This is a genomic window from Novosphingobium sp. PC22D, from assembly GCF_002556635.1.
GTDB lineage: Bacteria > Pseudomonadota > Alphaproteobacteria > Sphingomonadales > Sphingomonadaceae > Novosphingobium.
This window is the reverse complement of sequence record NZ_MWMO01000015.1, coordinates 55,697-111,530: the sequence shown is the minus strand read 5'-3', so window position 1 is coordinate 111,530 and position 55,834 is coordinate 55,697. Positions and strand designations below refer to the sequence as shown.

General features: G+C 66.3%; 56 protein-coding genes (2 of these 56 cut by a window edge). 32 read left to right on the top strand and 24 right to left on the bottom strand.

Annotated elements, in window-relative coordinates; translation table 11 throughout:
* Both B2G71_RS18970 and B2G71_RS18965 read right to left on the bottom strand, forming a co-directional pair.
* On the bottom strand, positions 1–2,412 hold the 5' portion of the coding sequence (locus B2G71_RS18970; RefSeq protein ID WP_240530232.1) for a translocation/assembly module TamB domain-containing protein. It extends 1,842 nt beyond the left edge of the window; only the first 2,412 of its 4,254 coding nucleotides appear in the window; its start codon is at positions 2,410–2,412; the stop codon falls past the left edge of the window.
* The gene (locus tag B2G71_RS18965; protein WP_098108280.1) at positions 2,412–4,640 is read right to left on the bottom strand and encodes a BamA/TamA family outer membrane protein; all 2,229 of its coding nucleotides are present in this window, start codon (positions 4,638–4,640) and stop codon (positions 2,412–2,414) included. Before B2G71_RS18965 ends, B2G71_RS18970 begins: the two co-directional genes overlap by 1 nt.
* A 179-nt stretch (positions 4,641–4,819) precedes the next feature.
* On the opposite strand from B2G71_RS18965, the gene B2G71_RS18960 reads away from it, so the two are divergent.
* Positions 4,820–5,887, top strand: coding sequence for a YihY/virulence factor BrkB family protein (locus tag B2G71_RS18960; RefSeq protein ID WP_098108279.1), 1,068 nt, complete (start codon positions 4,820–4,822; stop codon positions 5,885–5,887).
* Between the two features lie 3 nt (positions 5,888–5,890).
* Here the strand turns inward: B2G71_RS18960 and B2G71_RS18955 are convergent, their stop codons facing one another.
* Both B2G71_RS18955 and B2G71_RS18950 read right to left on the bottom strand, forming a co-directional pair.
* Positions 5,891–6,697 (bottom strand): kinase, encoded by an 807-nt coding sequence (locus B2G71_RS18955; protein WP_098108278.1) that lies wholly within the window; start codon positions 6,695–6,697, stop codon positions 5,891–5,893.
* Entirely contained in the window at positions 6,694–7,143 is a 450-nt protein-coding gene (locus B2G71_RS18950; RefSeq protein WP_098108277.1) for an MEKHLA domain-containing protein, read from the bottom strand. The genes B2G71_RS18955 and B2G71_RS18950 overlap by 4 nt, the downstream gene beginning before the upstream one ends.
* 106 nt (positions 7,144–7,249) lie before the next feature.
* Here B2G71_RS18950 and B2G71_RS18945 point away from each other — a divergent pair, with 106 nt between their 5' ends.
* The 3 genes from B2G71_RS18945 (at position 7,250) to B2G71_RS18935 (ending at position 11,186) form a co-directional block, all read left to right on the top strand.
* On the top strand, positions 7,250–9,343 hold the full coding sequence (locus B2G71_RS18945; protein ID WP_240530231.1) for a PQQ-dependent dehydrogenase, methanol/ethanol family: 2,094 nt from the start codon (positions 7,250–7,252) through the stop codon (positions 9,341–9,343).
* A 132-nt stretch (positions 9,344–9,475) separates the two neighbouring features.
* Positions 9,476–10,312, top strand: coding sequence for a coniferyl-alcohol dehydrogenase (locus B2G71_RS18940; protein ID WP_098108276.1), 837 nt, complete (start codon positions 9,476–9,478; stop codon positions 10,310–10,312).
* A 28-nt stretch (positions 10,313–10,340) separates the two neighbouring features.
* Positions 10,341–11,186, top strand: a complete 846-nt coding sequence (locus B2G71_RS18935; RefSeq protein ID WP_098108275.1) for a TauD/TfdA family dioxygenase — start codon at positions 10,341–10,343, stop codon at positions 11,184–11,186.
* A 7-nt stretch (positions 11,187–11,193) separates the two neighbouring features.
* Here the strand turns inward: B2G71_RS18935 and B2G71_RS18930 are convergent, their stop codons facing one another.
* Complete coding sequence (locus B2G71_RS18930; RefSeq protein WP_098108274.1) at positions 11,194–12,003, bottom strand: SDR family oxidoreductase; 810 nt, start codon at positions 12,001–12,003, stop codon at positions 11,194–11,196.
* 121 nt (positions 12,004–12,124) lie between these two features.
* Here B2G71_RS18930 and B2G71_RS18925 point away from each other — a divergent pair, with 121 nt between their 5' ends.
* From B2G71_RS18925 to B2G71_RS18900, 6 genes are all read left to right on the top strand, one after another.
* Positions 12,125–12,928, top strand: a complete 804-nt coding sequence (locus tag B2G71_RS18925) for a crotonase/enoyl-CoA hydratase family protein (RefSeq protein ID WP_098108273.1) — start codon at positions 12,125–12,127, stop codon at positions 12,926–12,928.
* A 54-nt stretch (positions 12,929–12,982) separates the two neighbouring features.
* Positions 12,983–14,275 (top strand): 3,4-dihydroxy-2-butanone-4-phosphate synthase, encoded by a 1,293-nt coding sequence (ribB, locus tag B2G71_RS18920; RefSeq protein ID WP_098108272.1) that lies wholly within the window; start codon positions 12,983–12,985, stop codon positions 14,273–14,275.
* A gap of 14 nt (positions 14,276–14,289) precedes the next feature.
* Positions 14,290–14,712 carry a 6,7-dimethyl-8-ribityllumazine synthase gene (ribH, locus tag B2G71_RS18915; RefSeq protein ID WP_098108271.1) on the top strand — a complete coding sequence of 141 codons (423 nt, stop codon included), beginning with the start codon at positions 14,290–14,292 and terminating at the stop codon, positions 14,710–14,712.
* On the top strand, positions 14,705–15,637 hold the full coding sequence (locus B2G71_RS18910; protein ID WP_098108270.1) for an aldo/keto reductase: 933 nt from the start codon (positions 14,705–14,707) through the stop codon (positions 15,635–15,637). The genes ribH and B2G71_RS18910 overlap by 8 nt, the downstream gene beginning before the upstream one ends.
* A gap of 362 nt (positions 15,638–15,999) precedes the next feature.
* Complete coding sequence (locus B2G71_RS24190; protein WP_168176409.1) at positions 16,000–16,164, top strand: hypothetical protein; 165 nt, start codon at positions 16,000–16,002, stop codon at positions 16,162–16,164.
* A gap of 208 nt (positions 16,165–16,372) precedes the next feature.
* Entirely contained in the window at positions 16,373–16,921 is a 549-nt protein-coding gene (locus B2G71_RS18900; protein ID WP_240530230.1) for a MarR family transcriptional regulator, read from the top strand.
* 205 nt (positions 16,922–17,126) lie between these two features.
* Here B2G71_RS18900 and eno read toward each other — a convergent pair whose 3' ends face one another.
* Positions 17,127–18,413, bottom strand: a complete 1,287-nt coding sequence (gene eno / locus B2G71_RS18895; RefSeq protein ID WP_098108267.1) for a phosphopyruvate hydratase — start codon at positions 18,411–18,413, stop codon at positions 17,127–17,129.
* 168 nt (positions 18,414–18,581) lie between these two features.
* On the opposite strand from eno, the gene B2G71_RS18890 reads away from it, so the two are divergent.
* From B2G71_RS18890 to B2G71_RS18870, 5 genes are all read left to right on the top strand, one after another.
* Positions 18,582–19,082 carry a hypothetical protein gene (locus B2G71_RS18890; protein ID WP_098108266.1) on the top strand — a complete coding sequence of 167 codons (501 nt, stop codon included), beginning with the start codon at positions 18,582–18,584 and terminating at the stop codon, positions 19,080–19,082.
* Between the two features lie 47 nt (positions 19,083–19,129).
* Entirely contained in the window at positions 19,130–19,501 is a 372-nt protein-coding gene (locus tag B2G71_RS18885) for a phage holin family protein (RefSeq protein WP_240530229.1), read from the top strand.
* Positions 19,498–19,815, top strand: a complete 318-nt coding sequence (locus B2G71_RS18880) for a hypothetical protein (RefSeq protein WP_098108264.1) — start codon at positions 19,498–19,500, stop codon at positions 19,813–19,815. Before B2G71_RS18885 ends, B2G71_RS18880 begins: the two co-directional genes overlap by 4 nt.
* A 118-nt stretch (positions 19,816–19,933) precedes the next feature.
* A complete protein-coding gene (locus tag B2G71_RS18875; protein ID WP_206049456.1) occupies positions 19,934–20,398 on the top strand; it encodes a hypothetical protein in 465 nt (154 codons plus the stop codon).
* A 69-nt stretch (positions 20,399–20,467) separates the two neighbouring features.
* Entirely contained in the window at positions 20,468–20,692 is a 225-nt protein-coding gene (locus B2G71_RS18870) for a DUF4170 domain-containing protein (protein WP_098108263.1), read from the top strand.
* A 97-nt stretch (positions 20,693–20,789) separates the two neighbouring features.
* Here the strand turns inward: B2G71_RS18870 and greA are convergent, their stop codons facing one another.
* The 4 genes from greA to carA all read right to left on the bottom strand — a co-directional run bounded on the left by greA (position 20,790) and on the right by carA (position 26,308).
* Positions 20,790–21,266 (bottom strand): transcription elongation factor GreA, encoded by a 477-nt coding sequence (gene greA, locus B2G71_RS18865; protein ID WP_098108300.1) that lies wholly within the window; start codon positions 21,264–21,266, stop codon positions 20,790–20,792.
* Between the two features lie 102 nt (positions 21,267–21,368).
* Complete coding sequence (carB, locus tag B2G71_RS18860) at positions 21,369–24,692, bottom strand: carbamoyl-phosphate synthase large subunit (RefSeq protein WP_098108262.1); 3,324 nt, start codon at positions 24,690–24,692, stop codon at positions 21,369–21,371.
* A 75-nt stretch (positions 24,693–24,767) separates the two neighbouring features.
* Positions 24,768–25,145 (bottom strand): hypothetical protein, encoded by a 378-nt coding sequence (locus B2G71_RS18855; protein WP_098108261.1) that lies wholly within the window; start codon positions 25,143–25,145, stop codon positions 24,768–24,770.
* The gene (gene carA / locus B2G71_RS18850; protein WP_098108260.1) at positions 25,142–26,308 is read right to left on the bottom strand and encodes a glutamine-hydrolyzing carbamoyl-phosphate synthase small subunit; all 1,167 of its coding nucleotides are present in this window, start codon (positions 26,306–26,308) and stop codon (positions 25,142–25,144) included. The genes B2G71_RS18855 and carA overlap by 4 nt, the downstream gene beginning before the upstream one ends.
* A 156-nt stretch (positions 26,309–26,464) precedes the next feature.
* On the opposite strand from carA, the gene B2G71_RS18845 reads away from it, so the two are divergent.
* The 4 genes from B2G71_RS18845 (at position 26,465) to B2G71_RS18830 (ending at position 31,623) form a co-directional block, all read left to right on the top strand.
* Positions 26,465–26,917, top strand: coding sequence for a GatB/YqeY domain-containing protein (locus tag B2G71_RS18845; protein ID WP_098108259.1), 453 nt, complete (start codon positions 26,465–26,467; stop codon positions 26,915–26,917).
* Positions 26,918–26,981: 64 nt separating this feature from the next.
* Positions 26,982–28,844, top strand: coding sequence for a DNA primase (dnaG, locus tag B2G71_RS18840; protein WP_098108258.1), 1,863 nt, complete (start codon positions 26,982–26,984; stop codon positions 28,842–28,844).
* A 51-nt stretch (positions 28,845–28,895) separates the two neighbouring features.
* On the top strand, positions 28,896–30,923 hold the full coding sequence (gene rpoD, locus B2G71_RS18835; RefSeq protein ID WP_098108257.1) for an RNA polymerase sigma factor RpoD: 2,028 nt from the start codon (positions 28,896–28,898) through the stop codon (positions 30,921–30,923).
* Between the two features lie 100 nt (positions 30,924–31,023).
* Positions 31,024–31,623: a DUF2059 domain-containing protein gene (locus tag B2G71_RS18830; RefSeq protein WP_098108256.1), complete on the top strand. Its 600-nt coding sequence runs from the start codon at positions 31,024–31,026 to the stop codon at positions 31,621–31,623.
* Here B2G71_RS18830 and B2G71_RS18825 read toward each other — a convergent pair.
* On the bottom strand, positions 31,571–33,334 hold the full coding sequence (locus tag B2G71_RS18825; RefSeq protein ID WP_240530228.1) for a M28 family peptidase: 1,764 nt from the start codon (positions 33,332–33,334) through the stop codon (positions 31,571–31,573). The two genes, B2G71_RS18830 and B2G71_RS18825, sit on opposite strands and share 53 nt — an antisense overlap.
* A 222-nt stretch (positions 33,335–33,556) precedes the next feature.
* On the opposite strand from B2G71_RS18825, the gene rpiB reads away from it, so the two are divergent.
* Genes rpiB through B2G71_RS18795 form a run of 6 tightly spaced genes read left to right on the top strand, consistent with a single transcriptional unit; the run spans position 33,557 to position 37,013 of the window.
* The gene (gene rpiB, locus B2G71_RS18820) at positions 33,557–34,009 is read left to right on the top strand and encodes a ribose 5-phosphate isomerase B (protein ID WP_098108254.1); all 453 of its coding nucleotides are present in this window, start codon (positions 33,557–33,559) and stop codon (positions 34,007–34,009) included.
* Positions 34,006–35,304: a serine hydroxymethyltransferase gene (gene glyA / locus B2G71_RS18815; protein WP_098108253.1), complete on the top strand. Its 1,299-nt coding sequence runs from the start codon at positions 34,006–34,008 to the stop codon at positions 35,302–35,304. Before rpiB ends, glyA begins: the two co-directional genes overlap by 4 nt.
* A 6-nt stretch (positions 35,305–35,310) precedes the next feature.
* On the top strand, positions 35,311–35,595 hold the full coding sequence (locus B2G71_RS18810) for a hypothetical protein (protein ID WP_098108252.1): 285 nt from the start codon (positions 35,311–35,313) through the stop codon (positions 35,593–35,595).
* Between the two features lie 4 nt (positions 35,596–35,599).
* Entirely contained in the window at positions 35,600–35,818 is a 219-nt protein-coding gene (locus tag B2G71_RS18805; protein ID WP_098108251.1) for a hypothetical protein, read from the top strand.
* Between the two features lie 17 nt (positions 35,819–35,835).
* Positions 35,836–36,297 (top strand): transcriptional regulator NrdR, encoded by a 462-nt coding sequence (nrdR, locus tag B2G71_RS18800; RefSeq protein ID WP_098108250.1) that lies wholly within the window; start codon positions 35,836–35,838, stop codon positions 36,295–36,297.
* Positions 36,294–37,013 carry an RNA methyltransferase gene (locus B2G71_RS18795; protein ID WP_098108249.1) on the top strand — a complete coding sequence of 240 codons (720 nt, stop codon included), beginning with the start codon at positions 36,294–36,296 and terminating at the stop codon, positions 37,011–37,013. Before nrdR ends, B2G71_RS18795 begins: the two co-directional genes overlap by 4 nt.
* Before the next feature lie 21 nt (positions 37,014–37,034).
* Here B2G71_RS18795 and B2G71_RS18790 read toward each other — a convergent pair whose 3' ends face one another.
* Both B2G71_RS18790 and B2G71_RS23810 read right to left on the bottom strand, forming a co-directional pair.
* Positions 37,035–37,640, bottom strand: coding sequence for a hypothetical protein (locus B2G71_RS18790; RefSeq protein ID WP_098108248.1), 606 nt, complete (start codon positions 37,638–37,640; stop codon positions 37,035–37,037).
* Complete coding sequence (locus tag B2G71_RS23810) at positions 37,637–37,816, bottom strand: hypothetical protein (RefSeq protein ID WP_141521611.1); 180 nt, start codon at positions 37,814–37,816, stop codon at positions 37,637–37,639. The genes B2G71_RS18790 and B2G71_RS23810 overlap by 4 nt, the downstream gene beginning before the upstream one ends.
* A gap of 430 nt (positions 37,817–38,246) precedes the next feature.
* Here B2G71_RS23810 and rpsD point away from each other — a divergent pair, with 430 nt between their 5' ends.
* Both rpsD and B2G71_RS18780 read left to right on the top strand, forming a co-directional pair.
* Positions 38,247–38,861 carry a 30S ribosomal protein S4 gene (rpsD, locus tag B2G71_RS18785; protein ID WP_098108247.1) on the top strand — a complete coding sequence of 205 codons (615 nt, stop codon included), beginning with the start codon at positions 38,247–38,249 and terminating at the stop codon, positions 38,859–38,861.
* A gap of 151 nt (positions 38,862–39,012) precedes the next feature.
* The gene (locus tag B2G71_RS18780) at positions 39,013–39,879 is read left to right on the top strand and encodes a MaoC/PaaZ C-terminal domain-containing protein (protein WP_168176410.1); all 867 of its coding nucleotides are present in this window, start codon (positions 39,013–39,015) and stop codon (positions 39,877–39,879) included.
* Between the two features lie 6 nt (positions 39,880–39,885).
* Here the strand turns inward: B2G71_RS18780 and B2G71_RS18775 are convergent, their stop codons facing one another.
* The 10 genes from B2G71_RS18775 to B2G71_RS18730 all read right to left on the bottom strand — a co-directional run bounded on the left by B2G71_RS18775 (position 39,886) and on the right by B2G71_RS18730 (position 48,013).
* On the bottom strand, positions 39,886–40,551 hold the full coding sequence (locus tag B2G71_RS18775; protein ID WP_098108245.1) for a ParA family protein: 666 nt from the start codon (positions 40,549–40,551) through the stop codon (positions 39,886–39,888).
* 77 nt (positions 40,552–40,628) lie between these two features.
* Positions 40,629–41,756 carry a tRNA guanosine(34) transglycosylase Tgt gene (gene tgt, locus B2G71_RS18770; RefSeq protein ID WP_098108244.1) on the bottom strand — a complete coding sequence of 376 codons (1,128 nt, stop codon included), beginning with the start codon at positions 41,754–41,756 and terminating at the stop codon, positions 40,629–40,631.
* 11 nt (positions 41,757–41,767) lie between these two features.
* Positions 41,768–42,691, bottom strand: coding sequence for a DUF481 domain-containing protein (locus B2G71_RS18765; RefSeq protein WP_098108243.1), 924 nt, complete (start codon positions 42,689–42,691; stop codon positions 41,768–41,770).
* An 18-nt stretch (positions 42,692–42,709) separates the two neighbouring features.
* Entirely contained in the window at positions 42,710–43,483 is a 774-nt protein-coding gene (locus tag B2G71_RS18760) for an ABC transporter permease (protein WP_098108242.1), read from the bottom strand.
* The gene (locus B2G71_RS18755) at positions 43,480–44,427 is read right to left on the bottom strand and encodes an ABC transporter ATP-binding protein (RefSeq protein ID WP_098108241.1); all 948 of its coding nucleotides are present in this window, start codon (positions 44,425–44,427) and stop codon (positions 43,480–43,482) included. Before B2G71_RS18755 ends, B2G71_RS18760 begins: the two co-directional genes overlap by 4 nt.
* 41 nt (positions 44,428–44,468) lie before the next feature.
* The gene (gene queA, locus B2G71_RS18750; protein WP_098108240.1) at positions 44,469–45,497 is read right to left on the bottom strand and encodes a tRNA preQ1(34) S-adenosylmethionine ribosyltransferase-isomerase QueA; all 1,029 of its coding nucleotides are present in this window, start codon (positions 45,495–45,497) and stop codon (positions 44,469–44,471) included.
* 63 nt (positions 45,498–45,560) lie between these two features.
* Positions 45,561–46,241, bottom strand: a complete 681-nt coding sequence (locus tag B2G71_RS18745; protein ID WP_098108239.1) for a peptidylprolyl isomerase — start codon at positions 46,239–46,241, stop codon at positions 45,561–45,563.
* Between the two features lie 84 nt (positions 46,242–46,325).
* The gene (coaD, locus tag B2G71_RS18740) at positions 46,326–46,850 is read right to left on the bottom strand and encodes a pantetheine-phosphate adenylyltransferase (protein WP_098108238.1); all 525 of its coding nucleotides are present in this window, start codon (positions 46,848–46,850) and stop codon (positions 46,326–46,328) included.
* On the bottom strand, positions 46,850–47,755 hold the full coding sequence (locus B2G71_RS18735; protein ID WP_098108237.1) for a polyprenyl synthetase family protein: 906 nt from the start codon (positions 47,753–47,755) through the stop codon (positions 46,850–46,852). The genes coaD and B2G71_RS18735 overlap by 1 nt, the downstream gene beginning before the upstream one ends.
* A gap of 3 nt (positions 47,756–47,758) precedes the next feature.
* The gene (locus B2G71_RS18730; RefSeq protein WP_098108236.1) at positions 47,759–48,013 is read right to left on the bottom strand and encodes an exodeoxyribonuclease VII small subunit; all 255 of its coding nucleotides are present in this window, start codon (positions 48,011–48,013) and stop codon (positions 47,759–47,761) included.
* A gap of 114 nt (positions 48,014–48,127) precedes the next feature.
* Here B2G71_RS18730 and purL point away from each other — a divergent pair, with 114 nt between their 5' ends.
* On the top strand, positions 48,128–50,359 hold the full coding sequence (gene purL / locus B2G71_RS18725) for a phosphoribosylformylglycinamidine synthase subunit PurL (RefSeq protein ID WP_098108235.1): 2,232 nt from the start codon (positions 48,128–48,130) through the stop codon (positions 50,357–50,359).
* 299 nt (positions 50,360–50,658) lie between these two features.
* Here the strand turns inward: purL and serB are convergent, their stop codons facing one another.
* Positions 50,659–51,543: a phosphoserine phosphatase SerB gene (gene serB / locus B2G71_RS18720; RefSeq protein ID WP_098108234.1), complete on the bottom strand. Its 885-nt coding sequence runs from the start codon at positions 51,541–51,543 to the stop codon at positions 50,659–50,661.
* On the opposite strand from serB, the gene miaA reads away from it, so the two are divergent.
* The 4 genes from miaA to ilvC form a co-directional block, all read left to right on the top strand.
* Positions 51,536–52,519, top strand: a complete 984-nt coding sequence (miaA, locus tag B2G71_RS18715; RefSeq protein ID WP_098108233.1) for a tRNA (adenosine(37)-N6)-dimethylallyltransferase MiaA — start codon at positions 51,536–51,538, stop codon at positions 52,517–52,519. The two genes, serB and miaA, sit on opposite strands and share 8 nt — an antisense overlap.
* Positions 52,520–52,668: 149 nt before the next feature.
* Positions 52,669–54,411 (top strand): biosynthetic-type acetolactate synthase large subunit, encoded by a 1,743-nt coding sequence (ilvB, locus tag B2G71_RS18710; RefSeq protein WP_098108232.1) that lies wholly within the window; start codon positions 52,669–52,671, stop codon positions 54,409–54,411.
* A gap of 14 nt (positions 54,412–54,425) precedes the next feature.
* Entirely contained in the window at positions 54,426–54,941 is a 516-nt protein-coding gene (gene ilvN, locus B2G71_RS18705; protein ID WP_098108299.1) for an acetolactate synthase small subunit, read from the top strand.
* Between the two features lie 110 nt (positions 54,942–55,051).
* Positions 55,052–55,834: the 5' portion of a ketol-acid reductoisomerase gene (gene ilvC / locus B2G71_RS18700; RefSeq protein ID WP_098108231.1), read on the top strand. 237 nt of this gene lie beyond the right edge of the window; the window shows 783 of its 1,020 coding nt (coding positions 1–783); it begins with the start codon at positions 55,052–55,054; its stop codon lies off the right edge, out of view.

Sequence of the window (55,834 nt, the reverse complement as noted above, 5' to 3'; positions counted from 1 at the left end):
AATCTTGAAAGGTACGCCGCTGGTGCCTTCGAGCAACGCCTTGGCATGGCCGCGCCCGTCGCGGTAGTTCACCAGCACGCGGGCGACGGCGATGCTCAGCGTGCCGTAGCTGGTGTCCGCGAGCTGCGCGTCGGCGACGATATAGGGCTGGTCGTAAAGCACAGCGCGCCCGTCGATGATCGCCGATCCGATCGCGAGATTGGCAGGACCGTCGAACACGGTGTCGTTGGCGCGTACGTTGAAATCGACGGCCTGATAACGGCCTTCGCCCGAGAGCTTGACGAGCCCGCCCATGCCGTTGCCCTGGGCGTTCAGTTCGCCCGCGAAAGGCCCGGCGCGCGTCTGCGCGATGCGCCCGGTGAAGTCGATCCCGGACAAGTTGGCGCTGTTGACCTGGATCGCCAGCGCATTGCCGGTCTCGAGCACGACGTCGGCCTTGAGCGGCCCGTAATCCGTGTCGCTGGTCAGGTCGAGCCTGTAGCCGCCGCGCACGCCGTCGATCTTCGCATCGACATTGGCGAGGCCGATTCCGAGATTGGGCCGCTCGGCGGTGATCCGCGCGTTGGGATCGGATATCGTGCCGGCGACGCGCACGCCGATCTTGCCGTAGCGGTCCGAAGTGCCGTCCGCCGAGAGGGTTATGCGTCCGTCGGGCGAATAGCTGCCCTGCCCGCCGACGATGCGCAGATCGGGCGCCTCGAGCCTCAGGGCGTTGAAGCGGATCGTCCCGTCGGAACCGTAGCGCACGTTGGTCGAGGCGAGGAAATTCCCGCCGAGATAGCTCTTCACGCTCTCGTTGAGCAGCCGCGTCGAGCGGGCGCGGACGCGGCCCTCCATCGCGAAGCCACGCGGCTCGGTCTTGAGGTCGATGTCGGTCTCGATGTTGAAGATGCCGACGCTTTCGAGGCGGTAGTTGTCGATACGTCCGTCGATCGCGCCGGTGTAGAGGCCGGTGCTCGTATCGGCGAGGAGAATGACGTTGGCATCGAGCCGATCGGAGCGGATGCGCATGTTGTCCGCGAGGATGCGCGTTCCATCGATCGCGACGTCGCCGTCGAGCCGGACGTTCGTCAGCGTACCGCCCGCGACGGTATCGAGCCCGGTGATCCGTCCGGCCCGCGCCGCCACGGGGATCATGATCCGGTCGGACCTGACCCGCGCCGCGCCGGTGGCCGAGAAATCGACCAGCCCCATGTCGTTCATCACGAGGCGATTGGCGTTGATCGCGTATTGCACGTCGGGCGTGGCGAAAGCGCCGTCGAGCGTCAGCATGGCGCGCAGGCCCGAACCCGAAAGATTCTCGGCGAGCGCCGAAGGCTTAAGCAGCACGAAACCGAGCTTGAAGTCCTCGAAGCTGTTGTCGGCCAGGCTGACCGTGCCGTTCGGCGAAGCGGTGAAGGCGTCCGAGAAAACGCGGCCCGAAAGGTTGGCACTGCGCTCGCCCAGCGCCGCGGTGAGATCGACGGTCATGACCGGACCGAGCAGGCTGGCGGTCGGCCCTTCGAACAGCCGCGCGATCCGCGTCGGGCCCTTGATCGCGAAGGTTCCGTCGCGCGCCGACAGGGCCAGCCGGGCGAACTCGCTACCCGCGAGGTTCGCGTCGAACCGGCCGTTCCAGGCGTTCCAGTCGCCCTTGCCCACGGCCCGGACCTTGAGCGGCTGGGTGAGGCCAGCGAGCGCGGCGATCATGCCGTCCGACGGCGCGTCGAGATCGAGGTCGATCGCGAGCCGGTTCTTGTCGGGCACCGCGTCGAGCAGGAGCTTGAAGCGGTCCCCGCCCTTGGCGCCCTGCGCGGCGACGGTACCGCCGTTGGCGTCGATCTGCGCTCGGCCGTCGGCAATGTGCACTTTCGCATCGATCGTCGCGATGCGCAACTCGCCCGATACGGGGGGCTCGGCGATGAAGCGCGCGATCCGGAAGCGGTTCACGTCGATATCGAGGTCGGGCAGCAGCGGCCCCTCGCTCGGCGGCGTCTCCCGGAACTCGGGCACTCGGCGCAGGATCATCCGCTCCGCGGTGGCCGAGCGCACGTCGACGTGGTTCGACAGATAGGCAAAAGGCCGCCAGTCGATATGGATCTCGGGCGAGAACAGGAATTCGCCCTTGGGATCGCGGACGGAAAGGTCGTGAAGCGTCATCGCGCCGTAGAGCGAGCCTTCGATCCGCCCGACGCGGATCTTCATCCCGTTCTCGAATTCGAGCGCGCCGATCTGGTTCGCGACGAAGCGCTTGCCCGGCCCCGTGTTGATTCCGAAGACGATCACCACGAGCAGCGCGACCAGTCCGAGCACGATCACCGCTATGGTCTTGGCGATACGCACGCCCCAGCCGTTGCGCTCCTGAGTGGTCTCGGTCGCTTCCGGCTCGTTCGGTTCGGGCGCCATCGCCTGCGGGTCTTGCGTATCGGCCATCAGAACGCCTGCCCGATCGAGACGTAGACATTGATCCAGGCCTCGCCCGGCCGCCTGTCGATCGGCGTCGCGACGTCGAGGCGCATCGGACCGAAGTTGGTGTAGAACCGCCCGCCGAGGCCGACACCGTAACGCAGGTCGGAAAATTGCGGCGTGGTCTCGGCGTAGGACTGGCCGACATCGACAAACCCGACGATGCCGAAATTGCCGAAGCGATAGCGCACTTCTGCCGCCGCTTCGTTGAGGCTGCGCCCGCCGATCGGATCGCCTTCGGGATCGAGCGGACCGAGCTTCTGATAGCCGAAGCCGCGCACCGAACCGCCGCCGCCCGCGTAGAAACGCCGCGAGGGCGCGATGTCGAAAAGGTCCGCGCCCTGGATCGTGCCGAACCGCACGCGGCCCGCGAGCACGAAGCTGTCGCCGACCGGATAGTAGGCCGAAGCGTCGAGCCGGGCCCGCACGTAGGGGCTGAAGCCGTCCTCGAGCGAACCTTCGGGTTCGACCAGCGCGGTTACGCGAAAGCCCTTGGTGGGATTGAGCAGGTCGTCGCTGGTGTCGAGCCCGAGCTGCCCGGTGAGGCCGCCGATGTAATAGGTTCGCCGATTCTTCCTGCCCGCCTCGAAATCATACGAACGTTCGGCCGTGCCGATGAGCTGGACGCCGTAGGCATAGGTGATCCGCTTCTGCCACAGCGGCGTCGAATCGCGGCTGATCCGCGCGGCGAGGCGACCGGTATAGGCATCGAAGGCGTCGTAATTCGCGCGTAGCGCCTCGGCGCTCAGTTCGAAGGTCCGGTCACGCTTGCCGGCGTTCGAGCGGCGGAAGGTGACGCCCGCGCCCTGCTGCTGGGTGCCGGCGATGCCGTCGACGATCAGCGCGCCCTCGGGCGGGAACATGTTGCGGTGCGTCCAGGTGCCCTTGAGGGTAATGCCCTCGCCCGCCGCGTAGCCGGCGCTTCCGGCGATGGTGCGCGGCGGCCCGGCCTGCTGCTGGACATCGATCCTGACGTATTCGGTGCCGTCGCCGACGGCCTCGCCGGTGCGCTTGGGCTCGACCGACACGGTCGAAAGCAGCCCGGTCGCGATGAGCGCCTTGCGCAGGTCGTCCACCTTGCGGCTGTCGTATAGCTCGCCGCGTTCGAAGCGCGCGAGCACTTCGACGTGCTCGGCATCGAAGGCGAGGTCACCGTCGGTGCTGAAACCGTCGAAGCGCGAGCGCGGCCCCACGCTGACAGGCAGGGTATAGACGCCGTCGCCGGTATCGGGATCGAGCAGGATGTCGCGCTGCTTGACCTCTGCGAAGGGATAGCCGTTTTCGGGCAGCACCACCGAAAGCTTCGCTTCGGCACCCTGAACGCGCTCGGCGACGATCGGTTCGCCGACCTCGATCGCGAAGTTCTTGGAGATGAGATCGGGCGGCTCGGTCGGATCGGCCTCGATGACGATATCGGAGAACGTATAGCGCGTTCCCGGATTGACCGAGATCACCGCCCGCAGCGAGGGGTCTTCCTCGTTCTCGGCAGGGTCGATCCGCGTCGTCACCGCGGGGCTGAACCAGCCTTCCGAAGCGAGGATCGACTTGATCAGGGCGCTGTCTTCGGTGAGGCGCGCGGAGACCATCGCCACGTTGGCCGCCTCGCCGTCGCCGTCGCGCAACGCCGACAGGTCCTTGAACTGGCCCTCGAGGTCGGTTTCGGTTTCCTCGTCGGCCGATTCGAGCCCTTCGATCCGCGTCTTGTACGAGACCTTCACGTCGGCCGGGTCCGCCTCGCTCTCGGCGAACTCGACCGGCGTCACCTCGAAGCTGTCGAGCGGAGGCAGCGGCGCGGTGAGTTCGGCATCGCGCACCGGCGCGTCACCAATCTCCTCGGTAGTATCGCCATCCGCGAGGGCAGGCTCGCCCAGCGGCTCCTCTCCCCCCTCGTCGGGCTCGGCGTCGGCATCGTCGGCCGCCTCCGCCGCGAGCCTGCGTTCGAAGGCGTCGATCGATTCGAGCGGTTGCCGCAGCTCGGCATCGTCTTCTGGCGCGAGCGCGGGAACGGTCTCGTTGAATTCGCTGTCGGTGATGATCGGTTCGACCTCCGGCAGCGTCTCCGGAGCCGTGGGCACGGGAATGTCACCGGCACGCAAATCCTCGGACTCGGCGGTCGCCGATTGCGCGCCGGCCTCGCCCGGTTCGTCCGTCGCGTCCTGCGCCAAGGCCGGTGACGCGGCCAGCGCGAGCGCCATGGCCGCCAGCCCGGATTCCCAAATGAACCGCAGGGAACCTCGCCTGCGCTCGACCATTGCTTTCCGCATGCCCGATGTGATCTGCTTTCCCCGTCGAAAACCCGCCACGCGCGGGTTCCATCCGAGCCGTAATCGTACGCGAATAAAAAAAGTTCCCTAAATCAATTCTTGAGGCCCCGATGAGCGAAACCGGATCATTGCCAGCCACGCCGCCCGGCGCAACCGCGAATTCGCCCTGGCGCATGCCCCGCAAGGCATGGTGGCAGATCCTCAAGCGGGTCTACGTGATGATCGGATTTCACGAACTGGGACTGCTGTCGGCGGGGCTGGCCTTCTACACGTTCCTGGCGATCACGCCGCTGATCGCCGCCACAGTCATGATCTACGGCCTCGTCGGCGACCCGGAAACGGTCCAGCGGCAGATGCAGAAGATCGTCGAGGTCGTCCCCGCCGACGCGGCCACGCTCATCGAGGAGCAGTTGCTCCAGATCGTCAACACCAGCGGCGGCGTTACCGGACTGGCGCTGGTGATCGCCCTGTTCTTCGCGATCTACGGAGGCATGCGCGCGGCGAACGGGATGATCAGCGCGCTCAACATCATCAACGAGGAGCACGAGACCCGCAACATCATCAAGGTTTCCATGCGCGCCGCGGGCCTGACGCTCGCGGCGATCCTGATCGCGCTCACCGGCATCCTCAGCGGCGGCGTCTTCGCATGGCTCCAGACGCAGACGAGCGTCTATCTCGGCGGCGCGACGCAGACGCTGTTCAAGCTCATCACCTGGACCGCCGCGATCGCGCTCGGCAGCGCGGGCTTCGCGCTTATCATGCGCTACGGCCCCGACCGCCGACCGGCCAAGTGGAAGTGGCTCAGCCCCGGCTCGCTGCTCGCGACGCTGCTGTGGATCGCGATCTCTTTCGGTTTCTCGCTCTATGTCGCCTATATCAGCGACTACAACGCGACCTACGGGTCCCTCTCCGCGATCGTCGTCTTTCTCATGTGGCTGTTCCTGAGCGCCTACGGCGTGCTCGTGGGCGCCTTGCTCAATGCCGAGATCGAACGCCAGATCCAGTGCGACACCACCATCGGTCCCGACCTTCCTCCCGGCGAACGCGGCGCGCGGCTCGCCGACGTCATCGACGATGTCGTGCCGACCACCGATTCGCTGGAAAAGCGCCGCGCCCGCCGCGCCGCCCGCGCCCGGCGCCGGGCGGACAAGGCCGAAGAGACGGAACGGGCCGAATAGCGATCAGCCCGCGCGGACGATCGTCGCGCGGCGGCGCGCATCGAGGCGGACCAGCATGTCGGCGCGATCGGGCATCTCGGCGAGGATGTGGCGGGTGATCCGCTCGTAGTGGGCGATGAACTCGGCGACCCGCTCGGCATTCATCCTGCCGCCACCGTCTCCGTGGCGCTCCTGCTCGAGCCGCCAGTCGAACACGATCTCGAAACCGGGCGCCGCGAGCAGAACGAGCTTGTCGAGCCGCGCGAACAGGTCCTGATAGGATCCCGCCAGCGCCTGGTTGGCGAAGCGGCGCCAGGTCCCGTCGGGATCGCGCTCGACTTCGAGGGCATTCACCGGTTCGGCCAGCTCGGCCTCGTCCTGCGGCGTCGCGCCGACGCACCAGCCCTCGAAGAGCACGACCTCGCAGTCCGCCGGAGACAGGCTCCATTCGGCTTCCGGCCTGCGATCGTCGGCGCCCTTGTCGAAGCGCGGTATCGGCACAGCCTCCCCGTTCACAAGCGCGTCGAAGATCGCTTGGCCCAGCGCGACATCGTGCGTGCCGGGCGGTCCGCGCGTGACGAGCAAGGGATGCACTTCGGCCGCGAGCCGCTCACGTTCGGCGCGAGTGAGGTAGATGTCGTCGATCGACAGCACCGCTTGGCGCACGCCGCGAGCCGCGAGCCGCTCGCCGACCGCGCGAACCAGCGTTGACTTGCCGCTCGCCTGGGTGCCGCAAATCCCGACTATCGCGGGGCCCGAACCCTTCTCTTCGAGCGCGGCGAGCGCGAGGCGCGTTGTGGCGGTGACGAGTTCGTCCGACGGACCGCTCACACCGCGAACCTCGCGGCCTGACCATGCATCCTGCCCGCCTCGTCGACGAGGTTCCAGACCAACGCGCGGCTGATCTCGAAGCGCTCGCCCGAACGCGTGATCCGCGTGCCGGCGTAGTCGTCGATGTAGCCGCGCTCGGCCACGCGTTCGAGCATCCGGCGCCGCTCGTCGCGCAGCGGCGCCTCGGCCGAAAGCCGCGAGGGCAAGCCGATGAATTCCTCGACACTATAGCCGAAACGTTCCAGCGCGACCCGGTTGCCAAAGAAGAACAACGGGTCTGTCTCGTCCCCATGCGCAACGAGCGCGAAGGGAGCCGACCAGAGCGCGGCAACCGCATCGCCGCCGACTTCGGCCAGCGGCTTGCCCATAAGGCGATGGTGGCTCTGCGCGATCAGACGGATACGACTTGCGCAAGCCGGCTCGCGATAGAGTGGCGGGGCATCCATGGCGCGCTCCCTAGCAATCCACCGGCGACAACGCGAGCGCCCGAGATACGATTTACATTGGCTCAAAAGCCGATAGAGAAAAGCGCGAGAAAACGAGGGGAGAGGAATGCGGATCACGCGCAGGATCGCGCCGATTGCGGCCATGGCGGCAGTCCTGATGGTCGCCGGTTGCACGGCAACTGGGGGAGCCACGCCCGACGACAGCGGCGTCGGCGCGGGCGACGACTGGACCGCGGTCGGCGGGGCAGCGGACGAATCGAGCTATTCGCGGCTCGTCGATATCGACACATCGAACGTGAACAAGCTCGGCCTCGCCTGGTCGCTTGACCTCCCCGGCGAAGTGACACTCGAGGCGACGCCGCTCGAAGTCGGCGGCGTGCTCTATTTCACCGGAAGCTACGCGAAGGCCTATGCGGTCGATGCGAAGACCGGAAAGATCCTGTGGACCTACGATCCGCAAGTGTGGAAGCACAATCCGGACAAGATGCATTTCTCGTTCGGTGCCAACCGGGGCATGGCCTACGAGGACGGCAAGGTCTTCGCCGCCGCGCTCGACGGACGGATTTTCGCGCTCGACGCCAAGACCGGCAAAGAGCTGTGGATCGCCGATTCGATCCCCGAAGGCGCGCTCAATATCTCGACCGGCGCGCCGCGGGTGATGAACGGCAAGGTGATCATCGGCAACGGCGGTGCCGACTTCGGCGCGCGCGGCTTCGTCACGGCCTTCGACGCGGCGACCGGCAAGCAGCTCTGGCGCTTCTACACGACCCCCGGCACGCCCGAACAGAACGCGGGCAACGCGGCGCTGGAGATGGCGGCCAGGACCTGGGGTCCCGATCATCTGAAGGCGGGCGGCGGCGGCGGGACCGTGTGGAACGGCATGACCTTCGATCCGGAGGCGAACCGCGTCTATATCGGCGTCGGCAACTCGGGCCCCTACGACCCGGAGCTGCGCGATCCGGGCGGCGGCGACAACCTGTTCAACTGCTCGATCGTCGCGCTCGACGCCGACACCGGCGAATACGTCTGGCACTACCAGGAAAACCCGCGCGATTCGTGGGATTACAAGGCGACGCCGAACATCGTCACCGCCGAACTCACGATTGACGGCAAGCGGCGCAAGGTGCTGCTCCACGCGCCGACCAACGGCTATCTTTACGTGCTCGACCGCGAGACCGGGAAGGTGATCTCGGCGGGCGGGACGACGCTGATCAACTGGGCCGACGGCATCGACCTCGAAACCGGGCGGCCCAAGGAACGCGAGAACATCCGCTACGAGACCGGGCTGACCAAGATCTGGCCGGGCACCGTCGGCGGCCACAACTGGCAGGCGATGAGCTACAGCCCGAAGACCGGGCTCGTCTACATCCCGATCCAGCAGATCGGCGCGCGCTTCTCGCGCAAGGGCGGCTCGGAGAACGCCTTCAACGTCATGGGCCTGATGCTCGAGCCGATCACCGAGAAGCCCGGAGACGGCCACGGCTACCTCGTCGCCTGGGACCCGGTGGCGCAAAAGGAAGCCTGGCGCGTCAAGCATGCGCACTTGTGGAACGGCGGCACGCTGGCGACGGCGGGCGGCCTCGTCTTCCAGGGCACGGCGGACGGCTGGTTCAAGGCCTATGACGCGGCGACGGGCAAGGAAGTCTGGAAGTTCAACGCCGGGCTCGGGATCATCTCGGCACCGATGAGCTACCGCGTCGGCGGCCGGCAATACGTTTCCGTCCTGGTGGGCTACGGCGGCACCGCCTCGGCCTACGGCAAGTTCATGGACGTGGGCTGGAAGTACGGGGCACAGCCGCGCCGGCTGCTCACTTTCGCGGTAGGCGGCGAGCAGGAGCTGGCGCCGAGCCCGCCCGCGACGCTCAAGGTCGCCGCGCTCGACGATCCCGACCTGCGGATCAGCGACGCCGATGTCGCTGTGGGGCGCGCGCTCTCGGTGCGCTGCGCGGCGTGCCACGGCGTCGGCTTCCACTCCGCCGGCACGCCGGGCCCGGACTTGCGCGAATCGGGGATCGCGCTCGATCTCGGCACCTTCGGCCAACTGCTCAGGTCGGGCGCGCTGATCGAACGGGGCATGCCGCGCTTCGACACGCTTTCCGACGCCGAGATCCGCCAGCTCCACGCCTATATCCGCGCCAAGGCGCGCGAAGCGCTGGGCAAGCGGGAGAAGGAGGGGGATTCGCCGATGCCCAGGCTTTGAACCGGCCATCGCCGCCGCGATTTGGCGCGGCGAGCCCGGCACGGCGGTTGAGGCGAGCGAGCGCGAAGCATAGCAGTTGTCGGCAGATACGGCGCCCGAGATCGTGCGCGCGGGAGAGGAAGGACCCAGACTATGAGCGACATTCTCGGCTATAAGGGCAAGCGCGTGATCGTGAGCGGCTGCTTCTCGGGCATGGGCGAAGCGACCGCGAAGCTGCTCCTCGATCTCGGCGCCGAAGTGCACGGGTTCGATTACAAGGACGTCGATCTTCCGCTCGCCTCGTTCAACAAGGTCGACCTGCGCGACCCCGCCTCGATCGAGGCCGGCGTCTCGGCGGTCGGCGGCAAGGTCGACGCGCTGTTCAACTGCGCGGGCCTTCCCGGCGGCGGCGGCTTCCCGCCGCTCGACACGATGAAGGTGAACTTCCTCGGCACCCGCCACGTCACCGAGAAGGTGGTGGAGCTGATGGGCCCCGGCGGCGCGATCATCTCGATCGCCTCGACCGGCGGGCTGGGCTGGAGCCGGCGCATCCCGGTGCACATGCAACTGATGATGACGCAGGGCTTCGAGGCCGGGCTCGCCTGGTGCGAGGCCAACATGGACCAGGTCGCAGAGGGCTATGCGTTCTCGAAGGAAGCGGTGATCGTGTGGACCCAGTTCATGGGCGCGCAGCTCATCAAGAAGGGCATCCGCATCAACTGCTCGCTGCCCTCGCCCACGCAGACGCCGATGATGAAGGTGTTCCACGAGACCTCGGGCAAGGCGATCGTCGATGCCGCCGCCGAGCCGCTCGGCCGCTACACCACGCCGGAGGAACAGGCCGGGCCGCTGGTTCTGATCAATTCCGACCTCGCCAGCGTCGTCAACGGCATCGTCCTGCCCGTCGACGGCGGCTTCATGGGCGGCCTCGCCACTGGACAAGTGGATATCTCCGCAATGATGGGCGGCGCGCAGCAGCAGACCGCCTGATCCGCGTGCCAATCGCGGGCATGGCTGCATGACCGGGCTCGACACAAAGCAGATCAAGCCGCTTATCGGCAGCGAGGTGCGCGCGGACGTGCGTGACCTCGTTGCCGGAACCCATGCCCGCAATTTGCGCGAACTCGTGGTTTCGCGCGGTGTGATCGTGTTCCGCGATCTCGACGTCACGCTGGATCAGCAGCGCGCGATCACTGCGACCCTTGGGCCTATCCAGGCCGGGACGAGCGGCGATGAGGTGCAGAAGGTCACGATCGACAAGTCGGTCAGTCCGGAATACGCGACCTACTTCGCCAACACCTATTTCTGGCACATGGACGGCTACCACGACCAGGTCACGCCCGTTTTCGGGGGCTCGTTTCGCCCGGCGCGGCTAGCGCCGGAAGGCGGCGAGACCGAGTTTCTCAGCACCTATGCGGCCTATGAAGGCCTCGATGCCGCGGACAAGGCGCTGATCGACGGCCTGCATGTCATCTATTCCGGCCTTACCGTGGGACTCGCCGCCATCCCCGACGCGGACGACGACCAGATCGCGGCCTGGCGCAAGCGCCCGAGGGCTCGTCAGCCGCTCGTCTGGGCCCATCGCGACGGGCGCAAGTCGCTTATGCTCGGCGCCGCCGTGTCGCACGTCGAGGGCATGCATCCCGCCGACAGCTACGACCTGCTCGCGCGGCTGCGCGTCCACATGTGCCGGCACGAATACGTCTATCGCCACGAATGGCGCGAGGGGGACCTGCTGGTCTGGAACAACACCGGCACGATGCACCGTGCCCGCCCCTTCGATCCGGCAAGCGGGCGCCTCATGAATCGGTTCACTCTGCTCGGCGACGAGGAGATCCGCGCGCCTTCGCCGGTCCCGGCCTGACCGCGGCTCAGGCGATTCCCATCGCGGCCAGCGCGCCGCCCTCCACCTTGATGTCGACACCCGTGATGAACCCGGCACGCGCGCTGCACAGAAACGTCGCCACGGCCGCGAGTTCGGCCGGCTTGCCGAGCCGGGGCAAGGCGGCGCCTTCCAGCATCTGCGTGACCATCGGGCTCATCTCGCCCGCCATCATCGCCGTATCGATGAAGCCGGGCGAGATCGAGACGATCCGTGCGCCGCGCTCACCGAAATTCTTCGCCTCGCGCCGGGCGATCGCGCGCACCGCCCGCTTCGAGAGCGGATAGGCCGATTCCGGCGTCGGCGCATAAGCGGCCAGCGCCTGCGACGGCACCTCGGGCAGTTCCCCTTCGAACGGTGCGACCGCCTCCTCGGGGAACGGCAGGTGACTGGCGAGCGAAGCGAAGAGCACCACCGCGCCCCGCGCGTTCATCAGCGCCCGCAGCGTCTCGACGAGCCGGACGGTGGCATCGAGATTGATTTCGAGCATCCGCCCGGCGGGGGCCATGCCGGGCGAGACGCCCGCCGTGTGGACGGCAGCACCGACGCCGCGCTGACCGATCAGCGCAACCAGACGATCCCAGAACGCGGCTTCGGTGATGTCACCGGCGAGGATTTCGACATGCGCGCCCTGCTCGCGCAGCGGCGCGGCGACCGATTCGAGCCTGGCTTCGTCGAGATCGCAGAGCACGAGTTCGGACCAGCCGTCCTCCGCCAGCAGCCGCGCGCATTCGCAGCCCATGCCGCCGGCGGCGCCGGTCACGATTGCCACGCCCTCGGCGCGCACCCATTCGTTCATCCTCGATCCCCGATAGTTGTGCGCAGCGGATGTCCGTCGCGGAGAAAGGCGGGTCAAGCCTTGGCGCGCCTGAGCGAACCGCCTATCGCCGCGGCGAAGCGACTAGGAAGGGAGCGAGGCCATGTCGGACGCGGTCATCTACGAAGCGGGCGAGGACGGTATCGTCCTGCTCACGCTCAACCGTCCGGAGATCCGCAACCCGATCTCCGACCCCGAGATGGTCGAAGCCCTGATCGGCGCACTGGCCCGCCTCGAGGCCGACGACACGGCGCGCGTCGCGATCCTGACCGGCGCCGGCAAGGGCTTCTCCTCGGGCGGCAACATTCGCGAGATGAAGCCGGGCGGCAATCTCAATGCCGGCACGCCCGTCGCGACGCGGCTTTCCTACAAGCGCGGCATCCAGCGCCTGCCCCTCGCCTTCGCCGCGCTCGAAGTTCCCGTGATCGCCGCGGTCAACGGCGCCGCGATCGGCGCGGGTTGCGACCTTGCCTGCATGTGCGACTTGCGCATCGCCGCCGAAAGCGCGGTCTTCGCCGAAAGCTTCGTCAAGCTCGGCCTGATCGCGGGCGACGGCGGGTCCTGGTTCCTGCCGCGGCTGGTCGGCTGGTCGAAGGCGGCGGAGATGGCGCTGACCGGCGACTCGATCGACGCCGCCGAGGCGCTTGCCTTCGGGCTTGTGTCGCAAGTCGTCCCTGGCGAAGAGCTTGTCGCCAGCGCCCGCGCGCTGGCGCTGCGGATCGCCGCCAATCCGCCCCACGCCGTGCGAATGACCAAGCGCCTGCTCTGGGAAGGCCGGCGCAGCGACCTCGCGCCGCTGCTCGAAATGGCCGCCGCGATGCAGGCGACGGCGCACACCACCGACGATCACGCCGAAGCGGTTGACGCGTTCCTCGCCAAGCGGGCACCGTCGTTTCGCGGGACTTGAATTTCAATGTGATTTGGTCATATGGCGCTCACATCATAATGTGAGTTAGTGCAAATGGCCGTCGAATTGATCGAAAAAGTCCGCCGCCTCGTGAACGAAGGCGGCATGAGCAGGTCGGGACTCGCCAGAGCCGCCGGACTTCATGCCAACACCCTGCGCGACTGCACCGACCCGGACTGGAACCCGACGGCGGAAACGCTCGGCAAGCTCGAGCGCGTGCTCATGTCCAACGACGAGCGCCCGATCCTCGTGCCGATCGAGGAGATCATCGACGAAGCCCGCAATGGCCGGATGTTCGTGCTGGTCGACGATGAGGACCGCGAGAACGAAGGCGATCTCGTCATTCCCGCGCAGATGGCCACGCCGTCGGCGATCAATTTCATGGCGACTCACGGTCGTGGCCTGATCTGCCTGTCGCTGACCAGCGACCGCTGCGAACAGCTTGGGCTCGAACCGATGAGCCGCAACAACGGCACCCGGCACGAAACCGCCTTCACCACTTCGATCGAAGCGCGCGAAGGCGTGACCACCGGGATTTCCGCGGGCGACCGCGCGCGTACGATCTCGGTCGCGATCGACGGCAGCAAGACTCGTGACGACATCGTCACGCCGGGCCATGTCTTCCCCTTGCGCGCACGCCCGGGCGGTGTGCTGGTGCGCGCCGGTCACACCGAGGCCGCCGTCGACATCTCGCGGCTCGCCGGGCTCAATCCGTCGGGCGTGATCTGCGAGATCATGCGCGACGACGGGACCATGGCACGCATGGACGACCTGATGACCTTCGCCCGCCTGCATGACCTCAAGATCGGAACGATCCGCGATCTCATCGCCTATCGCCGCAAGCACGACCGCATGGTGGTGAAGAAGTCCGAACTGCAGTTCTCGAGCCGCTTCGGAGGCACGTGGACCGCGCGGACCTACTTCAACCAGGCCACCGGCGACGAGACGATGGCGCTGATCAAGGGCTGCATCGATCCGGACAAGCCGACGCTGGTGCGCATGCACACCTTGTCGATCTTCGCCGACATCCTTGGCGAGGAGATCGGCGACCGGGCCGACCTGCTCCATCGCTCGATGGACATTATCGCCAGGGAGGGCACCGGCGTGATCGTCCTGATCAACCGGCCGATGTCGCGGCTGATGAGCCAGACGATCGACTTCAAGCAACGCGTGCGCGCGGGCGAAACACCCGACCTCGAGGAACTGCGCGACTATGGCGTGGGCGCGCAGATCCTCGCGGAACTGGGCATCCACGACATGATCCTGCTGACCAACACGCATCATTCGCTCGTCGCGCTTGAAGGCTACGGCCTCAATATCGTCGGCGAACACCCGGTCGAAGCCTGAGGGAGGATCAGACCATGGCGAAGTTCCTGATCGTCGAAGCGCGATTCTACGACCATCTCAACGACATGCTCATCAAGGGCGCGCGCGCCGCGCTCGAGGCTGCGGGGCATCAGGTGGAGGTCGTCACCGTTCCCGGCGCGCTCGAAATCCCCGCGGCCATAGCGCTGGCCGAAGAGAGCGGCGCCTACGAAGGCTACGTCGGGATCGGCGTCGTCATCCGCGGCGAGACCTACCATTTCGAAATCGTCGCGGGCGAGAGTGCGCGCGGGATCATGGCACTGACCATGGACGGGATCGCGATCGGCAACGGCATCCTCACCGTCGAGAACGAAGCCCAGGCCATCGTCCGCGCCGATCCGGCACAGAAAGACAAGGGCGGCGAGGCGGCCAAGGCGGCGCTCGCGCTGCTGGCGCTCAAGGAGCGCTTCGGTGGCTGATCGCCATCCGGGGATCGGCGGGCTGCCCCTCGTCCTCGGAGGCAACGTCTTCGGCTGGACTCTCGACCGCGACGGCGGCTTCGCGGTGCTAGACGCCTTCTACGAGGCGGGAGGCCGAATGATCGATTCGGCGGAAGGCTATTCGGCCTGGGCGCCGGGCAATGTCGGCGGCGAATCCGAGGCCATGCTGGGCGACTGGATGGAAAGCCGCGGCGTGCGCGGCGACATGCTGATCGGCACCAAGACCGGCATGGGCGGCGTGGCCAACGCGCTCGCGCCCGAAAAAGTGACCGCCGCGCTCGAAGGATCGCTCGAACGGCTGCGCACCGACTATGTCGACATCTACTACGTTCACCGCGATGACAAGACGACGCCGCTCGACGAGGTGGCTTCGGTCTTCGGTTCCGCCGTCGTCAAGGGCAAGGCACGCGAACTCGGCGTGTCGAACTATGCCGCCGCGCGCCTGAGGGCACTCAATGGCGAGGCCGAGCGGCAGAGCCTGCCGCGTTTCAGCGTGATGCAGCCGATGTATAACCTTGTGGCACGCTCGGGGTTCGAGGGCGAGCTTCAGGCCCTGAGCGTCGAGCAGGGCATCGCCGCCCTGCCCTACTACGGCCTGGCTTCGGGCTTTCTCACCGGCAAGTATGCCAGCGCCGACGACTGGCAGGGATCGAGCCGGGCGGGCGCGCTCGATGCCGCCGCCGCCGATGGCGGATGGAACGCGCTCGCGGTGCTGCAAGACGTCGCCGCCCGCAACGGCGTGACCTGCGCGCAAGTCGCGCTCGCCTGGCTGCGCCGGCAACCGGGGGTCGCTGCGCCGATCGCCAGCGCCACTTCTCCGGCACAAGTGAGCGATCTGGTTCGCTCGGCAACGATCGAATTGGCCAAGGCGGACCTCGCAAAGCTCGACGGCGCGCTTCCCTGATTGGCCGACGGGCGATCCCTCGCCTTTTGCGCTGACCCTCATGGCGCGGCGTCGGCTCGGATGCTCGCCTGGCGAGAGTATCAGGGTTCCCCCTTCCCCAAGCGCACGCCTTCGTCCTTCACTACGGACCAAAGCGTGCGCTAATTCATGTCAAGTTCACAAATAGGACGCAACCAAATTACATGGTTTCCAGTATATTGAAGACCAGCTAGGGAGCATGTGTCCGATCAATTCAATCCATTTCGGATATTATTTTATAAGGCGGAGCCCGTAGCGATAATCGGGTCCGCCAAGGGATCGCAACCGAGGCCACGGCGGGGCGCGGACGCCAGTTGGCCCATATAGACTTGGAGATACAAGGCGTGGCATCGATCCGCGAAGCACGAATGCTGGCGAAAGACCTCTCGCTCAAGATTCCCGAACTCGAGAAATGCGGCGCCCATGTCGCGGCGGCCCATCTGCAGGCAGCAATCGACGCGCTTTGCAAGCAGTTTGACATACCCAGGATAACCTCCGCTTTGGAGTAAGCTCTGCGCGACCTGCGGACCAAATCATGGTTGGCTTTATCTGTTCCGGATCGGAAGGGACCGAAACGCCGGCGGATGCTTCGCACGGTGAACCGCCCCTCCGCCCGGAATGGCCTGAAGCGACGTCCACGACCTCGTTGCCTTCCGCCATCCAGCTTTCTCCGGTCGTGGAGACTTATGCTAACTTATGGATAAGCGGGAAGAAATCATGCGAAACCGGGCGCGTGCCAGTCGCCTGATCGGTGTCGCAAACGAGCTTCTCGCGATGGCGCACGAACTCGAAAAGTCCGTCGCGGAGGAAGAAGGCCAGCCGGTGCCCATCACCACCGCCAAGCGCGGCGTGGCCCCTCGCGACGCCCAACCCGCCGATCATCCACTATGGGGCGAACTCGCGCGGCAGACATACGCCGACCGGCGCCGTCGGCCCAAGATATTCGGCAACGAGGACCTGTTCGGCGAACCGGCCTGGGACATCGTGCTCGATCTCTTCATCGCCGCGAAGGAGCGGCGGCGCGTCTCGGTCACCAGCGCCTGCATCGGTTCGGCGGTTCCCTCGACGACCGCCCTGCGCTGGATCACGATTCTCGAGCGCGAAGGGCTGCTGCTGCGCGAGGCCGATCCGTCCGACGCGCGGCGGATCTACGTCAAGCTCTCGGCGCGCGGATACGCCGCGATGGTGGACTATTTCTCGCAGGCGAGTCGGTCGGTCGTGCTGAACGACGACAAGTGGCCTCCCGAGGCCATATCGGGAAGCTGACTCGTCCGGCTTCGGATCATTTTCCCGATCCGACTCGTTCGGAAATGACTGGCGAGTCGATTTGCCCTCGGCGAGTTACCTCAAGGCAAAGCCCCGCGCAGCGCCGCCCGGTCCCTCGTTGCGGACCGTGCTCCACGACGCGAATGCGCGGCCCAGGCCGACGCTCAGCCAGCCGGGACCGTGCGATATTTCCTCTACGACAGGCTCAGCGGGCGAGGCGGCCGAAGGCACCCTTGCCGGCGTAGCGCGCCGCGCTGCCCAGTTCTTCCTCGATGCGGATGAGCTGGTTGTACTTGGCGAGGCGGTCGGAACGGGCGAGCGAGCCGGTCTTGATCTGTCCGCAGTTGGTCGCCACGGCGAGGTCCGCGATGGTCGCATCCTCGGTTTCGCCAGAACGGTGCGACATAACGGCGGTGTAGCCGGCGCGCTGCGCGATCGAAACCGCCTCCAGCGTCTCGGTCAGCGAGCCGATCTGGTTGACCTTGACCAGCAGCGAATTGGCGAGTCCCTCGTCGATGCCCATGGTCAGGCGCTTGGGATTGGTGACGAAGAGATCATCCCCGACGAGCTGGACCTTGTCGCCGATCTTCTCGGTGAGCGCCTTCCAGCCTTCGAAATCGTCCTCGCCCATTCCATCCTCTATCGAGATGATCGGATAGGCCCCGACGAGGTCGGCGAGATAGTCGGCGAACGCCGCGGGCGAGAGCGAGAGACCCTCGCCGCTGATCTCGTACTTGCCGTCGCGGAAGAACTCGGTCGAGGCGCAGTCGAGTGCGAGCATGATGTCGCTGCCCGGCTTGAAGCCCGCCTTCTCGATCGAGCCCATGATGAAATCGAGCGCATCGCGCGTGCTTGCAAGGTTGGGCGCGAAACCGCCCTCGTCCCCGACCGCCGTGGCGAGGCCCTTTTCCGACAGGCCCTTTTTGAGCGTGTGGAAGATCTCGGCACCCCACCGAACCGCTTCGGCAATCGAATCGGCGCCGACCGGCATGACCATGAATTCCTGGAAGTCGATCGGATTGTCCGCGTGCTCGCCGCCGTTGATGATGTTCATCATCGGCACCGGCAGGAGATGCGCGGAAACCCCGCCGACATAGGTGTAGAGCGGCAGGCCCCGCGCGTTCGCCGCGGCCTTGGCGGCGGCGAGGCTGACGCCCAGAATCGCGTTGGCCCCGAGCCGGCCCTTGTTCTCGGTCCCGTCAAGCGCAATCATCGCATGGTCGAGGTCGCGCTGGTCCTCGGCATCGAGGCCGACGAGCGCATCGGCGATCTCGCCGTTGACCGCGGCGACGGCCTTCACCACGCCCTTGCCCAGATAGCGGTCCTTGTCGCCGTCGCGCAGTTCGACCGCTTCGTGGGCGCCCGTCGAGGCGCCCGAGGGCACTGCGGCGCGGCCGAAGCTGCCGTCCTCGAGAAGAACGTCAACCTCGACCGTGGGGTTGCCCCGGCTATCGAGAATTTCGCGTCCGTGGATGTCGATGATCGCGGTCATGCGGCGCTTTCCTTCCGGTTCCTGGTGTCGACGGGCGATATTCGAGCGGCGTCATAGCAGCGGAACTTTCGCAGGCAAGTTGCGTTGCAGGAATAGCGTCGGATGTGTGATAGACTACACGTAGCGCGATGCTGTGCCCGCCCGTCAGGGTCACAAGGAGGAGTTACCATGGTCGATCCCGAAGTCACCGCCGAAACCGCGAATGCCGAGGCGAAGAGCCACTTCACGAAAGCCGTCGAAGAGGCCAGGGCCGGTGCGCAGGCGCTCGGGAAGGAAGCCCAGGCCCGCGCCGAGGAATATCGCGGGAAATTCAACCAGAAGAAGGACGATCTCAGCGCCGACGCCAAGGTCCGCTCGGACGAGGCGAAGGACAAGGCCTTCGCTTTCGCCAACGAGGGCAAGGCCAAGACCAGCCAGGCGATGACGTCGGTCGGCAAGATGGTCAGCGACAACGCCGCCATGATCGACGAGAAGGTCGGCGTGAAATACGGCGACTATGCCCGCTCCGCGGCGAAGTCGATCAACGATGCCGCCGTCCAGCTCGACCAGAAGACGTTCGACGAACTCGGCGAGGATGCCAAGGCGTTCGTGAGGCAGAGCCCGGCCCTTGCGGTCGGCATGGCCGCCGCGGCCGGTTTCATGCTCGGCCGCATCTTCAAGGGTAAGTAACAGCACCGCACACGGGGAGCGGATTGCCGGATATGATTGATGAAAGCGTGGCGCTGGCCGCGCCCGATCCAGATGCGCGCGAACGGTCGCTTCAGGACGACCTGAAGAAGCTGGCCGAGGAGGCGCGAACCGCGGCGGAAGCGGAGTTCGCCTTCCAGAAGTCGCGCGCGGCCTATGCCGGCAAGGCCGCCCCGCGAATCATCGGCTTGCTCGTCGTGGCGGCCGTGTTCGTATTTTTCGCGATCATGGCTTTCGTGGTCGGCACGATCATCGCACTCGGTCCCCTGCTCACGGCCTGGGGGGCCATGGCTGCCGTAACCCTTGCCCTGCTCGTCATCGCGCTGGTGCTGGCGCTGACGGCGCGCTCGATCTGGAAGACGGTTCTCAAGGTGATCGCCGACGACAGGTCGTCATCATGAGCGTGTCCGCAAAGCAGGTCATCGCCGATCGTGAGACACGCAATATCGCGCGCGATGCCTATGAAGGCCGGCTCGCCCAGATCAAGGCGGACATGGAAGCGCGCGGCATCGCCGGTCGGATCGCCGACGAGGTCGGCGAGAAAGCCAAGGCCGCGTTCGACGAAGCGGTCGATATTGCCGAAAGCCATCCCGGCGTGGTTGGAGGAACCATCCTCGCGCTGGTGCTTTGGTTTGTCAGAAGCCCCATGCTTGCTTGGGCCGAGGATTGGTTCGGCCCATCGGAAAGGATCGATGACGATGGCGACGGAGAGTAACAAGACCCCGCCCCAAACCTCGACAGCGCCTGCGACGAACATCGTTTCGCTGCCGCAAAAGCCGCCGGAACCGCGCGCCTCGGACAAGGCGATCGCCTGGGTAAAGCGGCATCCGGTCATGGCGATCGCCGGCGGCGTCGCCGTGGGTGTCGCGGTTAGCGCGCTGCTGCCGCGCCGCGCAGGACGCAAGGTCGCGAACCGGGCGATGAACATTGCCGAATTGGCCGCGACAAGCTCGATGATGCTCGGCCGCTCAGCGGTCGACAAGGCCGAGGACTTCGGTGAAGGCACCCGCCGCAAGGCCGGACTGCTTGCCGGACGGGCCGAACGGCTGGGCGAAGCCGCCGCCGATCGCGCCGAACGGGCCGGTGCGGCCGCGCTCGGGACGGCCAGCGTACTGGCCTCCTCCGCGCGCCATCGGGCCGAACGCCTGGGCGACGCGGCCGCGCATCGCGCGAGCAAGTTCACGCATGCCGCGCTCGACCAGTCGACCAAGTTGATCGGCTATCCCAAGCCGGCGCCGACGTTCGCAGAGCGGATCATCGAGAAAGCAGGCGAAATCAGGGGCCGGATTCGCTCGTGAAAGCTTGAAGTTTCGGCGGACTGCGCGCTAAGGGGGCCCCTCACCGCAAGCACGATTGGGCCTTCAAGCATGCAGAAACTGCATCTCGTGATGGGCGGCCGGGTCAAGGACCCGCGCAGCCATGAATTCGCTGATCTCGACAACCTCGACATCGTCGGGGTCTTTCCCAACTACGCCACGGCCGAAGAAGCCTGGCGCTCGCACGCGCAGCGCACGGTCGACGATGCCGAGATGAAGTACGTCATCGTCCACCTCCACCGCCTGCTGTGGTCGGACGAGATGGAAGAGAAATGATCGAACCGGCCATGCGCTCGCCCGCTTATCGCGGGTAGCGCATGGCCGGTTCGCAAGGCGCCGCCGGGCGGGTTCGATTCCCGCAGCGCGATCGATCTCAGATGAACTCGATCTTTTCGACCAGATAGAACTTGTCGCCCGCCGGGACCGTCACTTCGACCTCCTCATCGACCTTGCGGCCGATCAAAGCCTTGCCGAGCGGCGAGTTGTAGCTGATCCGCCCGACCTTCGCGTCCGCCTCATAGGGGCCGACGATCTGGTAGCGCACCGGCTTGTCGTCCTCGTCAAGCAGGGTCACCGTCGCGCCGAAGATCACCTTGTCGCCCGAAAGCGTCGCGGGATCGATGATCTGCGCACGGCTGATCTTGTCCTCGAGATCGGCAATCGTCGCCTCGACCTGGCCCTGACGCTCTTTCGCGGCGTGATATTCGGCGTTCTCCGACAAGTCGCCGTGAGCGCGGGCTTCCTCGATCGCATCGACAATGCGCGGGCGTTCCTCGCGCAGCGCCTTGAGATCGGTAGTGAGCCTCTCATACCCTTCCGCGAGCATGGGCAGCTTTTCGACACTCGCCATCGTATTCATTCTTCCTCCAGCGCCTCCCCTCGCGACTACGATCCTGCCCCGCAAGTTCGAGTGCGGGCCGACCTGTCGCGATTTGGGGAGGCAAGATCGATTTCAGCTATAATAATCTTGTAGCGATCGCACTTCAAGCTGGCTGCCGCGAATCGCGGCAATCGCTTCGGCCGCCGCGATGCTCGCCGCCGCCGTGGTGAAGATCGAGACCTTCGACGTCAGCGCCGAAGCGCGGATCGACTGCGAATCCTTGAGGCTCTGCCAACCCTCGGTGGTGTTGAAGATCAACGCGATCTCGCCATCGATGATCTTGTCAACGATGTGCGGCCGGCCCTCGGCGACCTTGTTGACCCGCTCCACCGGCAGCCCGGCGTCAGACAGGAACTGCTGCGTCCCCCCCGTCGCGACGATGCGGAACCCCTCCTTCACCAGCGCCTGCACCGCGGGCAGGATGTGCGGCTTGTCGCTGTTCTTGACCGAGACGAACACGGTGCCTTCGGTCGGCAGCCGCATGCCCGCGCCGAGCTGGGCCTTGGCGAAGGCACGCGGATAATCGCTGTCGATCCCCATGACCTCGCCGGTCGACTTCATCTCCGGGCTGAGCACCGGATCGACGCCCGGGAACTTGGCGAAGGGGAACACCGCCTCCTTGACCGCGACATAGTCGAGATCGCGCCGGAACGCTTCGAAATCGGCGAGCTTCTCGCCGGCCATCACGCGCGAGGCGATCTTGGCGACTGGCTGTCCAATCGCCTTGGCGACGAAGGGAACCGTACGGCTGGCGCGCGGATTGACTTCGATCAGGTAGACATCCTTGCCTTTCACCGCGAACTGAATGTTCATCAGCCCGCGCACGCCGAGCCCCCGGGCGAGGAGATCGGCCTGCCGCTCCATTTCGGCGACGGTTTCGGGCGGCAGACTATAGGGCGGAAGCGTGCAGGCGCTGTCGCCCGAGTGGATGCCGGCTTCCTCGATGTGCTGCATCACGCCCGCGACGACCACGTCGTCACCGTCGCACAACGCGTCGACGTCGCACTCGATCGCATCGCGCAGGTACTGATCGATCAGCACCGGGCTGTCGCCCGAGACGTGCACCGCATTCTCGATGTAATCGTCGAGCTGCTGCTCGGAATCGACGATTTCCATGGCGCGGCCGCCGAGCACGTAGCTCGGGCGCATCAGCACCGGATAGCCTATCCGCCCCGCCACCGCCGCGGCTTCGTCGCGGCTGCGGGCGATGCCGTTGGCAGGCTGCATGAGGCCAAGCTTGTCGACCAGAGCGGCGAACCGCTCGCGGTCCTCGGCAAGGTCGATCGCATCGGGCGACGTACCCAGGATCGGAATGCCTTCCTTCTCCAGCGCGGCGGCGAGCTTGAGCGGCGTCTGCCCGCCGAACTGCACGATCACGCCGACGAGTTCGCCCTTCTGCTGCTCGACCCGCAGGATCTCGAGCACGTCCTCGGCCGTCAGCGGCTCGAAATAGAGCCGGTCGGAAGTATCGTAGTCGGTCGAGACCGTCTCGGGATTACAGTTGACCATGATCGTCTCGAACCCGGCTTCCTCGAGCGCGAAGCAGGCGTGGACGCAGCAGTAGTCGAACTCGATGCCCTGGCCGATCCGGTTGGGGCCGCCGCCGAGGATCACGATCTTGCGCCGGTCGGAGGGCATTGCCTCGTCCTCGGGCGCGCCGAAGCTGGGCGCCTCATAGGTCGAGTACATATAGGGCGTGATCGCCTCGAACTCGGCGGCACAACTGTCGATCCGCTTGAACACCGGCTCGACGCCGAGCTTGCGGCGAAGCTGGCGCACTTCGTCCTCGCTCGTCGCGCCCGCCATGGCGCGCAGCGTATCGTGGAGCAGGCCCGAGCGCTTGGCCTGGGTCTCGGCAAGGCCGCCAGCGACGTGGACCGAACGCACCGCCAGCGTGGCGAGCCGCTTGTCGGAAAAGCCCATCGCCTTCAGCCGGCGCAGCCCTTCGGCATCGGTCGGCAGGCCGTCCGCGAGGATCTTCGCCTCTTCCTGGACGATCGCCTCGATGTGCCGCAGGAACCAGCGGTCATAGTGCGTGATCGCGTGGATTTCCTCGATCGAAAGCCCCTCGCGCATCGCCTGGGCCACGTAAAGCAGCCGCTCGGGCGTCGCCTTCGAGAGCGCCGCGGTGATCGTGTCCCGGCCCGCGCCCTCGAGTTCGGGGACGCGGTTGAAGCCGTCGAGCCCGGTTTCGAGACCGCGCAGCGCCTTCTGCATCGACTCGGGGAAGCTGCGGCCAATGGCCATGACCTCTCCCACCGAGCGCATCGCGGTCGACAGCTCGTTCTTCGAGCCCTTGAACTTCTCGAAGGCGAAGCGCGGGATCTTGGTGACGACATAGTCGATCGTCGGCTCGAAGCTGGCCGGCGTCGCGCCGGTGATTTCGTTGGTGATCTCGTCGAGCGTGTAGCCGACCGCGAGCTTCGCCGCGACGCGCGCGATCGGAAAGCCGGTGGCCTTCGATGCCAGCGCCGACGAGCGCGAGACGCGCGGGTTCATCTCGATCACGATCAGGCGGCCGTCCTTGGGATTGACCGCGAACTGCACGTTCGACCCGCCGGTCTCGACGCCGATCTCGCGCAGCACCTCGAGCGAGGCGGTGCGCATGATCTGGTATTCCTTGTCGGTCAGGGTCAGCGCCGGCGCGACGGTGATCGAATCGCCGGTATGCACGCCCATCGGATCGACGTTCTCGATCGCGCAGATGATGATGCAGTTGTCGTGGCGGTCGCGCACGACCTCCATCTCGTATTCCTTCCAGCCGAGCAGCGATTCCTCGATGAGAACCTCGGTCCTGGGGCTGGCGTCGAGACCGTCGCGCACGATCCGTTCGAACTCGGAACGGTTGTAGGCGACACCGCCGCCGGTGCCGCCGAGCGTGAAGCTGGGACGGATGATCGCGGGCAGGCCGGTACGTTCGAGCACCGCGTAAGCCTCGTCCATCGAGTGCGCGACGCCCGAGATGGCGGAATCGAGGCCGATCTTGTCCATCGCCTCACGGAAGCGTTGGCGGTTCTCGGCCTTGTCGATCGCATCGGCATTGGCGCCGATCATCTGCACGCCATGCTTGTCGAGGATACCCGCCTCGAACAGGTCGAGCGCGCAGTTGAGCGCGGTCTGCCCGCCCATCGTCGGCAGGAGCGCGTCGGGCTTTTCCTTCTCGATGATCCGCTCGACAACTTCGGGCGTGATCGGCTCGACGTAGGTCGCATCGGCCATGTCCGGATCGGTCATGATCGTCGCCGGGTTCGAGTTCACCAGGACGACCCGGTAGCCCTCTTCCTTCAGCGCCTTGATCGCCTGGGTTCCGGAATAGTCGAACTCGCAGGCCTGACCGATGATGATCGGCCCCGCGCCGATGACGAGGATCGAGGATATGTCGGTGCGTTTGGGCATGGGCGCCTTTCTGCTGGAAACTGTCTAGGCGGGGCGCGTTCGCGATCACCTGGCGAACGCGCCGGAAGAGGGTCGTCAGGCCACGAGGCCGGAAAACGCCTTTTCCCAGTATTCGGGTCCCTCGGCCTTGGCCCTCTGGACGTTCTCGTCCTCGGCCTGAAGCTCGGCGAGCGCGGTGCGGAAGCGATCGGCCTGGAAGGCGTGCATCGAACCGCCGAACTCGTTCTGCTTGGTCGACCAGGCGCCCTTCTCGATCATCGCGTCGATGAAGCGCGCACCGGCTTCCTTGGCGCAGCCGCGGGCCTTGGTGCCGAACTTGCGTACCGAGATCGAGACCTTGTCCTCGAAGATCAGCACGAGTTCGCCGTGCGGATAGAAGCGCGGTGCGACGCTGAGGTCCGCGGCGGGGCCGGCGACGTAGTAGGCGTAAACGAGATCGGTCAGTTCGCTCATTTCAACATCCCCACGAATTTTTCGAACAGGTAGAAACTGTCTTGCGGACCCGGGCTGGCCTCGGGGTGATACTGGACCCCGAACGCCTTCTTGTCCTTCAGGGCGATCCCGCAGTTGGTGCCGTCGAACAGCGAGACATGAGTCTGCTCGACTGTCTCGGGGAGCGTGTCGCCATCGACCGCGAAGCCGTGGTTCATCGAGGTGATCTCGACGTAGCCGTCCTCGAGCCGCTTCACCGGATGGTTCGCGCCGCGATGGCCCTGGAACATCTTGGCTGTCTTCGCGCCGGCGGCAAGGCCGAGCATCTGGTGACCGAGGCAGATGCCGAAGATCGGGATATCCCTGTCGAGCAAGGCCTTGATGATCGGCACCGCATATTCGCCGGTCGCCGCCGGATCGCCCGGGCCGTTCGAAAGGAAGACGCCGTCGGGCTTGAGCTCGAGAATCTTGTCGAGGCTCGTCTCGGCGGGAACCACGGTGACTTTCGCGCCCGCCTTCACGAGGTTGCGAAAGATGTTGTCCTTCGCCCCGTAGTCGATCGCGACGACGTGCGGGCGTTCGCCGGCGGGCGCCTGACCGTAGCCCGTGCCGAGCGTCCAGGTCGAGCCGTCCCAGCCCTGCTCGATCTGCCGGCTGACGCGCTTGGCGAGGTCCATGCCTTCGAGCCCGGGCCAGTCCTGCGCGCGCTTGAGCAGCGCGGGAATGTCGAAGTTGCCGTCCGGATCGTGCGCGATCACCGCGTTGGGCGCGCCGTTCAGGCGAATGCGGCGGGTCAGCGCGCGGGTATCGACGCCGGCGAGGCCGATCTTGCCGTGATCGCGCAGCCAGTTGTCGAACTCGCCGCGCGAGCGGAAGTTGGAGGCCAGCGTCACGTCCTCGCGCACGACGCAGCCGACCGCCGAATCGACGCTCGACTCGAGGTCTTCCTCATTGACGCCGACATTGCCGATATGCGGAAAGGTGAAGGTCACGATCTGCGCGGCGTAGGAGGGATCGGTCATCACCTCCTGGTATCCGGTCATCGAAGTGTTGAAGCACACCTCGCCCACCTCGGCACCGACCGCGCCGAATCCCTTTCCCCACAGGACGGTCCCGTCGGACAGGACGAGCACGCCCGTGGCTCCCTGGGGTTTGGGCGCGTGCGAAGTTGCGGCGTCGGCCATGTTGGGTCGCTCCGTTGACGGCGTTCGGACGATGATTGCTAAGTCCCAACGGCTAGACACGGTTGTGCATGGCGTCAAGCCAGACGGTGGAAATCCGAGCTTCTCCGTCCTATTTCGCCGAACATACCAGACATTGTGATTGGAACAGCAAAAACCATGATCCGCGATTCGATCAAGGCCGCCCAGGTTTCGGCGATGAAAGCCGGCGACAAGCCGCGCGTGGCGGCGCTCCGCCTGATTCTCGCCAAGCTCAAGGACCGCGACATCGAGCTGCGTACGGCCGACAAGGCGCCCGACGACGACACGCTCGTCATCGAGGTCCTGCAGAAGATGGCCAAGCAACGCCACGAATCGATCGAGCTTTTCGAGCAGGGCGGTCGCCCCGAACGCGCCGCCGACGAGCGCGCCGAGCTTGCGGTGATCGAGGAATTCCTTCCCGCGCGGATGTCCGAGGAAGACACCAAGGTCGCGATCGAGGCGATCAAGGCAGAGACCGGCGCGCAGGGCATGAAGGACATGGGCAAGGTCATGGCCGAGTTGAAGGCCCGCCACGGCGCGCAGCTCGACATGTCGAAGGCGAGCGGCCTGGTGAAAGCCTCGCTCGCGTGACCGTGGCGCCTCCCCTCCCCGGGGCCTCCCGGGCCGGGAGGCTCCCGGGCGCAGGGCCCCGACCGTGCTGAGCCCGCAGTGGCTCGACCAGTTGCGCACGCGGATCACGCTGTCCGCGCTGGTCGGGCGCTCTGTGCGGCTGACGCGCGCGGGGCGCGAGTTCAAGGCCTGCTGCCCATTCCACAACGAGAAGACGCCCAGCTTCTACGTCAACGACGAGAAGGGCTTCTACCACTGCTTCGGCTGCGGCGCGCACGGCGATGCGATCCGCTGGATGACCGACCATCAGGGTCTCGAGTTCATGGACGCGGTCAAGGAACTCGCCGCCGAGGCCGGGATGGACGTCCCCGCACCCGATCCGCGCGCAGCCAGGCGGGCCGAGCAGCGCGCCTCGCTCCACGACGTGATGCAGGCCGCGCAGGACTGGTTCGTCGCCAATCTCGCCGCGCCGCAGGGCGTCGCCGCGCGCGAATACCTCGCCTCGCGCGGGTTCGACGAGGCCACGGTGCGCAAGTTCGGCTTCGGCTATGCGCCCGACGACCGTCAGGCGCTGAAAGCCGCCCTCTCCCGCTTTCCCGAGGACATGCTGATCGAGGCGGGCCTCAGGATCGCGGTCGAGGACGAGACGCGCGGCAAGCGCGAGCCTTACGACCGCTTTCGCGGCCGGCTGATGCTGCCGATCGAGGATACGCGCGGTCGCGTGATCGCGTTCGGCGGCCGCATTCTCGTCAGGGACAAGACGGATGCGCCCAAGTATCTGAACTCGCCCGACACGCCGCTGTTCGACAAGGGGCGTACGCTCTACAACCTCCACCGCGCCGCACCCGCCGCGCGCCAGTCCGGCCGGATGATCGTGGTCGAAGGCTACATGGATGTCATCGCCCTGGCGAACGCGGGGATCGCCGAATGCGTCGCCCCGCTCGGCACCGCGCTGACCGAAGAGCAGATCGAGCTGCTCTGGCGGCAGGTGGAAACGCCAGTGCTGTGCTTCGACGGCGATGCCGCCGGCCAGCGCGCGGCGATGCGTGCGCTGACGCGGGCGATGCCGATGCTGCGGCCCGCGCATTCCTTGCGGTTCGTGCGCCTCCCCGAGGGCCTCGATCCCGACGATCTGCTCAAGGCTAGAGGCCGCAAGGCGATGGAGGCTCTGCTAGGCGAGGCGCAGTCGCTGCTCGACGTCCTGTGGGAGCACGAACGCACTGCCGCTCCGCTCAACTCGCCAGAGGACAAGGCCGGGCTCAAGGCGCGGCTGCTCGCCCATGTCGACGCGATCGGCGAGCGCGACATCGCCAGCCTCTACCGCCGCGAACTGCTCGATCGCTATTCGGCCTTCGCCTTTCCCCCGCGCCCGGACCGCTTCGAGGGGCGCGGCAAGTCCGGATTCGGCCGCCGGGGCGAGGCCCCGCGCCAATCCTCCAGCGCCGAATCGCTCGGCCGGTTGCGGCGGATCACCGGAGGCGGCGCGCGCGACGCGCTATCGGCCGCAGTGCTTGCGGGATTGTTCCGCTGGCCGGGCGAAATCGCGCGCCATGCCGATGCCCTCGCGCGCACGCCCCGGCTCGACCGGCGCTTCGCCGGCCTGCTCGATTGCTGCGATGCGGCAGACACGCTTGAAAGCGAGGCGCTTTCCACCATATTGTCCGAGCACGGTCTGGAAAGGCCGGAACCCGCCGAATACTCGGGGCTCCGTTTCGGTTTTCTCGACCCCGAAGCGACCCCCGAACAAGCGGCGTCCGACCTTTCCTCGGCGGTCGAGTTGCTGGTGGAACGTCCGGCACTGGAGGCGGCTTTGGCGGAAGCAACCGCGCGGTTCGAGAGCGACTTGTCGGAAGACGCCTTCGAAGAGCAGCAGCGTCTGCTCAAGAGAAAGCTGGAATTCGATCGGCGGCTCAGGCAAATGGCGACGAGAAATGCGGCGGTCCCTTAGGTATAATTGGGACACCCGGGGGCAGCGACAGCAGGATTTTGTGACGGTATAATGAGCAAGAACGAAGAAAACACGGCGGAAAAGACCGACGGGACCGACGCGCCGCTGATCGACCTCAACGAGGCTTCGGTCAAGAAGCTGATCGCGCGCGCCAAGCGCAAGGGCTACATCACCATCGATGAGCTCAACGAGGCCCTGCCGCAGGACCAGATGAACTCCGACCAGATCGAGGACATCTACGCCGCGATCAACGAGATGGGCGTCAATATCGTCGAGAACGACGAGGACGCGCAGAGCGAGGACGACGATGACGGTCCCGACGAGATGGAGCCGGAGGATTCCGGCTCGCAGCGCGTCGTCGTCGAAACCAAGAAGAAGGAAACGGTCGAGCGCACCGATGACCCGGTGCGCATGTACCTGCGCGAAATGGGCGCCGTCGAGTTGCTCAGCCGCGAGGGCGAGATCGCCATCGCCAAGCGCATCGAGGCCGGCCGCGACATGATGATTCTCGGGCTTTGCGAAAGCCCGATCACGTTCCACGCGATCATCCTGTGGTCCGAGGCGCTCAACAACGGCGAGATGCAGCTTCGCGAGATCCTCGATCTCGACGCGATGCTCTCGAAGGAGCCCGCGCCCGAAAGCCTGAACGACGATGAGGACGACGACAGCGGCGAAATCAGCGAAGCGACCGCCGGCCCTTCCTACAAGGAGGATGACGACGAGGAGGAAGAGGAGGAAACCGCTTCCGACGATGAGGACGAGGACGGCACTGAACGCCGCGCCAAGCGCGAGGAAGACGACGAGGAAGACAACACCCTCAGCCTCGCGCAGATGGAAGCGGCGCTCAAGCCCGAAGCGCTTGAGAAATTCGCGACGATCACCGAACTGTTCAAGGCGTTCGAGCAGCTCCAGAACGAGCGCCTCGATGCGCTCGCACTGGGCAACGATTTTCCGGCCGCGAAGGAAGCCCAGTATCACCAGTTGCGCGAGGATCTCACCGCGCAGGTCGAATCGGTGCAGTTCCACGCGACCAAGATCGAATACCTCGTCGACAATCTTTATGCGTTCAACCGCCGGCTGACCACGCTTGGCGGCCAGATGCTCCGCCTTGCCGAGCGTCACAAGGTCAAGCGCGCCGACTTCCTGAGCACTTACGTCGGTCGCGAGCTTGACGACACCTGGCTGGCCGAGATGTCGGGCAAGGACAAGAAGTGGGCGGCATTCGCCGAGGCCGAGGCCGATTCGGTCGAGCGCATCCGCTCCGAGGTTGCCGACATCGCCGCCGCCACCGGCATGGCGCTTCCCGAGTTCCGCCGCATCGTCAACATGGTCCAGAAGGGCGAACGCGAGGCACGCATCGCCAAGAAGGAAATGGTCGAGGCGAACCTGCGGCTCGTGATCTCGATCGCCAAGAAATACACCAATCGCGGGTTGCAGTTCCTCGACCTGATCCAGGAAGGCAACATCGGCCTGATGAAGGCGGTCGACAAGTTCGAGTACCGGCGCGGCTACAAGTTCAGCACTTATGCGACGTGGTGGATCCGGCAGGCGATCACCCGCTCGATCGCCGACCAGGCGCGCACGATCCGTATCCCGGTCCACATGATCGAGACGATCAACAAGCTGGTGCGCACGAGCCGCCAGTTCCTCCACGAGCAGGGCCGCGAGCCCACGCCCGAGGAAATGGCCGAGCGCTTGTCGATGCCGCTCGAGAAGGTGCGCAAGGTGATGAAGATCGCCAAGGAGCCGATCAGCCTCGAGACGCCGATCGGCGACGAGGAGGATTCGCACCTGGGCGATTTCATCGAGGACAAGAACGCGATCATCCCGGTCGATGCCGCGATCCAGTCGAACCTCAAGGAAACCGTCACTCGTGTGCTCGCGAGCCTCACCCCGCGCGAGGAACGCGTGCTGCGCATGCGCTTCGGCATCGGCATGAATACCGACCACACGCTCGAGGAAGTCGGCCAGCAATTCTCGGTCACCCGCGAACGCATCCGCCAGATCGAAGCGAAGGCGCTGCGCAAGCTCAAGCACCCGAGCCGCAGCCGCAAGATGCGCAGCTTCCTCGACCAGTAATCGTTTCCCACAGTCCAGGTGCGATGGCGCCTGCGGTTTGTCCGCGGGCGTTTTCGTGTATGCATCGCGATCGGGCGGACACAATCCGGAGGGCGCGGGCATGATTACCAAGGCAAAACTTGCAGCTTTGGCCTGGGTGCTTGCTGCCGCCGCGGCCTCGACAGCTGCCGCGCGGGCGGAGACCCCCGCCGCCGTGGCGCCCACGGACCAGGCCGAACGCCTTGCGCTTGCCCACGAGATCATCGCCGTGGCCTTTCCCCCGGAACGGCGCGAAGCGATGCTGGCCGGCACGATGAACGCGATGCTCAAACAGATGCGGGCGGGAGCGAAGTTCGATTCGATCGAGGACGCCGGACTGCGCAAGATCGTCAGCAAGTTCCTCGACAGCATTCCGGCGCGCCTCAAGCCGGTGACGAGCGATTTTCTCCCCTTGCAGATGGATGCGATCGCCGGGGCCTATACCCGAATGTTCACGCTCGAGGAGCTTCGCGATGTCGCGACTTTCGCACGTTCACCCAGCGGCAGGACCTATCTGCAGCGCAGTATGGAGACCATGTCCGATCCCGCCGTGGCGCAAGTCAACACGCGGTACTTCGAACAAGTAGGGGAGATCACGAAGCAAGGACAGAAAGAGCTCATGGCCGAGATCATGACCTATCTTGAAGAGCATCCCGAGGCCGCGCCCAAGACGGACGGCTGACGCGCTTGCGGGTTAACGCCCACCGCGAGGCCCGCTGCTCATTGACCGCATAGCCGGGCACCGAAGGCGCGATCGGATCGAGCCGGACCCAGAGTGCGATCGCCACTGCACCGAGCGTGAGCACGAGATATGCGGCCCCGGCCCGGCGCATCGGCCAGACAGGCGCGAGCGGCATCAGCGCCATCGCCGTGAGCGCCATCGACAGCAGGCATACGGCAGGCAAGGTCGGGCCCACTGCCTGCATCAGCGCGAAGCCCAGCATGAGGGCGTACCCACCGACGAGCGCCCCCGCGACAACCGAAAGCACGATGCCGATTGCCGGAAGCGAAGTGCGCGCCGCCGCGGCGAGGCCGCACAGCAGCAGCGGGATCGTCAGGACATAGGCGGCGAGCGGTGCCAGCGCCTGAAGCGCCATCGCCGACAGCCCTATCGGGAGGACGAAGCCGAGCTGGCGCGAAGCGCTCGCGAAGCTCCGGCTCGCAAGCAGCGCCAGGCCGCCGAGACAGACGAGCGCCGCCATCGCCTGGAGCCGGGGAATGGCCGCAAGCCGGTCGTAGTAGTTCGGCGCATCCCCGCCCATCGAAAGCCAGTTGACGGCGGCCAGCACGAGGCCCGTTCCGGCCAGTATCGCGACGAGCCAGCCCGCCGCCGCGCAAAATGCCCGCCAGTCAAATCCGCGCCGCGCGCTCCAGACGAAACCGGCGGTGCCGACCGCGAGCATGACCCATCCCCAGTACGGGGCGTAGCTCACGACGAAAAGCCCGAAGACGTCAAAAAAGACGACGTCGGGCGCGGGCTGCGGCAGGCGTTCGGCGTCGACGAGGGCGCGCGTAAGCCCCAACGCCTGCTCGCCCATGTGCTGCAGAGCCCCCCGGTCGAGATTGTCCGCCGTCGCCAAAGGCGAATGGTAGAGGCCCGGCCTGCCGATGAAGGCGAAGTTCCACGCCGGGAAGCCCAGCGGCAGCGCCACGGTGAGATCGGTGTCGTTGGGCAGGACCGAATAGATGAACGTCGCCAGCGAAGTCCCCCCGGGATGCGGCACGCTGCGCGCCCAGGTCCGCACGACCTCGCCGTTGTCCGCCGACGTCTGGAAAAGGTTCGCCTTGCCGCCGCCGCCGCGCGTTTCGAGATTGATGAGAGCGCCGATCCGTTCGCGTTCGTCCGCCTCGGCGAAGAACAGCCTTACGCCGGACAGTCCCGCTTCCTCGCCATCGGTGAGGATGACCAGAAGGTCGCGGCGGCCCTGCTCTTGCGCGGCAAGCCGCTCCGCGACGGCAAGGATCGCGGCGACACCGGCTCCGTCATCGGCCGCCGCCGGAGAGCCCGCGACGCTGTCGTAGTGGGCCATGAGCGCCACCGTGGGCAGGCTCCGGTCCGATCCGGGCAGGACAGCGATGATGTTGGTGAGCGGGATCGAAGCAGCCTTGCCGCCGCTCCGTGCGTTGAGAAACCGTACCGCGTCCGGCGGAAAGGTTCCGCGCTGGAGCCGCACTTCCATGCCGAGCCCGTCAAGCCGCCCGACCAGCCAGTCTCGCAGAGCCGCGTGCTCGGCCGAGCCGCTGGGGTGCGGCGCGCGGGCGATCCGGCGGATGTCGCGCATGGCCGCATCGGCCGAGAATCCGTCCGGCGCGGCTCGCGGTGCAGGTGGCGTCGTGCCGAGCACCGCGAGGATGATAGCGCCCGCCAGCGCGACGATGAACGCGAGCGTCAACCGCAATATCCGCACTCCGCAGCCCGGCGCGAATGTCGGCGAGGCCTGTCGTGCAGTCAACCGCACCGCGCCGTGGCAGGCAAGGAGGACTTGAGAAGCCGTGTCCAAGTGCCTCGCAACCGGCGAAAACATCCGCGATATCCCGCCGTGCGAGCCTCACCGGCAGGCAAAACTTATGCCGGAACGGTAGCGCCGCGCGCAACTTGCGCTTATGTGGCGCGCATGAAGATCGCCATCGCATCCGACCACGCCGCCGTCGACCTCAAGGCGGACCTGCGCGAATTCATGATCGAGCTCGGCCACGAAGTCGCCGACCTCGGCCCCGAGACCGCTGACCGGGTGGACTATCCCGACTACGGCTACATGCTGGCCGAAGTCGTAGCGGAAGGCACCGCCGAGTTCGGCGTGGCGCTGTGCGGATCGGGCATCGGCATCTCGATCGCGGTGAACCGCAACCCCGGTTGCCGCTGCGCCTTGGTTTCGGACCCCTACTCCGCCGCGCTCGCGCGCGAACACAACGACGCCAACGTCATCGCCATGGGCGCCCGGCTGACCGGGCCGGACATGGCCAGGGCCTGCCTCATGTCGTTTCTAGACGGCAAATTCGCCGGCGGCCGCCATGCCGGCCGCGTCGACAAACTTTCAAACCCCATTCTCAAGGAGACCGCCCGATGAACGTAGAGACCAAGATTCGATCGGCCGGCTTTTTCACCGACGGCGTCGCGACGAGCGACCCTGCCGTCGCCAAGGCGATCGGCCATGAGCTGACGCGCGAGAAGAAGCAGATCGAGCTGATCGCGTCCGAGAACATCGTCTCCAGGGCGGTGCTCGAGGCGCAGGGCTCGGTGCTCACCAACAAGTATGCCGAGGGCTATCCCGGCAAGCGCTATTACCAGGGGTGCGAGCCTTCGGACGAAGTCGAGACGCTCGCGATCGAGCGCGCCAAGGAACTGTTTGATTGCGGCTTCGCCAACGTCCAGCCCCACTCCGGCGCCCAGGCGAACGGCGCCGTGCTGCTGGCGACGATCAAGCCGGGCGACACGATCATGGGCATGAGCCTCGATGCCGGCGGCCACCTCACTCACGGCGCCCGCGCCGCGATGAGCGGCAAGTGGTTCAACGCGGTGCAGTACGGCGTCACCAAGGACACGCACCTCATCGACTATGACGAGGTCGAGGCGCTCGCCAAGGAGCACAATCCGAAGCTGATCATCGCGGGCGGCAGCGCCTATCCGAGAATCATCGACTTCGCGCGGATGCGCGCGATCGCCGATTCGGTCGGCGCGCTGTTCCAGGTCGACATGGCGCACTTCGCCGGCCTGGTGGCGGCGGGCGTGCACCCCTCGCCTTTCCCGCACGCGCACATCGCGACGACCACGACGCACAAGACACTGCGCGGTCCGCGCGGCGGCATGATCCTCACCAACGACGAGAAGCTCGCCAAGAAGATCAACTCGGCGGTTTTCCCCGGCCTTCAGGGCGGCCCGCTGATGCACGTCGTGGCCGCCAAGGCGGTTGCCTTCGGCGAGGCGCTGCGTCCCGAGTTCAAGGACTATTCGAAGAAAGTGGTCGAGAACGCGCAGGCGCTTGCCGCCACGCTCAAGGAACGCGGCGCCGCGATCGTCTCGGGCGGCACCGATACCCACCTCGCGCTGATCGACCTCAGCCCGCTGGGCGTGACCGGCAAGGATGCCGACGAGGCGCTCGAACGCGCTGGCATCACCTGCAACAAGAACGGCATCCCGTTCGATCCGCTTCCGCCGATGAAGACCAGCGGCATCCGCGTCGGCTCGCCCGCGGGCACGACGCGCGGCTTCGGGGTCGAGGAATTTCGCGAAATCGGCAATATGGTCGCCGATGTTCTCGACGGTCTGGCGAAATGTGGCGAGAGCGGCGACGCGCAAGTGGAACAGAATGTCCGCGCGCGCGTAGAAGCCTTGTGCGACCGTTTCCCGATCTACGAGGACTGACCTGAGGTGGAAGGCGTGACCGCCGCCGAGCGCTGCCCGCAATGCAATCATTCGGTCTTCGCCGAGGACCGCTATTGCTCGAAGTGCGGCATGAAGCTCGCCGGCGCCTATCGGTCCCGCCGCGTTCAGGAGCGTGTGCGCGAGGCCATGCAGGACCGCCGCGTCCGGCAGGTCGCGGGCGGCGCCGCGATCGGCGCGGCGGCGGGCCTGGTCCTGCCGGTGGTCACCACCGGTCTTGGTCTCGTCGCGGGAGCGGCCTACGCCGGTTACAAGGTGATGAAGAAGGACTGAGGCCATGGACAACAAGCCCAAGGGCACCGATTTCGTCTACGATGCGCGCATGGAACTGGCGGGTATGCTCCAGGACGGCCTGAGCCATCCCTCCACCAAGCCCGTGCTCGCCTATGGCGCGCTGGGCGCGGTTGCCGCCGCGATCGTGCCGTTCGTGGGCATCCCGCTCGGCTTCGCAGCGGGCGCCGGGTACAAGTTCTACAAACGCGTCCGACCGGACTGAAACGAAAGACAAGCTGAATGCGCTGCCCTTTCTGCGCGCACGACGATTCGCAGGTCAAGGACAGCCGCCCGACCGAAGACGGCGCCGCGATCCGCCGCCGGCGCCACTGCGTAAGCTGCGGCGCGCGCTTCACCACGTTCGAGCGCGTCCAGCTTCGCGAAATCCTCGTCATCAAGAGCGACGGCGCGCGCCAGTTGTTCGACCGTTCCAAGATCGAGCACTCGGTCACTCTCGCCTGCCGCAAGCGCGGGGTCGAGCGTGACCGGATCGACCAGCTCGTATCCGGCATCCAGCGCCAGGTCGAAACCCGGGGCGAAAGCGAGGTCTCCTCGCTCGCGATCGGCGAAATGGTGATGGAAGGCCTGCGCCAGCTCGATTCGGTTGCCTACATCCGCTTCGCCAGCGTCTACCGCGACTTTTCCGAGGCCCGCGACTTCGAACAGTTCGCCAGCACCGTGCGCGAGATCGGCAAGGAATGAGCCGGACCCAGCAACCCGTCGTCGTGCTGGTGCGCCCCCAGCTCGGCGAGAACATCGGCAAGGCGGCACGCGCCATGCTCAACTTCGGGCTCACCGAAATGCGGCTCGTCACGCCGCGCGACGGCTGGCCCAACCCGTCCGCCGGTCCTGCCGCGTCGGGCGCCGACATCGTGCTCGATCGCGCGCGGGTCTACCAGACGCTCGCCGAGGCCGTGGCCGATTGCGCCAATGTCTACGCGACCACCGTGCGCAAGCGCGGCGTCACCAAGCCGGTGGTGACACCCGAGGAAGCCGCGCGCGAGATTCATACCGCGCCCGGGGGCTCTGCCTTCGTGTTCGGGCCCGAGCGTTCGGGGCTGGAAACCGAAGACGTCGCGCTCGCGCGCAAGATCGTCACCGTGCCGATCAATCCCGAGTTCGGCTCGCTCAATCTCGCGCAGGCGGTGATCCTGTGCGCTTACGAGTGGTCGAAGCTGCAGGGGCTCGAACAGCCGACGCGCGAGGAGCAGCTACCCCCTGCCCCGCAGGACGAACTCGAAGGTCTGATCGGCCACTTCGAGGCGCTGCTCGAGGCGAAGAACTACTTCTGGCCCGAAACGCGCGCCGAGGCCAACCGGCGCACCTTGCGCAACGTGCTGACCAAGCCGGGGTGGAACCACCTTGAGGTGCGCACGCTGCGCGGCGTACTCTCGACGCTCGAGCGCGAGCGCGGCTGATCCTCGCTGCCCGGTAGTGGGTCAGTTTGAATTCAACGGGTAGAATATGCCTTTGATGCAGTCTGGATTCCGAACTGCAATTTGCACATGGCTTTTGCTGTGTAGGCCGCTGCCGGGATAAGCTCGCCCACCCTCGACAAACATACCGCGCACAGTGTCAAAGGGCTGGATAGTGGGTTCGTCGCTCGCCAAGGTGTCTATAATTCGATGCAAGTGTCGAAAAACTGCGCAATCCAGATAACGCAAAACCCGGTCCCTGTTTTTCGATCCACGCGGACTGCTGTTTTTGGGAATTGGGAGACCGGCCTTCTTTTGGACCCTCAGGAATGATCGATGCGCCGCCCTCAGAAGTTCGACATCTTCGCGGGAAACCAAATCAAGGCAATGCCGGAGGTCGATCACAGCTCCAATCACAGTCGGCTTTCTGTAACCACCGATTTCCGCTTTCCATTCCGCCCATTCAAGCGCGCGCAGAGGATCGGACTCCCAAAAATATGCGCCAGGGCCGAGCCAATCATAAGATCGGTCGCTTTGCAGAATTGCCGCGCCCTCAAGCACAGCCTTTTGCGCTATAGTCTCATCGCACCCATGATAGCCGAGCACGAACGATGTTGCGAGCCGACTCAAGCGGTGGCGCGACCCTTCTTGCTTGCGCCGCCAAATTCAACGCGCAGCTTGCCCTTTGTCGTGTAAATGCCTTCATTTATGAGCGTGGCACGTGCTATCTTTTTTGACGCTAGTGCGCGCTCAGTCTCCTCAGCAATCGCTTCGAGGATTTTTTGATTGCGCTGTGCGTGAGTCATCGTTGCTCCCTTTGTGCGAATATGCATCATAAGCATTCAACGATTAATGAGGCAAAAATGCGCCAAACATTTTGATGCAGACTCTGCTCAAAGTTTTTTGACGCAGGTTAGGCGCTTATGCAAGCGCAATGCGTTCAGGTGTCTCGTTTGCGATACGAACCCCGCTTGCGGGGCTGCTTCGCTTCCTCGGCTTCAATCAACGCGACGATATCATGACCCACTACCCGCTGCCCGTTCCACTTGACTTTCGCACGCCAGCCCGTATGTGCGCGCCTTCACTTGGACCGCCGCGCCTGTCGTGGTGCGCGTCCATTCGGCCCCGCACCCCGGTGAAGCGGTGGCCGCATCCGGTCGGCAACGACCGGGTGGTGCGCTTCCGGGTATCGGCTGCGGCCATGGTGGCACGCGGCAGCAGAAATGGAGACGACGCATGTCGAAGCGCAAGAGCGCCAAGTACAAACTCGACCGCCGCATGGGCGAGAACATCTGGGGCCGCCCGAAGAGCCCGGTCAACACCCGTCCCAACCCCCCGGGCCAGCACGGCGCGCGCCGCAAGGGCAAGCTGTCGGACTACGGCATCCAGCTCCGCGCCAAGCAGAAGCTCAAGGGCTACTACGGCGACGTGACCGAAAAGCAGTTCAAGCGCACCTACCAGGAAGCCTCGCAGATGAAGGGCGACACCGGTCAGAACCTGATCGGCCTGCTCGAGCAGCGCCTCGACATGGTGGTCTATCGCGCCAAGTTCGCGCCGACGATCTTCGCCGCGCGCCAGATCGTGAGCCACGGCCACATCTACGTGAATGGCGTGAAGTGCAACATCGCCAGCCGCCGCATCAAGGTCGGCGACGTCATCGCGCTGGGCAGCAAGGCCAAGGAAATGGCGCTGGTGATCGAGGCGCAGGCCCTGCCCGAGCGTGAGATCCCCGACTACGTCGCCAACGACGGCACCGACAAGGTCACCTTCGTGCGCGTCCCGACGCTCGACGAAGTGCCCTACCCGGTGAAGATGGAGCCGAACCTCGTCGTCGAGTTCTACTCGCGCTGATCGGTTTCACCGACACGACATTCGAAAGGGCGGTCCGGTTCGGGCCGCCCTTTTTCGTTCGCGACGCCGGTGCGATCCCGCCGCCGACGCGGGCAGCCCGCCTTGCAACGCATGTCCCGGTTCTATCATGTGACCGCCGGGAGACATGGCGATGGCGAAATACGATCACCTCATCGGTACGGAACTTGCGCGTGGAAGCTGGAGCTGGGATGCGGATCGCGCCCTGCTCTATGCGGTGGGCGTCGGCGCCGGGCTCGACGATGCGCAGCGCGAACTCCACTTCACCACCGAGAACACGCCGGGCAGTCCCCAGCAGGTGATCCCGACGTTCGCGACGCTGATGGGCTTGCCCAATCCGCTTTCCGAACTGATGGGCTGGAGCAAGGAAGGCCTGAGCCCGGTCGGGATGGTTCATGGCGAGGAAGCCGTCACGCTTGCGGGCCCGTTGCCGCTCCAGGGCACGGTCGACCTGCGCATGGTGCTCGCCGGCATTTACGACAAGGGATCGGGCGCGCTGGTGGTCAAGGAGACGACCCTGACACTCGCCGATACCGGCCAAGCGCTCGGAAAGACGGTGATGACGCTGTTTGTTCAGGGCAAGGGCGGCTTTGGCGGGCCGCGCGGGCCGGCTGGCGAGATCCCATGGCACAAGCCCGAACGCGAGCCCGACCAGATCGTCTCCCTGCCGGTCGGCGTGAACCAGTCCCTAATCTACCGTCTTTCGGGCGATCGCCACCCCCACGGCACCGAGATTACGCGTGCTCGTGCTGACGGCTTCGAGAAGCCGATCTTCTATGGGCTCGGCACGTTCGGCGTCGCCTGCCGCGCGCTGCTGCGGGGACTATGCGAGAGCGACGCGGCACGCTTCGAGCATATGGAGGGACGCTTCTCCAGGCCGGTCTACCCCGGCGATCGCCTCGATACGCTGATCTGGCAGGAGGATGACGGCGCGCGCTTCCAGGTTCTCGCCAACGGCGAGCGGATCGTGATCGATCGCGGACTGTTCCGCTGCCGCTAGGAAGCGTCAGGCCTCACTCTTCTTGCGCCCGCCCTTCTTCTTCGGCTTCGCCATGCCGAGTTGCTCGCGCACCCAGTCCCACAAGGCCGCGACTTCGGCGGCGGCCTTGCCTTCGGGCTCGGCCTCGGAGGCGACTTCGCCCGCTGCCGAAGAGCGATGGAACGCGGCGCGCTCGCCGAACCGGACCGGGCAGGTCGGCAGGCCGAGCTTGTCGAGGAATTCCGACGTTTCCTCGATGATCCGGGTGGCGCGCGCCGGCACCGCGTTGAGCAGCACGAAAGCCGGTTTGCCCGCGTAGGTCACGAGCTGCGCGGTCGCCTCCATCGCGTGGAGATCGAGCGCGCGGGCACGCGTGGGAATGAGCACGAGATCGGCGACCCGCGCCGCCTCGCGCGACGCGATGTCGCCGTGCGGCGGCGTGTCGATCACCACGAACTCGGTTCCGCCCCGCATTGCGCGCTGGATCGTGCTTTGCAGCCGAACCGGCGGGCACGTCACGATCTCGGGCAGGAAATCGCCGCGCCAGTCGCCCCAGGCCGCGGCCGAGGCCTGAGGATCGGTGTCGATGACGCAGGTCTGCATGCCGTCATAGGCGGCGCAGGTCGCCAGATGAAGCGCCAGCGTGGTCTTTCCCGACCCGCCTTTCTGGCTGACGATGGCGACAGTGGGCATGACGCGGCTCCAAGTGTGTCCCGAGCAGCCATTGTCCTATGCTGCAACTGCGAAGTCCAGTGTCCGTTGCGGCGCAATCACCGGCGCAGATAGTCCCGGCGGAACTCGGCGGCGAAGGCGGCGAAGCTTCCCGCCGCGATCGCATCGCGCATCGCCTGCATAAGCTGCTGGTAGAACCAGATATTGTGCTCGGTCATGAGCATCGCGCCAAGCATCTCGCCCGATTTCACCAGATGGTGCAGATAAGCGCGCGAATACGTCGCGCAGGTCGGACAGGGGCAACGCGGATCGAGCGGCCCCGTATCCTCCGCATGCCTGGCGTTGCGCATGTTGAGCGCCCCTTCCCAGGTGAACGCCTGCCCGTTGCGGCCCGACCGCGTCGGCAGGACGCAGTCGAACATGTCGACGCCGCGCTCCACAGCGCCGACCAGATCGTCGGGCTTGCCCACGCCCATGAGATAGCGCGGCGCGTCCTGCGGCAGTTGCTCCGGCGCGAAGTCGAGCGTGGCGAACATCGCCTCCTGCCCCTCGCCCACCGCCAGCCCGCCGATCGCGTAGCCGTCAAAGCCGATCTCGGCGAGCGCGTCGGCCGAGGCTTTGCGCAGGCCCTCGTCGAGCGCACCCTGCTGGATGCCGAACAGCGCGGCGTTCTCGGCATGCGCGCCGCCCGCGTCGAAGCCCTCGCGGCTGCGGCGCGCCCAGCGCATCGACATTTCCATCGAGCGCGCGATCTCCTCGCGCGGCTGGTCGATCTTCGGGCATTCGTCGAAGGCCATGACGATGTCGGACCCGAGCAGCCGCTGGATTTCCATCGAGCGCTCGGGACTGAGCATGTGGCGCGAGCCGTCGATGTGGCTGGCGAAGGTCACGCCTTCCTCGGTGATCTTGCGCAAATCGGACAGGCTCATGACCTGATAGCCGCCGCTGTCGGTGAGGATCGGGCGGTCCCAGTTCATGAAGCGATGCAACCCGCCGAGCCGCGCCACCCGCTCGGCGCCGGGGCGCAGCATCAGGTGGTAGGTGTTGCCGAGGATCACGTCGGCGCCGGCCGCCCGCACGTCCCGCGGCTTCATCGCCTTGACCGTCGCGGCGGTGCCGACCGGCATGAACGCGGGCGTGCGAATCTCGCCGCGGCGCATGCGGATCGTGCCGGTGCGCGCGCGGCCGTCCGTGGCGTGAATGGAAAATTCGAAGCGCGGTGGCACGAGTTGCGTCCTCAGAACCCGAAGATCAACGTGAAACGCGAAAGCGTATCGGTGTCGAGCGCATCGGGCGGCGGACTCGTCTCGTGCTCGACCGTATAGGAAAGCCGCGCTTTGAGCGCCTTGGACATCGCCGCTTCGAGCCCGGTCGCGGAGGTCAGCGTGCTGTTGCCTTCATCGACGTATATGCTCGCGTCCTGCGTGAGCTTCACGGTCTTGCCCACCTTCCAGTCGAAGTCGAGCGATCCCAGCGCCGACCAGTTGTCTTCGTCGGGCTCGTCGATGACCTGGGTCCGACGCCAGGCTGGTCCGCCTTCCAGCGACAGCGTCAGGCCCTTGCGCTTGATCACCCTGTATCCGAGGCCGCCCGAAAGCGTGTAGCGCCCGCGATAGCCCTGGAAACGATCGCGTTCGTACTGCGCCAGCCCGAACGAATAGAGCCGCTCGCCCAGCTTGTAGCGCGGGCTATAGGCCGCAAGGTACTGCTCGCGCGTCACTTCGCCGCTGTCGCGCTGGTAGTCGGCGCGCAGGCGGAGCTGGTTCTCCCAGTCGACCCCGTCGCGCTTCAGCGTGAGCCCGGCGGCGATGCCGAGGTTGCTGGTGTTGCCGGTCGCGCGAAACGCGCCGAACTCGCCCTCGCCTTTCCATTCGTCGAGGATGCCGGCCTGGCGAATGCGCGCGCGCTCCTTGGCGGCCCGCCGTTCGGCAAGCTCCTCGTGCCTGTCCTTGTAGCGGTCGAGCAGGGCGTCGATCGCCTCGACGTCGTCGGGCCAGGTCTCCTTGGCGACCTTCGCGACCGTCTCCAGCGTCCTGGCATCCTTCGCCAGCACGGCCGTATCGAACATCTCGCGCACGGCGTCGGGCACCTGGGCCTGCGCCGGCAAGGTAATACCCGCAAGGCCTGCGGCCAGGACAAGATGACGGCGGAGAACGACCATGCCCGCGCGACTAGCGAATCATGTGCGCAAGCGCCAGCCGGTGCGGAAGATGTAGCTGATCAGAGCCACGCAGGCCGCCAGGAAGGCCAGCGTAAGCCCGAGCGAGACCCAGATCGAGACGTCGGAACTGCCGTAGAAGGTCCAGCGCAAGCCGTTGACGAGATAGACCACCGGATTGGCCAGCGCGACCGTGCGCCACGGCTCGGGCAGCAGGTCGATCGAATAGAACGTCCCGCCCAGGAAGGTGAGCGGCATCAGGATCAGCATCGGCACGATCGAGAGCTTCTCGAAGCTGTCCGCCCATATCCCGAGAATGAAGCCGAACAGCGAGAAACTGGCGGAAACCAGGATGATGTAGCCGAGAGCGAAAACCGGGTGGACGATCGTATAGTCGACGAAGATCGTCGCGGTGCCCAGGATGATCGCGGCCAGGATCAGCGACTTGGTGGCCGCCGCGCCGACGAAGCCCGCCAGCGTCTCGGCCACGCCCACGGGCGCGGACAGCAGCTCGTAGATCGCGCCGGTGAAGCGCGGCATGTAGATGCCGAAGCTGGCGTTGCTGGTGCTTTCGCCGAGCAGCGTGAGCAGCAGCAGGCCGGGCACGATGAAGGCGCCGTAGTTCACGCCGCCCATGCCCCCCTGCATCTGCCCGCCGATCGCCGCGCCGAACACGACGAAATAGAGCGTCGTCGTCAGCACCGGCGCAAGGATCGATTGCATCGCGGTGCGAAACGCGCGCATCAGTTCCTGCTTGTAGATGGTGAAAGCGCTGCGCGCGTTGAACATGCTCATGCCGCTTTCCCCTGCGCGCCGTTCTGGACGAGATCGACGAAGATGTCCTCAAGGCTCGATTCGTGCAGGTCGATCGCGGTGTAGTCTATGCCGGCGCGGGTCAGCGCCTTGGTCAGTTCGGCGACTTCGGCCTTGCCCTGCCCCGCGCCGTCGCCGCCGCGATAGCACAGCGTGCGTCCGTCGTCGGCAAGCGTGACGGAGAACCGGGAAAGCGGATCGGGAACCGCATCGAGCGGCGCGGCCAGCGTGATCAGCGCCTCGGTGCGGCCCAGGCGCTTCATCATCTGCGCCTTCTCGTCGACCATCACGATCTCGCCCTGGCGGATGATGCCCACGCGGTCGGCCATTTCCTCGGCTTCCTCGATGTAGTGGGTCGTCAGGATGATCGTGGTGCCGCGCTCGCGCATGGCCGCGATCTGCTTCCACATGTCGCGCCGCAGCTCGACGTCGACGCCCGCGGTGGGCTCGTCGAGAAACAGCAGCTCGGGATCGTGCGCCATGGCCTTGGCGATGAGCACGCGGCGCTTCATGCCCCCCGAGAGATGGCGGATCTGCTCGTCCCGCTTGTCCCACAAGCTCAGTGACTTGAGGATATCGTCGATCCTTGCCGGATCGGGGGCGAAGCCGAACAGCCCGCGCGAGTGGCGGACCGCGCGGCCCACCGGCTCGAACATGTCGGTCGAAAGCTCCTGCGGCACCAGGCCGATGCGCGCGCGCAGCGAACGCCAGTTGTGCGCCATGTCCTCGCCGAACGCGCGGATCGTCCCCGAGGTCGGTCGAACCAGTCCGCAGACGGCACCGATCAGCGTGGTCTTGCCGGCGCCGTTCGGACCGAGCAACGCGAATATCTCGCCCTGCTCGATCGCCAGATCGACTCCCTTGAGGGCGGTGAACCCGCCGGCATAGGTTTTGGTGAGGCCGCTCAGCTCGAGTACGTGATTCATCGCGGCCCTAGATGTGCTCGCGGACGCGAAACGCCAACCCCTCAAGGCAGAAGCAGGCTCGAATCGCCATAAGAGTAGAAGCGATAGCGCTGCTCGATCGCGTGCGCATAGGCTGCGCGCATCCGCTCCGTGCCCATGAGCGCCGAGACCAGCATGAACAGCGTCGAGCGCGGCAAGTGGAAGTTCGTCATCAGACCGTCGATCGCGCCGAAGCGATAGCCGGGCGTGATGAAGATCGCCGTGTCACCCTCGAAGGGCTGGATCGTGCCGCCCGCATCGACCGCGCTTTCGAGCAGCCGCAGGCTCGTGGTGCCCACCGCGACCAGCCGCCCGCCCCGCGCCCGCGCTGCGTTGAGCCGATCGGCGGTTTCGGGCTCGATCCGGCCCCATTCGGCGTGCATCCGGTGCTCGTCGGTGTCCTCGGCCTTTACCGGCAGGAAGGTACCCGCCCCGACGTGGAGCGTGAGCGTCTCGCTGGCGATTCCGCGCGCTTTGAGCGCCGCCATCAGCTCAGGGGTGAAATGGAGCGCCGCGGTCGGCGCGGCGACAGCGCCGTCGCGCGCGGCGAACATGGTCTGGTAGTCGCGGCGGTCGGCCTCGTCGGTCGCGCGCTTGCCCGCGATATAGGGCGGCAGCGGCATGTGCCCGGCGCGTTCGAGCAGGACCTCGACCGGTTCCTCGCCCGCGAAGGCGAGCGTCCACGAGCCGTCGGCGTGCCGCTCCTCGGCCACGGCCTCGACATCGGCGGCAAAAGCGATGCGATCGCCCGGACGCAGGCGCTTGGCATTGCGCACGAAGGCCTGCCAGCGCCTGAGGTCGACGCGCTTGTGCAGCGTCGCCCCGATCCGCGCCTCGCCGCGCCGTCCCTCGAGCTGGGCGGGGATCACGCGCGTATCGTTGAACACCAGCACATCGCCGTCGCGCAGCAGCGCGGGCAGATCGCTGACGCGGTGGTCGGAAAGCGGCGCCTGCCCCTCGACCAGCAGCATGCGCGCCGAATCGCGCGGCCGCGCCGGGCGCAGCGCGATCAGGTCGGACGGAAGATCGAAATCGAACAGGTCGACACGCATGGCCGGGGCCTTAGGCGCAGGGCGCGCGCCAGGCAAACCGGCGCGGCGAATCTGTCCGCCGGATCAGTCGGACTGCGAGTTGTTGAGGTCGCTAACCGAAATTGGCGCCGCGGCCGGAGAGGCCGGTGCCGCGGGCGCCGGCTTGTTGTCCGAAGCGAGCGAGGCTTGCAGCACGCGCGTCGGATTGGCGGGCGGCTCGCCCCGCTCGATCGCGTCGACATATTCCATCCCGCCGATCACGCGGCCGAAAACGGTGTACTTCTTGTCGAGCGCGAAGCGCGGATAGAACATGATGAAGAACTGGCTGTTGGCGCTGTTCGGATCGTTGGTGCGCGCCATCGAGACGGTGCCGCGCAAGTGCGGCATGGCGTTGAATTCCGCCTCGAGGTCGGGCAACTGCGAGCCCCCGACGCCCGTACCCGTGGGATCGCCCGTCTGGGCCATGAAGCCTTCGATCACGCGGTGGAAGATCACGCCGTCGTAGAAGCCCTGCTCGACGAGCGTCTTGATCCGCTCGACGTGGTGCGGCGCCCATTCGGGCATGAGCCGGATCGCGACGCGGCCGCCGTCGGAAAGGTCGAGATAGAGCACGTTCTGCGGGTCGTGGCTGACATCCATGTCCACGCTCGTCGGAAGCTTGGCGGCTGTCGTGGCGGGCGCGGCATCCGGCGTCTCCTGCGCGGCGAGCGGCGCGGCACCCAGCGCCAGGGCCGAGAGGAGGGGAACAAGCAGACGAAGATTCATTCGATTCTCACTGGCTCGGACCGGACAAGGTCCCGGGATCGCGGGGCGGATAGTCCCTCGGCGCTGTCGTGGCAATGAACGGGATCAATAATCGCCCATCCTGCCGACCTTATCGATCCGCGCGAGCACGTCGTCGCGCACCGGCCCGCTGACGAAGGGCGTGATATCGCCGCCGAACATCGCGATCTCCTTGACCAGCTTGGAGGCGATCGGCTGAAGGCTGACGTCGGCCATCAGGAAGACGGTTTCGATCCCCGCGTTGAGCTGCTGGTTCATGCCGGCCATCTGATATTCGTATTCGAAGTCCGCGACCGCGCGCAGGCCGCGCACGATCACCGTCGCGCCCTGCTTCTCGGCGAATTTCATCAGCAGCGCGTTGAACCCCACCACGCTGACGTTGTCGAGTTCGAGCGAGGCGACCTCGCGCTCGACCATGGCGATGCGCTCTTCGGGCGTGAACAGCGGGTTCTTCGACATGTTGGTGGTCACGCCGATGATCAGCCGGTCGACCAGCTTGGCGCCGCGCCGGATGATATCGGCGTGGCCCTTGGTGATCGGATCGAAGGTGCCGGGGTAAACCCCGACGCGTTCGCCACCGGTTTGCGGCATCAATGGTCCCTTTCGATGATGTAGCGGGCCAGCGCCCGCAGCACGTCGGCCTCGCGGCCGTGGCTCGCGAGATGCTCGATCGCCTGGTCGACCAGCAGCCGAGCCTGTTCGCGCGCGCGATCGGCGCCGAGCAGCGAGACGAAGGTCGCCTTCCCGGCGGCCGCGTCCTTGCCCACCGCCTTGCCCGCGCGCGCGGCGTCGCCCTCGTGGTCGATGAGATCGTCGGCGATCTGGAAGGCCAGACCGGCATCGCGGGCATAGCCGCGCAGATGCGTGCGTCCCTCGGGCGCAACGTGGCCGAGAATCGCGCCCATCTCCACCGCCGCGCCCAGCAGCGCGCCGGTCTTGAGCTGCTGCAGGCGCGTGACCGTCTGCAAGTCGAACTCGGCGGTCTCGGCGACGAGGTCCATCATCTGCCCGCCCGCCATGCCCTGCAAGCCGCTGGCCCTGCCGAGCGTGCGGACCAGCTCGATCTGCACGAACGGATCGGAACTGGTCGCGGGATCGGCAAGCACTTCGAAGGCGAAATCGTGCAGGGCGTCGCCCGCCAGCACCGCGGTCGCCTCGTCGAAGGCGAGGTGGAGCGTCGGCTTGCCGTGGCGCATGGCGTCATCGTCCATGCAGGGAAGATCGTCGTGAATCAGCGAATAGACGTGAATCGCCTCGATCGCCGCGCCCGCGCGGATCGCCGCCTCGCGGTCGACGCCGTAGATCGCCGCGACCGAGGCGAGCAGCAGGGGGCGCACCCGCTTGCCGCCGCCGATCGTGGCATAGCGCATCGCCTCCACCAGACGCGCGCGCGAATCGGCGGGCACCGGCAAAAGCGCATCGAAGGCCGCGTCGATCTCGGCGGCGATCTCCGCGAGACTGTCTGCGAGCAGATGGTCGATCGCCCCCACCGGCACGAATCAGCGGTCCGGCGCGTCGAAAGGCTGGGTTCCGCTCGGTGTGCCGTCGGCCCCCTGGACGATCCGCTCGATCCGCGCCTGGGCACTGTCGAGTCGCGCCTGGCAATGGCGGCGCAGGGCCTCGCCCCGCTCGTAGAGCGCGATCGAATCGTCGAGCGGGACTTCTCCGCTTTCGAGCTTGCGGACCACGTCCTCGAGCGCGCGCAAGGCGTCCTCGAAACTCAGTTCGGCGATTTCGGCGCTGTCTCCCGTCATGCGGTTGAGCAATGACGAGCCGAGGCCCGGGGGTCAAGCGCGCTGCGGCGCCCACGCTCCACAGGGCCGCAACACATCTAGCATCGCGGCATGCTCCTCGCTAAGGCCCGGACCATGCCGAACACTACGCCCGAGATCACGCCCGACGTCGTCGAAGCCCACGGCCTCAATCCCGAGGAATACGAACGCGTCCTGAGCGCGCTGGGACGGGAGCCCAATCTCGTCGAACTGGGCATCTTCTCGGTGATGTGGTCGGAGCACTGCTCGTACAAGTCGAGCCGCGTCCACCTCAAGAAGCTGCCGACCGAGGCGCCATGGGTGATCTGCGGCCCGGGCGAGAACGCGGGCGTGATCGACATCGGCGACGGTCAGGCGGCGATCTTCAAGATGGAGAGCCACAACCACCCCAGCTACATCGAGCCCTACCAGGGCGCGGCGACGGGGGTCGGCGGTATCCTGCGCGACGTCTTCACCATGGGCGCGCGGCCCGTCGCCAACCTCAACGCGCTACGCTTCGGCCGGCCCGAGCATCCCAAGATGAAGCACCTCGTCCAGGGCGTGGTCGCGGGAATCGGCGGCTACGGCAACTGCGTCGGCGTGCCGACGGTGGGCGGCGAGACCAACTTCCACCAGGCCTACGACGGCAACATCCTCGTCAACGCGATGACGGTGGGCGTCGCCGATGCCGACAAGATCTTCTATTCGGCCGCCACCGGGGTCGGCAATCCGATCGTCTACGTCGGCTCGAAGACCGGCCGCGACGGCATTCACGGCGCGACCATGGCCAGCGCCGACTTCGACGAGAACAGCGACGAGAAGCGCCCCACCGTGCAGGTCGGCGATCCCTTCACCGAAAAGCTGCTGATCGAGGCCTGCCTCGAACTGATGGCGACCGACGCGATCGTCGCGATCCAGGACATGGGCGCGGCCGGACTGACGTCATCCTCGGTCGAGATGGCAAGCAAGGGCGGCGCGGGCATCCGCCTCGACATGGACCAGGTTCCCTGCCGCGAAGACGGCATGACGCCTTACGAGATGATGCTGAGCGAGAGCCAGGAGCGCATGCTGATGGTGCTCAAGCCCGGCAAGGAGGCGATGGCCGAGGCGGTCTTCCGCAAGTGGGAGCTGGATTTCGCGGTGATCGGCGAAGTCACCGACACGGGGCGGATGCAACTCACCTTCGGCGGCGAGACCGTCTGCGACATTCCGCTCGGCCCGCTGGCCGACGACGCTCCCGAATACGAGCGGCCCTGGGTCGATCACGCCACCTATCACGACTGGGCGGCGGTGCCGCTGCTCGAGGACGTGCCCGACACCGGGGACGTCGCGGCCGACCTGCTGCGCCTGATGGCTTGCCCCGACCTCGCCTCGCGCCGCTGGATCTGGGAGCAGTACGACAGTCAGGTCGGCGCCGACACGCTGCAGAAATCCGGCGGCGATGCCGCGGTCGTGCGCGTCCACGGCACCAAGAAGGCGCTGGCGATGAGCACCGATTGCTCGCCGCGATACTGCTACGCCGACCCGCACGAAGGCGGCAAGCAGGCGGTCGCCGAAACCTGGCGCAACATCTGCGCGGTCGGCGCCACGCCGCTCGCGATCACCAACTGCCTCAACTTCGCCAATCCGCAGCGGCCCGAGATCATGGCGCAGATCGTGGGCTGCCTGCAGGGCATGGGCGAAGCCTGCCGCGCGCTCGACTATCCGATCGTCTCGGGCAACGTCTCGCTCTACAACGAGAGCAAGGCGACCGGCGGCGGCTCGGCGATCCTGCCGACCCCGGCGATCGGCGGCGTCGGCCTGCTCGACGACCACGAGACGATGGCGACGATCGGGTTCAAGGCGCCCGGAGAGGCGATCGTGCTGATCGGCGGCGAATCGGGCCATCTCGGCCAGACGCTCTGGCTGCGCGAGATCCATGGCCAGGAAGCGGGCATGCCGCCCCCGGTTGGGCTCGATCTCGAGCGGCAGGCTGGCGAGCACGTGCGCAAGCTCATCGCTTCGGGGCTGCTGACGGCGGTGCACGACTGCTCGGACGGCGGTCTCGCGGTGACGCTCGCCGAGATGGCGCTCGCGGGCGGGATCGGCTGCGCGGTCGCCATGCCCGAGGATCGCGAAAGCGCCGCGGCCTTCTGGTTCGGCGAGGATCAGGCGCGCTACGTGGTCACCACGCGCGATCTTGCCGCGGTGCTCGACGATGCCGAGCACGCCGGTCTGGCCGCGATCGCGCTGGGCGAGACCGGCGGCGACGTGCTCGTCTTCCGAAGCGACTCCGCCGAAAGCTCGGTCGAGGTCGTCGCCCTGCGGCAAGCGAACGAAGCCTTCTTCAAGGACTGGATGGACACCTGACCAGGTAGTCCCACATATCGGCTTAACTGATCGATATCACCAAGATTCCTGTTGCGAATCCATAGGCTTGCGGTAGCTATTGTCCCCGGGGAAAACTTCATCGGGGGGCACCGAATGTTGACCGACACCGCGACGTCCGGCGTCTCGCGCCCGATTGCGTTGGCCGGGTTCGCAAGCGCGACCACGCGGATCGACGCTTTCGCGACAGGCACCCACCCAAACGAGCCAAAGCGCCGCGCGGCGGCGGCGCCATCGCTACGCGCCGCCCACCTTCGCGCATTTCACGCAATTCACCTTCGTCAGCCGGTTTGCCAATCGGTCTGGCGGATCCCCAGAAGCCGGAGGACCGAGGTAAGATCGCCGCGATCGACCCAACCGTTAGCGGCAACTCGGGCCTTCGGCTTCGCCTTATAGGCAATTCCGTAAGTCGCCGCCTCAAGCATGGGGATGTCGTTCGCGCCGTCGCCGGTGGCGAGACTGGTGGCGTGATCACCCTTCTCCGCGATTTCGGCCAGCAGCGTCGCTTTCTTCACCGCGCTGTCGGTGACCGGGCCGGCAAGGCCGCCGGTCAGCTTGCCGCCCGCCACTTCGAGCCGATTGCCCACGACGTGCTCGAAGCCGAGTAACCGAGCGATCGGATCGGCGAAATGGTGGAAACCGCCCGTCACCAAAACCGTGCGGCAACCGCGTGACTTGAGCGTCTCGACGAGCGTTTTTGCGCCGGGCATCGGGACGATGCGCGAGGCGAGGCATTCCTCGATCGCGCTTTCGGCAAGCCCTTCGAGCAGTCCGACGCGCTCGCGCAGCGCGGCTTCGAAATCGAGTTCGCCCTGCATGGCGCGCTCGGTGATCGCGGCGATCTGCGGCTTCAGCCCGGCGAAATCGGCGAGTTCGTCGATGCATTCCTGCCCGATCATGGTCGAATCCATGTCAGAGATGAAAACATCGGGCACTTGGGGCTCGTCGCGGCAGATCAGGCCGTCGGACGTGCCGAAATAGGTGTCGAGCACTTCGCGCAGCGCCTGCGCGTCATCGTCGGGCGAAGTGATTTCCATGGTCTGGCCGCAGAAATCGAGCATCGCCGCGCCCGCGAGCCGGACGCCGCGCTCCTCCATCGCGGCGCGCGCCGCATCCAGGCGTGTGTTCAGATGGTCGGGCTCTGCTATCAGCCGGGCGATGAGCAATGCGAATACCTCAAGTCTTGCGGAACCGCCGGATCGGGCCCGGCCGCCGCTGGCGCTCATCGCAGGGCCGACCGCGAGCGGCAAGAGCGATTGTGCCGTCGAACTCGCGCTGGCGCTCGAACGGAGAGGACGGCGCGCGGTCGTGATCAACGCCGACAGCGCACAGGTCTATGCCGATCTCGCCGTGCTGAGCGCGCGCCCCGCGCCGGACGAGATGCGCGGGATCGACCACCGCCTGTTCGGCGCCTGGGACGGCGCGCAGGCCTGCTCGGCGGCGGACTGGGCACAAGCCGCCAGACGCGAGATCGCGGCGGTGCAGGCCGAGGATGCGGTGCCGATCCTCGTCGGTGGCACCGGACTATATATCCGCACCCTGCTCGAAGGCATCGCCCCCGTGCCCGAGATCGACCCGAGGGTCCGCGAAGCGGTACGTGCCCTGCCCGTCGCCGAAGCCCACGCCGCGCTCACTCGCGAAGACCCCGAGCGCGCGGCGGCGCTCGCTCCGGCGGACAGCGCGAGGATCTCTCGCGCCCTCGAAGTCGTGCGTTCCACCGGCCGGACGCTGACCGACTGGCAGAGCGAGAAGACCGGCGGGATCGGCGATACCGTCACGCTCCACCCAGCCATCCTCCTGCCTGACCGGCCGATGCTCTATGCGCGCTGCGAGCTTCGGTTCGCCCGGATGATCGGCCTCGGCGCGCTCGAAGAGGTGCGCACCCTCCTCGCCCGTGGCCTGCCCGAAAATTTGCCGGTGATGCGCGCGATCGGGGTTCCCGAGATCGCGGGATTCCTGCGCGGCGGGTGGTCGCTCGCCGAGGCGGCGGCGCGCGCCAGCCAGGCGACGCGCAATTACGCCAAGCGCCAGTTCACCTGGCTCCGGCACCAGCCTCCTCTCGATTGGCCGCGATTGGTCATTCATGATTACAATCCCGGCTGGATAGACGAAACTATATTACCAAACTTTGGGTTGACGTGACATTATTTGTTTCCTACAGGCCGCCGCCTACCCGCGTGGAAGTTGAAAAGCGGGAGGAGAGGATGGCCCGGCACGGCATTGTCGTGTCGGGTCGACTCAATTAAGAACCGCGCGGGCCCGTCGCCCGCACAACAGAAGGATTTTGAAACGTGACCGAAGAGCGCAGCGGCGCAAGCATCCTGGTCGAAGGCCTGGTCAAGCAGGGGGTCGAATTCGTATTCGGCTATCCCGGCGGCGCCGTGCTTCCGATTTACGATGCCCTGTTCGACGACGAGCGCATCCGGCACATTCTCGTACGCCACGAAGCCGGCGCCGCGCACGCGGCCGAAGGCTATGCCCGTTCGACCGGCAAGCCCGGCGTCGTGCTCGTCACCTCGGGTCCGGGCGCGACCAACGCGATGACCGGCGTCGCCGACGCCTTCATGGACTCGATCCCGCTGGTGGTCATCACCGGGCAGGTCGCGACCGGCCTGATCGGCTCGGACGCCTTCCAGGAAGCCGACACGATCGGCATCTCGCGTCACTGCACCAAGCACAACTACCTCGTGCGCGATCCGGCCGATCTCGCCGCGACGATCGATGAAGCGTTCCAGATCGCGACCAGCGGTCGTCCCGGACCGGTGCTGATCGACGTCCCAAAGGACGTGCAGGTCGCCAGCGCCATGCTGCATGACGGCGCCAGCCAGCGCCGCCAGCGCTACGCACCGCGCACCAGGGGCGAGGACGGCGAGATCCGCGAGGCGATCGAGATGCTCGCCGCGGCCAAGGCTCCGGTCTTCTACACGGGCGGCGGCGTGATCAATTCGGGACCGCGCGCCAGCGAACTGCTGCGCGAACTTCAGGCGAAGACGGGCGCGCCGGTCACCTCGACGCTGATGGGCCTCGGCGCCTTCCCGGCGGATAGCGAGGACTGGCTGGGCATGCTCGGCATGCATGGCACTTACGAAGCGAACATGGCGATGAACCAGGCGGACCTGATCGTCTGCGTCGGCGCGCGCTTCGACGACCGCGTCACCGGCCGGCTCGACGCCTTCGCGCCCCATTCGAAGAAGATCCACATCGACATCGACCGCTCGTCGATCAACAAGACGGTGCCGGTCGACCTGCCGATCGTCGGCGATTGCGCGCTGGTGCTCGAGCAGATGCTCGAGGCATGGGGCGAGCGCAAGCCGCGGGATCTGTCCGAATGGAAAGTGCGCATCGCCGACTGGCGCGCGCGCAAGAGCCTCGCGTTCCCGCGCTCGGACATCGAGATCATGCCGCAGCAGGCGATCGAGCGGCTGTTCGCGCTGACGAAGGACCGCGATCCGATCATCGCCACCGAGGTCGGGCAGCACCAGATGTGGGCGGCGCAGTACTTCCACTTCTTCGGCCCGAACAAGTGGCTGACCTCGGGCGGGCTCGGCACGATGGGCTACGGCCTGCCCGCCGCGATCGGCGCGCAGCTCGGCAATCCGGGCAGCCTCGTCATCGACATCGCGGGCGATGCCTCGATCCAGATGAACATCCAGGAACTGGGCACCGCCAGCCAGTACCGCCTGCCGGTGAAGGTCTTCATCCTCAACAACATGTGGATGGGCATGGTCCGCCAGTGGCAGGAACTGACCTACGAGAGCCGCTATTCGAACTCCTATTCGGACAGCCTGCCCGACTTCGTGAAGCTTGCCGAGGCCTATGGCTGGAAGGGCATTCGCATCGAGAACGAAGGCCAGCTCGACGAAGGCATCCGCGCGATGATCGACCATGACGGTCCGGTGATCGTCGATTGCGCGGTCTCGAACGCGGCGAATTGCTACCCGATGATTCCCTCGGGCGCGTCGCATACCGAGATGATCCTCTATGGCGATCATGTCGCAGGAACCATGGCCGACGAAGCCAAAGCGCTCGTCTGAGAAAGCCCGACATGATGAAAATCGAGCATCAGCAGCCCGAGCGGCACGTCCTGACCGTGACCGTCGACAACGAGGCGGGCATCCTCGCCCGCATCGCCGGCATGTTCACCGCGCGCGGCTACAACATCGACAGCCTGACCGTGGCCGACATCACCGAAAACCACGCAGTCAGCCGGATCACGATCGTCACCCACGGCCCGCCGGCGGTGATCGACCAGATTCGCCACCAGCTCGACCGGCTGGTGCCGGTGCACAAGGTGGTCGACCTCACCGAGGCCGGGCCCTACGTCGAGCGCGAGCTGGCGCTGGTGAAGGTTTCGGGCACTGGCGAAAAGCGGGTCGAGGCGCTGCGCGTCGCCGAGATCTTCCGCGCCCGCCCGGTCGACACCACGACCGAGAGCTTCATCTTCGAGATCACCGGGATTCCCGACAAGATCGACAGCTTCGTTTCGCTGATGCGTGAACTCGGCCTCGTCGAAGTCGGCCGTACCGGTGTCGTCGGCATGATCCGAGGACCGAAGGAAGCCTGACTTTTTCACCTTGCGCGTCATCCCGGCGAAGGCTGGGGTCCCCGGCCACAAGGCGATGCGCTTATCGACAAACGATCCCGGCCCTCGCCGGGATGACGGAGTAAAGCGAAATGAAGGTCTATTACGACGCCGATTGCGACATCAACCTGATCACCGAGAAGAAGATCGCGGTGCTCGGCTATGGCAGCCAGGGCCATGCCCACGCGCAGAACCTGCGCGATTCGGGCGTCAAGGAAGTCGCGATCGCGCTGCGCGAGGGTTCGGCCACCGCCAAGAAGGCCGAAGGCGCGGGCTTCAAGGTGCTCACCAACGCCGAGGCGGCGAAATGGGCCGATATCCTCATGATCCTCGCGCCCGACGAGCACCAGGCCGCGATCTACGCCGAGGACCTGCACGCCAACATGAAGCCCGGCGCCGCGCTCGCCTTCGCGCACGGGCTCAACATTCACTTCGGCCTGATCGAGCCGCGCGCCGACATCGACGTGATCATGATCGCGCCCAAGGGCCCCGGCCACACCGTGCGCAGCGAATACCAGCGCGGCGGCGGCGTGCCCTGCCTCGTCGCGATCGACCAGGATTCGACCGGCAACGCGCACGACATCGCCCTCGCCTATGCCTCGGGCGTCGGCGGCGGCCGCTCGGGCATCATCGAGACCAACTTCCGCGAGGAATGCGAGACCGACCTGTTCGGCGAGCAGGCGGTGCTGTGCGGCGGCACCACCGCGCTGATCCAGGCGGGCTTCGAGACGCTGGTCGAAGCCGGCTACGCGCCCGAGATGGCTTATTTCGAGTGCCTCCACGAACTGAAGCTGATCGTCGACCTGCTTTATGAAGGCGGCATCGCCAACATGCGCTACTCGATCTCGAACACCGCCGAATACGGCGACATCACC

Excerpts from the sequence above, each read along its gene's own strand:
- B2G71_RS18805 (WP_098108251.1), top strand. The coding sequence starts at position 35,600 with ATGGACAACAAGCCCAAGGGCACCGATTTCGTCTACGATGCGCGCATG.
- B2G71_RS18900 (WP_240530230.1), top strand. The coding sequence starts at position 16,373 with ATGCGAAACCGGGCGCGTGCCAGTCGCCTGATCGGTGTCGCAAACGAG.
- rpiB (WP_098108254.1), top strand. The coding sequence starts at position 33,557 with ATGAAGATCGCCATCGCATCCGACCACGCCGCCGTCGACCTCAAGGCG.
- ilvN (WP_098108299.1), top strand. The coding sequence starts at position 54,426 with ATGAAAATCGAGCATCAGCAGCCCGAGCGGCACGTCCTGACCGTGACC.
- B2G71_RS23810 (WP_141521611.1), bottom strand. The coding sequence starts at position 37,816 with ATGACTCACGCACAGCGCAATCAAAAAATCCTCGAAGCGATTGCTGAG.
- rpsD (WP_098108247.1), top strand. The coding sequence starts at position 38,247 with ATGTCGAAGCGCAAGAGCGCCAAGTACAAACTCGACCGCCGCATGGGC.
- B2G71_RS18745 (WP_098108239.1), bottom strand. The coding sequence starts at position 46,241 with ATGAATCTTCGTCTGCTTGTTCCCCTCCTCTCGGCCCTGGCGCTGGGT.
- eno (WP_098108267.1), bottom strand. The coding sequence starts at position 18,413 with ATGACCGCGATCATCGACATCCACGGACGCGAAATTCTCGATAGCCGG.
- rpoD (WP_098108257.1), top strand. The coding sequence starts at position 28,896 with ATGAGCAAGAACGAAGAAAACACGGCGGAAAAGACCGACGGGACCGAC.
- purL (WP_098108235.1), top strand. The coding sequence starts at position 48,128 with ATGCCGAACACTACGCCCGAGATCACGCCCGACGTCGTCGAAGCCCAC.
- B2G71_RS18755 (WP_098108241.1), bottom strand. The coding sequence starts at position 44,427 with ATGAATCACGTACTCGAGCTGAGCGGCCTCACCAAAACCTATGCCGGC.
- ribB (WP_098108272.1), top strand. The coding sequence starts at position 12,983 with ATGGCCGTCGAATTGATCGAAAAAGTCCGCCGCCTCGTGAACGAAGGC.
- greA (WP_098108300.1), bottom strand. The coding sequence starts at position 21,266 with ATGGCGAGTGTCGAAAAGCTGCCCATGCTCGCGGAAGGGTATGAGAGG.
- B2G71_RS18795 (WP_098108249.1), top strand. The coding sequence starts at position 36,294 with ATGAGCCGGACCCAGCAACCCGTCGTCGTGCTGGTGCGCCCCCAGCTC.
- B2G71_RS18760 (WP_098108242.1), bottom strand. The coding sequence starts at position 43,483 with ATGAGCATGTTCAACGCGCGCAGCGCTTTCACCATCTACAAGCAGGAA.
- queA (WP_098108240.1), bottom strand. The coding sequence starts at position 45,497 with ATGCGTGTCGACCTGTTCGATTTCGATCTTCCGTCCGACCTGATCGCG.
- B2G71_RS18950 (WP_098108277.1), bottom strand. The coding sequence starts at position 7,143 with ATGGATGCCCCGCCACTCTATCGCGAGCCGGCTTGCGCAAGTCGTATC.
- B2G71_RS18880 (WP_098108264.1), top strand. The coding sequence starts at position 19,498 with ATGAGCGTGTCCGCAAAGCAGGTCATCGCCGATCGTGAGACACGCAAT.
- B2G71_RS18855 (WP_098108261.1), bottom strand. The coding sequence starts at position 25,145 with ATGAGCGAACTGACCGATCTCGTTTACGCCTACTACGTCGCCGGCCCC.
- miaA (WP_098108233.1), top strand. The coding sequence starts at position 51,536 with ATGAGCAATGCGAATACCTCAAGTCTTGCGGAACCGCCGGATCGGGCC.
- B2G71_RS18925 (WP_098108273.1), top strand. The coding sequence starts at position 12,125 with ATGTCGGACGCGGTCATCTACGAAGCGGGCGAGGACGGTATCGTCCTG.
- nrdR (WP_098108250.1), top strand. The coding sequence starts at position 35,836 with ATGCGCTGCCCTTTCTGCGCGCACGACGATTCGCAGGTCAAGGACAGC.
- ribH (WP_098108271.1), top strand. The coding sequence starts at position 14,290 with ATGGCGAAGTTCCTGATCGTCGAAGCGCGATTCTACGACCATCTCAAC.
- B2G71_RS18935 (WP_098108275.1), top strand. The coding sequence starts at position 10,341 with ATGACCGGGCTCGACACAAAGCAGATCAAGCCGCTTATCGGCAGCGAG.
- B2G71_RS18945 (WP_240530231.1), top strand. The coding sequence starts at position 7,250 with ATGCGGATCACGCGCAGGATCGCGCCGATTGCGGCCATGGCGGCAGTC.
- B2G71_RS18870 (WP_098108263.1), top strand. The coding sequence starts at position 20,468 with ATGCAGAAACTGCATCTCGTGATGGGCGGCCGGGTCAAGGACCCGCGC.
- glyA (WP_098108253.1), top strand. The coding sequence starts at position 34,006 with ATGAACGTAGAGACCAAGATTCGATCGGCCGGCTTTTTCACCGACGGC.
- B2G71_RS18930 (WP_098108274.1), bottom strand. The coding sequence starts at position 12,003 with ATGAACGAATGGGTGCGCGCCGAGGGCGTGGCAATCGTGACCGGCGCC.
- B2G71_RS18960 (WP_098108279.1), top strand. The coding sequence starts at position 4,820 with ATGAGCGAAACCGGATCATTGCCAGCCACGCCGCCCGGCGCAACCGCG.
- B2G71_RS18890 (WP_098108266.1), top strand. The coding sequence starts at position 18,582 with ATGGTCGATCCCGAAGTCACCGCCGAAACCGCGAATGCCGAGGCGAAG.
- B2G71_RS18780 (WP_168176410.1), top strand. The coding sequence starts at position 39,013 with ATGGCGAAATACGATCACCTCATCGGTACGGAACTTGCGCGTGGAAGC.
- B2G71_RS18965 (WP_098108280.1), bottom strand. The coding sequence starts at position 4,640 with ATGGCGCTCGCGCTGGCCGCGTCACCGGCCTTGGCGCAGGACGCGACG.
- carB (WP_098108262.1), bottom strand. The coding sequence starts at position 24,692 with ATGCCCAAACGCACCGACATATCCTCGATCCTCGTCATCGGCGCGGGG.
- B2G71_RS18830 (WP_098108256.1), top strand. The coding sequence starts at position 31,024 with ATGATTACCAAGGCAAAACTTGCAGCTTTGGCCTGGGTGCTTGCTGCC.
- B2G71_RS18765 (WP_098108243.1), bottom strand. The coding sequence starts at position 42,691 with ATGGTCGTTCTCCGCCGTCATCTTGTCCTGGCCGCAGGCCTTGCGGGT.
- B2G71_RS18940 (WP_098108276.1), top strand. The coding sequence starts at position 9,476 with ATGAGCGACATTCTCGGCTATAAGGGCAAGCGCGTGATCGTGAGCGGC.
- B2G71_RS18875 (WP_206049456.1), top strand. The coding sequence starts at position 19,934 with ATGGCGATCGCCGGCGGCGTCGCCGTGGGTGTCGCGGTTAGCGCGCTG.
- B2G71_RS18775 (WP_098108245.1), bottom strand. The coding sequence starts at position 40,551 with ATGCCCACTGTCGCCATCGTCAGCCAGAAAGGCGGGTCGGGAAAGACC.
- B2G71_RS18845 (WP_098108259.1), top strand. The coding sequence starts at position 26,465 with ATGATCCGCGATTCGATCAAGGCCGCCCAGGTTTCGGCGATGAAAGCC.
- carA (WP_098108260.1), bottom strand. The coding sequence starts at position 26,308 with ATGGCCGACGCCGCAACTTCGCACGCGCCCAAACCCCAGGGAGCCACG.
- B2G71_RS18730 (WP_098108236.1), bottom strand. The coding sequence starts at position 48,013 with ATGACGGGAGACAGCGCCGAAATCGCCGAACTGAGTTTCGAGGACGCC.
- coaD (WP_098108238.1), bottom strand. The coding sequence starts at position 46,850 with ATGCCGCAAACCGGTGGCGAACGCGTCGGGGTTTACCCCGGCACCTTC.